The sequence below is a fragment of the Pseudomonas sp. QS1027 genome (assembly GCF_002814235.1).
Lineage (GTDB): Bacteria > Pseudomonadota > Gammaproteobacteria > Pseudomonadales > Pseudomonadaceae > Aquipseudomonas.
Genome location: NZ_PHSU01000040.1, coordinates 1 through 56865, shown reverse-complemented (window position 1 = coordinate 56865; position 56865 = coordinate 1). Strand labels below are relative to the sequence as shown.

At 58.2% G+C, this 56865-nt stretch carries 60 protein-coding genes and 4 tRNA genes (1 of these 64 only partly in view); 8 read left to right on the top strand and 56 right to left on the bottom strand.

All coding sequences use genetic code 11. The features are described 5' to 3' along the window. Positions 1-1850: the 5' portion of a mechanosensitive ion channel domain-containing protein gene (locus tag CWE01_RS31045; RefSeq protein WP_100944375.1), read on the bottom strand. 256 nt of this gene lie to the left of the window's left edge; 1850 of the gene's 2106 nt are visible here — the first part of the coding sequence; it begins with the start codon at positions 1848-1850; its stop codon lies off the left edge, out of view. 195 nt (positions 1851-2045) lie between these two features. On the opposite strand from CWE01_RS31045, the gene CWE01_RS31040 reads away from it, so the two are divergent. Further along, a complete protein-coding gene (locus tag CWE01_RS31040; protein WP_100944374.1) occupies positions 2046-3257 on the top strand; it encodes an MFS transporter in 1212 nt (403 codons plus the stop codon). Between the two features lie 201 nt (positions 3258-3458). On the opposite strand, the gene CWE01_RS31035 is transcribed toward CWE01_RS31040, so the two are convergent. Further along, the gene (locus CWE01_RS31035; protein ID WP_100944373.1) at positions 3459-3662 is read right to left on the bottom strand and encodes a 4-oxalocrotonate tautomerase family protein; all 204 of its coding nucleotides are present in this window, start codon (positions 3660-3662) and stop codon (positions 3459-3461) included. 122 nt (positions 3663-3784) lie between these two features. Here CWE01_RS31035 and CWE01_RS31030 point away from each other — a divergent pair, with 122 nt between their 5' ends. After that, positions 3785-4708, top strand: coding sequence for a LysR family transcriptional regulator (locus CWE01_RS31030; protein WP_100944372.1), 924 nt, complete (start codon positions 3785-3787; stop codon positions 4706-4708). Positions 4709-4770: 62 nt separating this feature from the next. On the opposite strand, the gene CWE01_RS31025 is transcribed toward CWE01_RS31030, so the two are convergent. Further along, positions 4771-8103, bottom strand: a complete 3333-nt coding sequence (locus CWE01_RS31025) for an AAA family ATPase (protein ID WP_100944413.1) — start codon at positions 8101-8103, stop codon at positions 4771-4773. A gap of 342 nt (positions 8104-8445) precedes the next feature. On the opposite strand from CWE01_RS31025, the gene CWE01_RS31020 reads away from it, so the two are divergent. Further along, on the top strand, positions 8446-8775 hold the full coding sequence (locus CWE01_RS31020) for a hypothetical protein (RefSeq protein WP_100944371.1): 330 nt from the start codon (positions 8446-8448) through the stop codon (positions 8773-8775). Between the two features lie 99 nt (positions 8776-8874). Then, complete coding sequence (locus tag CWE01_RS31015) at positions 8875-9723, top strand: hypothetical protein (RefSeq protein ID WP_100944370.1); 849 nt, start codon at positions 8875-8877, stop codon at positions 9721-9723. Between the two features lie 24 nt (positions 9724-9747). On the opposite strand, the gene CWE01_RS31010 is transcribed toward CWE01_RS31015, so the two are convergent. Both CWE01_RS31010 and CWE01_RS31005 read right to left on the bottom strand, forming a co-directional pair. Continuing rightward, complete coding sequence (locus tag CWE01_RS31010; protein WP_100944369.1) at positions 9748-11226, bottom strand: amino acid racemase; 1479 nt, start codon at positions 11224-11226, stop codon at positions 9748-9750. 11 nt (positions 11227-11237) lie between these two features. Next, positions 11238-12542 (bottom strand): dicarboxylate/amino acid:cation symporter, encoded by a 1305-nt coding sequence (locus tag CWE01_RS31005; protein WP_100944368.1) that lies wholly within the window; start codon positions 12540-12542, stop codon positions 11238-11240. Between the two features lie 357 nt (positions 12543-12899). Here CWE01_RS31005 and CWE01_RS31000 point away from each other — a divergent pair, with 357 nt between their 5' ends. The 3 genes from CWE01_RS31000 (at position 12900) to CWE01_RS30990 (ending at position 15382) form a co-directional block, all read left to right on the top strand. Next, on the top strand, positions 12900-13817 hold the full coding sequence (locus tag CWE01_RS31000; RefSeq protein WP_100944412.1) for a LysR substrate-binding domain-containing protein: 918 nt from the start codon (positions 12900-12902) through the stop codon (positions 13815-13817). 436 nt (positions 13818-14253) lie between these two features. Beyond that, positions 14254-14532: a DUF3077 domain-containing protein gene (locus CWE01_RS30995; protein WP_100944367.1), complete on the top strand. Its 279-nt coding sequence runs from the start codon at positions 14254-14256 to the stop codon at positions 14530-14532. Positions 14533-14926: 394 nt separating this feature from the next. Beyond that, positions 14927-15382 carry a type II toxin-antitoxin system PemK/MazF family toxin gene (locus tag CWE01_RS30990; RefSeq protein WP_100944366.1) on the top strand — a complete coding sequence of 152 codons (456 nt, stop codon included), beginning with the start codon at positions 14927-14929 and terminating at the stop codon, positions 15380-15382. 334 nt (positions 15383-15716) lie between these two features. Here the strand turns inward: CWE01_RS30990 and CWE01_RS30985 are convergent, their stop codons facing one another. Both CWE01_RS30985 and CWE01_RS30980 read right to left on the bottom strand, forming a co-directional pair. Beyond that, positions 15717-16244 (bottom strand): single-stranded DNA-binding protein, encoded by a 528-nt coding sequence (locus CWE01_RS30985; RefSeq protein WP_100944365.1) that lies wholly within the window; start codon positions 16242-16244, stop codon positions 15717-15719. Between the two features lie 9 nt (positions 16245-16253). Beyond that, positions 16254-17651, bottom strand: a complete 1398-nt coding sequence (locus CWE01_RS30980) for an MFS transporter (RefSeq protein WP_100944364.1) — start codon at positions 17649-17651, stop codon at positions 16254-16256. Positions 17652-17828: 177 nt separating this feature from the next. Between CWE01_RS30980 and uvrA the strand changes: the two genes are divergently transcribed. Continuing rightward, on the top strand, positions 17829-20663 hold the full coding sequence (uvrA, locus tag CWE01_RS30975; RefSeq protein ID WP_100944363.1) for an excinuclease ABC subunit UvrA: 2835 nt from the start codon (positions 17829-17831) through the stop codon (positions 20661-20663). Between the two features lie 180 nt (positions 20664-20843). On the opposite strand, the gene bfr is transcribed toward uvrA, so the two are convergent. From bfr to birA, 49 genes are all read right to left on the bottom strand, one after another. Continuing rightward, a complete protein-coding gene (gene bfr, locus CWE01_RS30970; RefSeq protein ID WP_100944362.1) occupies positions 20844-21308 on the bottom strand; it encodes a bacterioferritin in 465 nt (154 codons plus the stop codon). A 156-nt stretch (positions 21309-21464) separates the two neighbouring features. Beyond that, positions 21465-22913, bottom strand: a complete 1449-nt coding sequence (locus CWE01_RS30965; protein WP_100944361.1) for a catalase — start codon at positions 22911-22913, stop codon at positions 21465-21467. A gap of 193 nt (positions 22914-23106) precedes the next feature. Then, a complete protein-coding gene (rplQ, locus tag CWE01_RS30960) occupies positions 23107-23493 on the bottom strand; it encodes a 50S ribosomal protein L17 (RefSeq protein WP_100944360.1) in 387 nt (128 codons plus the stop codon). A gap of 42 nt (positions 23494-23535) precedes the next feature. Continuing rightward, the gene (gene rpoA, locus CWE01_RS30955; protein WP_003176403.1) at positions 23536-24537 is read right to left on the bottom strand and encodes a DNA-directed RNA polymerase subunit alpha; all 1002 of its coding nucleotides are present in this window, start codon (positions 24535-24537) and stop codon (positions 23536-23538) included. A 22-nt stretch (positions 24538-24559) separates the two neighbouring features. After that, positions 24560-25180 carry a 30S ribosomal protein S4 gene (gene rpsD / locus CWE01_RS30950; RefSeq protein WP_017123253.1) on the bottom strand — a complete coding sequence of 207 codons (621 nt, stop codon included), beginning with the start codon at positions 25178-25180 and terminating at the stop codon, positions 24560-24562. An 18-nt stretch (positions 25181-25198) separates the two neighbouring features. Next, positions 25199-25588, bottom strand: coding sequence for a 30S ribosomal protein S11 (gene rpsK / locus CWE01_RS30945; RefSeq protein WP_007924177.1), 390 nt, complete (start codon positions 25586-25588; stop codon positions 25199-25201). A 30-nt stretch (positions 25589-25618) separates the two neighbouring features. Continuing rightward, positions 25619-25975 carry a 30S ribosomal protein S13 gene (gene rpsM / locus CWE01_RS30940; protein WP_003186020.1) on the bottom strand — a complete coding sequence of 119 codons (357 nt, stop codon included), beginning with the start codon at positions 25973-25975 and terminating at the stop codon, positions 25619-25621. Between the two features lie 129 nt (positions 25976-26104). After that, positions 26105-26221 carry a 50S ribosomal protein L36 gene (gene rpmJ / locus CWE01_RS30935; protein WP_002555468.1) on the bottom strand — a complete coding sequence of 39 codons (117 nt, stop codon included), beginning with the start codon at positions 26219-26221 and terminating at the stop codon, positions 26105-26107. A gap of 24 nt (positions 26222-26245) precedes the next feature. After that, on the bottom strand, positions 26246-27574 hold the full coding sequence (gene secY, locus CWE01_RS30930) for a preprotein translocase subunit SecY (RefSeq protein ID WP_100944359.1): 1329 nt from the start codon (positions 27572-27574) through the stop codon (positions 26246-26248). Further along, positions 27575-28009, bottom strand: a complete 435-nt coding sequence (gene rplO, locus CWE01_RS30925) for a 50S ribosomal protein L15 (RefSeq protein WP_100944358.1) — start codon at positions 28007-28009, stop codon at positions 27575-27577. 3 nt (positions 28010-28012) lie between these two features. Beyond that, the gene (gene rpmD, locus CWE01_RS30920; protein ID WP_010438202.1) at positions 28013-28189 is read right to left on the bottom strand and encodes a 50S ribosomal protein L30; all 177 of its coding nucleotides are present in this window, start codon (positions 28187-28189) and stop codon (positions 28013-28015) included. A 2-nt stretch (positions 28190-28191) separates the two neighbouring features. Next, the gene (gene rpsE, locus CWE01_RS30915) at positions 28192-28692 is read right to left on the bottom strand and encodes a 30S ribosomal protein S5 (RefSeq protein WP_100944357.1); all 501 of its coding nucleotides are present in this window, start codon (positions 28690-28692) and stop codon (positions 28192-28194) included. A 3-nt stretch (positions 28693-28695) separates the two neighbouring features. Next, positions 28696-29046, bottom strand: a complete 351-nt coding sequence (gene rplR / locus CWE01_RS30910) for a 50S ribosomal protein L18 (RefSeq protein ID WP_003186037.1) — start codon at positions 29044-29046, stop codon at positions 28696-28698. A 10-nt stretch (positions 29047-29056) separates the two neighbouring features. Next, a complete protein-coding gene (rplF, locus tag CWE01_RS30905) occupies positions 29057-29590 on the bottom strand; it encodes a 50S ribosomal protein L6 (RefSeq protein WP_003176412.1) in 534 nt (177 codons plus the stop codon). Between the two features lie 12 nt (positions 29591-29602). Continuing rightward, positions 29603-29995, bottom strand: coding sequence for a 30S ribosomal protein S8 (rpsH, locus tag CWE01_RS30900; protein WP_003228724.1), 393 nt, complete (start codon positions 29993-29995; stop codon positions 29603-29605). A gap of 211 nt (positions 29996-30206) precedes the next feature. After that, positions 30207-30512, bottom strand: a complete 306-nt coding sequence (gene rpsN / locus CWE01_RS30895) for a 30S ribosomal protein S14 (protein ID WP_100944356.1) — start codon at positions 30510-30512, stop codon at positions 30207-30209. Between the two features lie 13 nt (positions 30513-30525). Beyond that, positions 30526-31065, bottom strand: a complete 540-nt coding sequence (gene rplE / locus CWE01_RS30890; protein ID WP_040071276.1) for a 50S ribosomal protein L5 — start codon at positions 31063-31065, stop codon at positions 30526-30528. A 20-nt stretch (positions 31066-31085) separates the two neighbouring features. Beyond that, a complete protein-coding gene (rplX, locus tag CWE01_RS30885) occupies positions 31086-31400 on the bottom strand; it encodes a 50S ribosomal protein L24 (protein ID WP_071553151.1) in 315 nt (104 codons plus the stop codon). An 11-nt stretch (positions 31401-31411) separates the two neighbouring features. Further along, complete coding sequence (rplN, locus tag CWE01_RS30880; protein WP_002555479.1) at positions 31412-31780, bottom strand: 50S ribosomal protein L14; 369 nt, start codon at positions 31778-31780, stop codon at positions 31412-31414. Between the two features lie 23 nt (positions 31781-31803). Then, entirely contained in the window at positions 31804-32070 is a 267-nt protein-coding gene (gene rpsQ, locus CWE01_RS30875; protein WP_003194644.1) for a 30S ribosomal protein S17, read from the bottom strand. Positions 32071-32072: 2 nt separating this feature from the next. Continuing rightward, positions 32073-32264: a 50S ribosomal protein L29 gene (rpmC, locus tag CWE01_RS30870; protein ID WP_002555481.1), complete on the bottom strand. Its 192-nt coding sequence runs from the start codon at positions 32262-32264 to the stop codon at positions 32073-32075. Beyond that, positions 32264-32677, bottom strand: a complete 414-nt coding sequence (gene rplP, locus CWE01_RS30865; RefSeq protein ID WP_003232424.1) for a 50S ribosomal protein L16 — start codon at positions 32675-32677, stop codon at positions 32264-32266. Before rplP ends, rpmC begins: the two co-directional genes overlap by 1 nt. Before the next feature lie 12 nt (positions 32678-32689). Further along, positions 32690-33376 carry a 30S ribosomal protein S3 gene (gene rpsC, locus CWE01_RS30860; protein ID WP_008065719.1) on the bottom strand — a complete coding sequence of 229 codons (687 nt, stop codon included), beginning with the start codon at positions 33374-33376 and terminating at the stop codon, positions 32690-32692. 13 nt (positions 33377-33389) lie between these two features. After that, complete coding sequence (rplV, locus tag CWE01_RS30855; RefSeq protein WP_003103908.1) at positions 33390-33722, bottom strand: 50S ribosomal protein L22; 333 nt, start codon at positions 33720-33722, stop codon at positions 33390-33392. 11 nt (positions 33723-33733) lie between these two features. Further along, entirely contained in the window at positions 33734-34009 is a 276-nt protein-coding gene (rpsS, locus tag CWE01_RS30850; protein ID WP_002555486.1) for a 30S ribosomal protein S19, read from the bottom strand. Positions 34010-34025: 16 nt separating this feature from the next. Continuing rightward, positions 34026-34850, bottom strand: coding sequence for a 50S ribosomal protein L2 (gene rplB / locus CWE01_RS30845; protein WP_100944355.1), 825 nt, complete (start codon positions 34848-34850; stop codon positions 34026-34028). Positions 34851-34864: 14 nt separating this feature from the next. Then, positions 34865-35164 carry a 50S ribosomal protein L23 gene (gene rplW / locus CWE01_RS30840; RefSeq protein ID WP_002555488.1) on the bottom strand — a complete coding sequence of 100 codons (300 nt, stop codon included), beginning with the start codon at positions 35162-35164 and terminating at the stop codon, positions 34865-34867. Next, positions 35161-35763 carry a 50S ribosomal protein L4 gene (rplD, locus tag CWE01_RS30835; protein WP_100944354.1) on the bottom strand — a complete coding sequence of 201 codons (603 nt, stop codon included), beginning with the start codon at positions 35761-35763 and terminating at the stop codon, positions 35161-35163. Before rplD ends, rplW begins: the two co-directional genes overlap by 4 nt. Positions 35764-35775: 12 nt before the next feature. Next, the gene (gene rplC, locus CWE01_RS30830; protein WP_007253310.1) at positions 35776-36411 is read right to left on the bottom strand and encodes a 50S ribosomal protein L3; all 636 of its coding nucleotides are present in this window, start codon (positions 36409-36411) and stop codon (positions 35776-35778) included. Positions 36412-36491: 80 nt separating this feature from the next. Next, positions 36492-36803: a 30S ribosomal protein S10 gene (gene rpsJ, locus CWE01_RS30825; RefSeq protein WP_003186070.1), complete on the bottom strand. Its 312-nt coding sequence runs from the start codon at positions 36801-36803 to the stop codon at positions 36492-36494. A 158-nt stretch (positions 36804-36961) separates the two neighbouring features. Then, complete coding sequence (gene tuf / locus CWE01_RS30820; protein ID WP_027924378.1) at positions 36962-38155, bottom strand: elongation factor Tu; 1194 nt, start codon at positions 38153-38155, stop codon at positions 36962-36964. A gap of 30 nt (positions 38156-38185) precedes the next feature. Next, positions 38186-40288 carry an elongation factor G gene (gene fusA, locus CWE01_RS30815; protein ID WP_100944353.1) on the bottom strand — a complete coding sequence of 701 codons (2103 nt, stop codon included), beginning with the start codon at positions 40286-40288 and terminating at the stop codon, positions 38186-38188. A gap of 30 nt (positions 40289-40318) precedes the next feature. Continuing rightward, positions 40319-40789, bottom strand: coding sequence for a 30S ribosomal protein S7 (gene rpsG / locus CWE01_RS30810; RefSeq protein WP_100944352.1), 471 nt, complete (start codon positions 40787-40789; stop codon positions 40319-40321). 120 nt (positions 40790-40909) lie between these two features. Further along, positions 40910-41281, bottom strand: a complete 372-nt coding sequence (gene rpsL, locus CWE01_RS30805) for a 30S ribosomal protein S12 (RefSeq protein ID WP_003186084.1) — start codon at positions 41279-41281, stop codon at positions 40910-40912. Positions 41282-41499: 218 nt separating this feature from the next. Next, the gene (rpoC, locus tag CWE01_RS30800) at positions 41500-45699 is read right to left on the bottom strand and encodes a DNA-directed RNA polymerase subunit beta' (RefSeq protein ID WP_100944351.1); all 4200 of its coding nucleotides are present in this window, start codon (positions 45697-45699) and stop codon (positions 41500-41502) included. A gap of 64 nt (positions 45700-45763) precedes the next feature. Next, the gene (gene rpoB / locus CWE01_RS30795; RefSeq protein WP_100944350.1) at positions 45764-49837 is read right to left on the bottom strand and encodes a DNA-directed RNA polymerase subunit beta; all 4074 of its coding nucleotides are present in this window, start codon (positions 49835-49837) and stop codon (positions 45764-45766) included. 221 nt (positions 49838-50058) lie between these two features. Further along, the gene (gene rplL / locus CWE01_RS30790) at positions 50059-50424 is read right to left on the bottom strand and encodes a 50S ribosomal protein L7/L12 (protein ID WP_100944349.1); all 366 of its coding nucleotides are present in this window, start codon (positions 50422-50424) and stop codon (positions 50059-50061) included. 78 nt (positions 50425-50502) lie between these two features. After that, a complete protein-coding gene (gene rplJ / locus CWE01_RS30785) occupies positions 50503-51003 on the bottom strand; it encodes a 50S ribosomal protein L10 (RefSeq protein WP_100944348.1) in 501 nt (166 codons plus the stop codon). Between the two features lie 200 nt (positions 51004-51203). Beyond that, positions 51204-51899: a 50S ribosomal protein L1 gene (gene rplA / locus CWE01_RS30780; protein ID WP_100944347.1), complete on the bottom strand. Its 696-nt coding sequence runs from the start codon at positions 51897-51899 to the stop codon at positions 51204-51206. Beyond that, complete coding sequence (rplK, locus tag CWE01_RS30775; protein ID WP_003176435.1) at positions 51899-52330, bottom strand: 50S ribosomal protein L11; 432 nt, start codon at positions 52328-52330, stop codon at positions 51899-51901. Before rplK ends, rplA begins: the two co-directional genes overlap by 1 nt. A gap of 117 nt (positions 52331-52447) precedes the next feature. Then, positions 52448-52981, bottom strand: coding sequence for a transcription termination/antitermination protein NusG (gene nusG, locus CWE01_RS30770; RefSeq protein ID WP_003186097.1), 534 nt, complete (start codon positions 52979-52981; stop codon positions 52448-52450). Between the two features lie 9 nt (positions 52982-52990). Then, entirely contained in the window at positions 52991-53359 is a 369-nt protein-coding gene (gene secE, locus CWE01_RS30765) for a preprotein translocase subunit SecE (RefSeq protein ID WP_100944346.1), read from the bottom strand. A gap of 45 nt (positions 53360-53404) precedes the next feature. Then, positions 53405-53480 (bottom strand) — tRNA-Trp (locus tag CWE01_RS30760). Positions 53481-53534: 54 nt separating this feature from the next. Continuing rightward, a complete protein-coding gene (tuf, locus tag CWE01_RS30755) occupies positions 53535-54728 on the bottom strand; it encodes an elongation factor Tu (RefSeq protein ID WP_100944345.1) in 1194 nt (397 codons plus the stop codon). Between the two features lie 85 nt (positions 54729-54813). Beyond that, positions 54814-54889 (bottom strand) — tRNA-Thr (locus CWE01_RS30750). A gap of 26 nt (positions 54890-54915) precedes the next feature. Next, positions 54916-54989 (bottom strand) — tRNA-Gly (locus tag CWE01_RS30745). A gap of 25 nt (positions 54990-55014) precedes the next feature. After that, positions 55015-55099, bottom strand: a tRNA-Tyr gene (locus CWE01_RS30740). Positions 55100-55241: 142 nt separating this feature from the next. Further along, on the bottom strand, positions 55242-55688 hold the full coding sequence (locus CWE01_RS30735; RefSeq protein ID WP_100944344.1) for an SPOR domain-containing protein: 447 nt from the start codon (positions 55686-55688) through the stop codon (positions 55242-55244). Positions 55689-55789: 101 nt separating this feature from the next. Next, on the bottom strand, positions 55790-56749 hold the full coding sequence (gene birA, locus CWE01_RS30730) for a bifunctional biotin--[acetyl-CoA-carboxylase] ligase/biotin operon repressor BirA (protein WP_100944343.1): 960 nt from the start codon (positions 56747-56749) through the stop codon (positions 55790-55792). Positions 56750-56865 lie beyond the last annotated feature (116 nt).

Below are 56865 nucleotides of genomic sequence, written 5' to 3'. Positions count from 1 at the left end.
AGCATCGCGTCCTCGCTGATCGAACGCCCCGCCTCGCGAATCAACTCGGTGGCCTTGTCGACATCGGTGTCGTAGGTGAACTGCACCGAGAAAAATGCAAAGGCGAATTGCCGCGATTGGTTGGTCACCGCCTTGATCTGGCCGAACGGCACCGAGTGCACGAAACCCTTGCCGTCACGCAAGCGCAAGGTGCGGATGGTCAGGCCTTCCACCGTGCCGGCGTGACCGGAATCGAGCACCACCCAATCGCCGATGGACAGAGTGTCCTCGATGATGATGAACAGCCCGGTGATCACATCCTGCACCAACTGCTGCGAGCCGAAACCGATGGCCAGCCCCACCACCCCGGCACCGGCCAGCAATGGCGCGACATTGATCCCCAGGTTGGCCAGGGTGGTGATCGCGCCGATCACCAGCAGGATCACTTTCAGTGCATTGCGCAGCAGCGGCAGGATGGTTTTCGCCCGCATGCTCGGCTGGCGCGAAGCCCGGCGGTTGATCGGCGGCTTGAGGGATTCCTGGATCGCGGTGTCGAGCACCACCCAGAGCAACCAGGTTGCCAGCAGGATCAGGCCGATGCGGCTGAGGGAATCGCTGATGGCCCGGCCCACGCTGTTCTGCTCGGCGAATTCATACAGCGAAAAACCCCAGATCCGCCCCAGCAGCTCGATAAAGCCCACCGCCAGGGCGATACGCAGCACGGCATGCAGCACGCTGAGCAAGCGTTCCTTGTACACGCTGCTGCGCTGGATCGACGCCACCCCACGGGCTTTGAACAGGTGTTGGAACACGGTGCTGAGAAACACCGTGGCAATCAGCAGCACGGTGGTCAGCAAGGCGCAGCGCAAGGCTTTCTGGCTGTCTTCGCCGGCACCGACCAGATTGACCGTCGAGACCAGCACCATCAACAGGATCGGCCAGTACCAGAGCCCGGAAAAGATCCGCAGCGACTCCTGCAGTGCCGGTTGTTTCAGGCGTTGGCTCAACGGGCGATTGCGGATCAGGTGAGCCACCGGCCGCCGCAGCCTGAAGACCAGCACGCCGAACAGGATGGAGGCGAACAAGGCGGTGAACACGGCGATGCTGCTGGTGATATTGCTGCCCAGTTGCAGGGCGATCTGCGGGCTGGTCAGGGCATCGCTCAAGGCGGCCAGGAAACCGATCGCAAACAGCTGCCGCGGACTGTCGGCGCAAATGATCCGCACGGCCTGGCGCTTGTGGCCGAAGTTGAACAGCACCGTCAGGCAAAGCAGGGCCGCGCTGGTGAAAATGCCGCTGCTGGTGGCGTAGGTCAGGCACAACGCCAGCGCCCGTCCCGCCGAGGCCGGCAGGAAGTGACTGACGTAAAGGGTGAATGGCAGGGAGAGCAATGCCGGCAACAGGTAAGGCAAGGCGTAACCGAGTACGGACTGGCTGCGCTCACGGGGCTGCAACCAGCGGTGCTGGTTGATCCGTCGTGCGGCGAAGCGTCCCGCCGTGGCCAGGGCCGCGAAACTGCCGAGCCAGGCGACCGATAACAACAGGAAGTCGCCGGCCACGCCCCAGGGCGAACGCTCGCGGGTCTGGCTGACCAGTTGGTCCATCTCGTCCGCCGCGCGATCGGCCCGCAGGCGCCAGGCGTCGAGCAGGTGACCATTGAGGTCGAGCTGGTTCTGCGCGTCGTCGATGCTAGAACTGAGGGTGCCGAGCAATCCGCCCTGCACCAGCACATCGGGTTTGGCCGGTGTGGCGGCGGGTGCGCTGGCGGGCAGCGGCAGCATTGTCACGGCCCTTGCACCGCCACTGGCGCACAAAAGGAACAGGGTTAGCAGTAGCGTCGTATTGAATCGGGACAAAACCGGACACCTCATCAGCCATCTCTGTAAGAGACTGAGTGCCAATGGGGCGGCAAAGTTCGTTTGTTCGTCCCGATAGGTCGTTGGACGGTTCAATATCTCACGGTATATTTGCCTACAGATCAAATATGTTGTGCTCTTACCTGTCTTTTTCCGCACAAGTGAAACCCCGACACTGCGCTCCTGATTAAACCTACCGGAGTTGCAGCCATGCCCATTGCCCTGCTGGCGCTGACCCTCAGCGCCTTTGCCATCGGGACGACCGAGTTCGTCATCGTTGGCCTGCTACCCACCATCGGCGCCGACCTGGGTGTCGACCTGCCTTCCGCCGGCCTGCTGGTCAGTCTCTATGCATTGGGTGTCGCCATCGGCGCCCCGGTGCTGACCGCCCTCACCGGCAAGGTCCCGCGCAAACTCCTGCTGCTGTCGCTGATGGTGCTGTTCACCCTCGGCAACCTGCTGGCCTGGCAAGCGCCGAGCTACGAGTCGCTGATTCTGGCACGTATCGTCACCGGCCTGGCCCACGGGGTGTTCTTCTCCATTGGCTCGACCATCGCCACCAGCCTGGTGCCGAAGGAAAAGGCCGCCAGTGCGATCGCCATCATGTTCACCGGCCTGACCGTGGCCCTGGTCACCGGCGTACCCCTGGGGACCTTTATCGGCCAGCATTTCGGCTGGCGCGAAACCTTTCTCGCCGTGTCCGCCCTGGGTGTGATCGCCTTTATCGGCAGCCTGATCTATGTGCCGAAGAACATCGCGCACAACAAACCGGCGTCACTGCTGCAACAACTGCAAGTGCTGAAGCAGCCGCGTCTGTTGCTGGTGTATGCGATGACCGCGGCCGGTTATGGCGGCACCTTTATCGCCTTTACCTTCCTGGCGCCGATCCTTCAGGACATCTCCGGCTTTCAGCCCGGTACTGTCAGCCTGGTGCTGCTGGTCTACGGCGTCTCGGTGGCGGTGGGTAATATCTGGGGCGGGAAACTGGCGGACAAGCGTGGCCCTATCGGTGCACTGAAGCTGATCTTCCTGCTGCTGGCGGTGGTGCTGTTCGTGCTGACCTTTACCGCCGGCAATCCGTGGCTGGTCCTGCTGACCGTGCTGGCCTGGGGCGCGGTGGCCTTCGGCAATGTGCCGGGTTTGCAGATCTATGTGGTGCGCCAGGCCGAACATCACACACCGCACGCGGTGGATGTGGCTTCGGGCCTGAATATCGCCGCCTTCAACCTCGGCATTGCCGGCGGGGCCTGGATCGGTGGCTTGATCGTCGCCAACCTGGGGCTGATCCATACCACCTGGATTGGCGGGCTGGTGGTGCTGGTAGCCCTGGCACTGACGGCCTGGAGCGGTCGACTGGATCGACTGGGGCCGGTGTATGCCGAGCCTGCTGAAGGTTCGACGCGGGTGGTAGCTGGTCACTGAGGCCAGCCACCACAGCACAAGACTCACGTTGAAATACGGTCCCTGTAGGAGCCGGCTTGCTGCGGGCGGCGTTCCGACGATGAACGATAACGCTGTGGCGTCTGAAACACCGCAGCGCCCGCATCGCCAGCAAGCCGGCTCCTACAGGTTTGGGGAACGGCGAAGTTTTGCGATGAAACGCCGATTTTGCAGGTACCGCGCTTACTCCTTGGACTTGCGGTGCTCCGTGACGCTCAAACCGGCATGCCCCCAGTTATCGGTATCCACTTCTTCGATCACGATATGGGTCACCTCCGGCGGTTTACCGAGCACCCGTTGCAGGGTCTCGGTGATTTCGGCAATGACCTGGGCTTTCTGCTCGCGGGTCACGCCCTCACGGGTAATACGAACGCTGACAAAAGGCATGCTGTGCTCCAGTGGTTGAAAGAAGGTTTGGCGACGCGCTGGTGGAACTCACTTTATTGCCCCACACTCATTTGATAAATACGGATGCCCGTACCTCATTTGATCCCCCAGTGTAATCAATCATGCAACGACAGTTCGACGACCTCATGCTCGGCAGCATCGAGCTGTTTTGCCTGGCCGCCGAGGCCGGTAACTTCACCGCCGCCGCCCAGGTGGCCGGGGTCACGCCAGCGGCGGTGAGCCGCTCGGTCTCGCGCATGGAAGAACGCCTCGGCGTGCGCCTGTTCACCCGTACCACCCGCAGCGTGCGCCTGACCGAGAGCGGCCGCGGCTACTTCGAACAATGCAAGCAGGCCCTGACCCAACTGACCGAAGCGCAGCGGGAAGTCATGGGCAAGCAACAGCAACCGGCCGGCACCTTGCGCATCAGCATCCCGACGCCCTACGCCCACCACCGTATCCTGCCGTTGCTACCGGCCTTTCGTGAACGCTATCCGGCGGTGAAGGTCGAGGTGCATATCAGCAACCGCAATATCGACTTCGTCGAAGAAGGCTACGACCTGGCGATCCGCGTGCGGGTGCTGCCCGACTCGGGCCTGATCGCCCGGCACCTGGAAGACGCCGCGCTGGTGGTAATCGCCACGCCTGAATACCTGCAACGGGCCGGCACGCCGCAAACCCTGGAAGACCTGCCACAGCACGAGTGCATCCAGTTCGAACTGCCCAGCAGCGGGCGGCGGATTGCCTGGTTGTTCAAGGATGCCGAAGGCAAGGAGCGGGAGCTGCTGGCCGAGAGTGCCTACTGTTGCTCCGATGATGTATTGGGCGGAGTGACACTGGCGAAGAACGGCGCCGGGTTGTTCCAGACCTATCGTTTCATTGTCGAAAAGGAACTGGCCGACGGCTCGCTGGTGGAAGTGCTCAAGCCCTTCGCCGGCCGCTCGCGGCCCTTCACCCTGCTCTATCCCCATGGTCGGCATGTGCCGTTGCGGTTGAAGGCGTTTGTCGATTTTTTGCTGGAGTATCGCCAGCGCTGGAACGCGTGAAACCTGTAGACAGCGTCCTGCCCCTGAACGCTTGCCGCCCCAACCCTCTTGCCGAAACCTTGTCATCCCAAGGCTTGTATCAACTTCGGCATCGTCGCCACAAATCCCAGGCGCAACGACTCATGCTGAAGCCCCTTCAAAGCCTGCGCGCTTGAATGATCCCCCATTTGCAACCATCGCCCGGCCACCTCGATCAAACGCACATGATGGCTGACCCAGGCGCAAGGCGCCGCTTGGGCGACAGTTGCCAGGCCCTGGGCATGCCGACTCGCTTGCGCGAAATCGCCACTGAGCAGGCAGGTTTCAGCCGCCGCGACCCTGAAGCGCAAGACGTTGTGCGCCAGACAGTCCTGAGTGAGCAGGGACTCTCCCTGTATCAACGCCTGGCCACTCAGTTGCGCATCGTCGACGATCAAGGCCAGGCTGCCATAGACCCAAGGACCGATGTAACGCTGCAAGGCGAAACGCTCCACCAGACCGACGGATTCCTGGATCAATTGCTGCGCCCTGGCACCTTCATTCTGGCGCAAGGCGACACGGGCCTGGCCTTCCAGCAGAATCGCCTCGAAACGACTGGCGCCAATGCCTCGCGCCAACACCAAGGCATCCGCCAGCTCCTGATCGGCCTGCTCGTCCCGCCCCGCCGCCACCAGTACCCAGGCGGCGGTCAGCCGTGAAAAGACCTCCGCGCGGCGGTTGCCGATCTGACGGCTGCAAACGACTGCGTCCATGGCGTCACGCAGAGCCAGCTCCGGCCGCCCCAGATAGAAGGAGGTCGAGCCACGGGCGCTGCGATTGCCCGCCTCGACATGGGTCAGTCCATGTCGCTCACACAAGCGCACACACTGGTCGAACACCTCGTAGGCGGTCTGCATCCGCCCTTGGGCATAGTAGGAGTCGCCAATCCCCCCCAGGGCCTTGGCTTCGGCTTCAAGGTTCGCGGCGAGGCGCGCAAAGGACAGCGACTCTTCATGCAGGCGACGACATTCGGCGTAGTCACCCCGAGGGAAATAAATATTGCCGCGCAGCTGATACAGCCGGGCCAACGCCGTGTTCGCCTGCAGCGCACGGGCGATGGGCAGTGTCGTCTCGATCAGGCGTTCCTCATCCTCCAGGCAATCGAGCGTATTGAGGACCGGGGCCAGGCCCAGCGCCGCCTCGATCCGCTCCAGCGGGGACTTGGCCAGCCCTAGTGCCCGCTGGAAACAATCCCGCGCCAGGGCCATTTGTCCCAGGCCCGAATGGGCCTGGCCACAGCACAATGCCAAGGTAAAACTGTCGGCGGCGCGCTCGACGAAACCCTCAACCTGCTGGCCCAGCGCGAGCACGCTGTCGTACTGGCAGGATTGGAGTTTCTCGTCCATGGCCATCAGCAGCGCATCGAAGGCCGCCGGATCCTTGGCCAGCAACAGGTGCCGGGCATACAAGCCGCGATCACGCTCGCGATACAGCTTCGCCACCTCACGGTGCAACCGCTCACGCACAGCGTCCGGCATTGCATCGTAAAGGCAGTGCATGAGCAGATCATGGACGAACAGGTAGCGGCCCGGCTCGACTTCCCGGAGCAGGCCCTGGCGCATATCCGCGTCAGGAAGATAATCGGGCTGCCCCAACGCCTCGCGCCAGAGAGCCAATTCACAGCGGTTGCCGAAAATCGCGGCATAACGAAGAGCACGGCGCTGCCCGGGCAGCAGCCTGTCGAAACGCGTCTGGATCAGATGACGCAGGCTGTCCGGGAACACCCCCTCGCCACTCGACAGCAGTTGCGTCAGGTACAGCGGGTTACCTTGGGCACGCTGGACGCAGTCGGCCCGATAGGTCGGGTCGACCTCGCTGAACTGATCCGCCAGGAGGCTGGCCTCGCGCGCCCGGATCGGGGCGATATCGAGCAGGCTCATGGGATTGCTGCAATACGGCCGCAGGGCACTTTCCAGCGGGTCGCCCTCATGACGCGAAGTCAACAGCCAGACGATCGGCGCTTCGTCGGTGGCATCGAGCAGTTTGCCCAGCAGGGTGCACAGCACGACATCCGCCCAGTGCAGATCCTCGATGCAGATCAGCAAGGGCTGTTGCACCGCCACCCTCAGCAGCAACTGCAACAGCGCGGTGAACAAGCCCTGGGTCCGCCCCTCATTGCTCATCGCCGCATACTGCGCGAGGGAATGCTTGAGGGGCTCGCCGACCTGAAGCACGCCCGTCAGCGCACGTAGAAACAAGGTGTGCTCGTCCGCCAGCTTCAAGCGCAGCATTGCGCTTTCCAGCTCAGTCGCTCCGGTCTGGAGCTGCGGGTCGAGGTCAAGCAGGCTGCGCACCAACTGCCCCAAGGGCCACAAGGCGTTGTCCATGCCGAAGTCCAGCACATCGCTGCGATGGCAGGCGAAACCGCCTTGACGGGCCATCTCGAAGAACTCGGTGACCAAACGCGTCTTGCCGATACCCGCCATGCCGCGAACATACACCACGTGCCCGTCCTGATAGGCCTGGGTGGCCTCGATCACGCCTTTGAACTGCAACACTTCGACGGCGCGACCCACCAGCGGACGCGGGGCATTCTCGTCAAGGTGACGCAAGCGCAGGCATTGGCGATAAGCGGGAAACGCCTCATCGGCCAGGGAAAACTCGAACCGTGCGCGAAGCTGCTCCACCAACCCCTGGGCGACATGGACCGGTGCATTGCCATGCGAGTCGAAACGGTTGTCGTCGCACAACTGACGCAACACCTCGCCAACCGCCGAGGCCTCGGCCCCCTGGCGAACCAGTTGCAGCAACATCCCGCGGCCGGGCCTGGCGAACTGTTCGCGGCTCAACGCCAGGGCACAGAGCAGCGCGCGTTCGCTGTCGCTGCGATACGCCTGCGGGGCACCGAACCGGGCAATCACGATATCGTCCGGACGCACCACCGGCACACCGCCGAACTGGCGAACCAGTCGCTCGATCTCCGCCACCAGAGACGCCTGTTGCTCCGGACTGATGACAGCCCCCAGCACATCGGTTTCAAAGCTCAGTTCCAGCACATAGCGGATCACATCGTCATCGATCTGCCGCAACGTCTGCGTGGCCAATGCCGTCTCGTGCAACTCGGCAATCGACTGCTCGATGTCCACCAGGGCGCTGGTGACCGAATGTCCCAGCAATGCCTCGACATCGACCTGAAAAGCCGTCGCCAGGTGGCGGGCCGTCCGATAAAGCACCGGCTTGCCCGTCTCGGCGCGCTTGATGGAGGCAATGGACACACACAGGTGGCGGTTCAGGCAGGCCTCGGCCAGGGTTTCCTGGCTCAGGCCACGCTGTTTGCGCAGCCCTTTCAACAAACCGGCATCCAGCAGCACGCGCCCATCGGAAACCGCGAGGGCCCGCTTGGGCAAAGCAGCAAACGCGCTCTGTTTGGAGTCCATGTCAATCGTCTCGGCGGTACCTGGGCAGCCGTCCAAGTGTACTCCACATCTGATACCGAACTGATACCACACTGACACTACTCTGGACTGTCTCGACGAAGCCGCGCTTCCGATACTGGCCCCCATCAATTGAGCCCAATTGATCACACCAGGATGATGGCAGAAGGCAATGAGCAACGGGAGGAAGGACGGTGTAGGCAGCTCGGACAAGGCCGCACGGGATATCGGTGGTTCACAGTTGCTGGTGCGGGGTTTGAACCGGCTGGACTGGTCCGAAGCCAGCAAGGAATGCCAGAAAGTCGGCGACACCGAGACCGGCAAACACCCGGTCAGCTCTGGTACATGCCCGAACTGGAAAAACCCTATCCTGAAATCAAGAATGCCACCCTGTTGATCAACTACCAGACCGGAACTTGCCTGCAAGGCAAGTTTGACCAGGGTGATTGCCGCCTCAAACCCATGGACGCGGGGCGGCAGCAGGACGATGTGATCTGGGACCGGCGCGAAGATCCGGTCTTCCACCTGCTGCTGGTGCACTACCATGGCAATCATATGAACCTGACCCGGATCGGCGAGCGCGCATCGGTACGCCACTGGGGCACGACCCCTGACTTGCACTGGTTCCGCGAGCAGCATGTGCCGTACCGTTCAGCTGACGGTACGACGAAGTAAAGGATAACCCTGGCCGACCCTGCCGGTCGGCCAGCATTGAACAGGCGGCGGCCCTCGCCGCCTTGGCTGTCTCACCCTGATCCTGGCGGTGCAACCACCATGCAAGTCTTCAACAGCGTGCCGTTTATCGGCGATGGCGATGAGGTCGATCTCGACACCACCACGCACCCTTATCTGTACAACGACCATGGCCTGGCGCGTCTCAAGGCCGATAAAGAGGGTCGGCTGATCGAGTTGACACCGGAAAATCCCGAACTTGAACGGGGGGCTCACTATAAGGGCATCACTTGGGAGCACAAGGAAATCCCCACCACCTGCGGTTCCTACACGATCAAGTCGTTCGACTTTCACGTCCGCGAAGTGCGTTACGAGCCGATGTGGGCCACTGAAGAAACGGCCCAGGCCTTTGGCATGACCTTGTTGCGCAGCGGTGAGTGCATCCACTTCAAGTATGAGCAACTGATCCTCGGCCAATACACCTATGGCAAATGGGCCGGCCACCAATCGCCCTACCTTCCTGTGGCACGCCAGCGTGAGCTGCTGACCTATAACCCGACCGACCTGGAATACCACGCCTTCCCTCACGCGTTTTTTTGCCGCTATGGCCGGCTGCCGCTGGTGATCAGCGTGGCGCGCTGGCGGCCCTTCGCAAACGAAATATTCCTCGCCGACCTGTGGGTCCGGCCCGGAGACGCACTGATACTGCCGCCCAAGACCTTTCCCGAGGCCTCGCCGCACGCGCCTGCGGAGCAAGAGCGCCTGAAGATCGTCGATATGCACGGCAACCGAAACTCGGCCCTCGCCTGCTGGTTCAAGGAAGGTGAGGACAGCCTCTTGACGGAAACCATCCTGGCGAACCATGACCTGATGAGCTCCGAGAGGGGCAGTCCTCACTATCACGAAGAAAAGACACCCACCCGGCATGAGCCGCCGGAGGGTTTTCTCTGACGTATCGGGAGGACACAAGCGGCCTTATCTGACGCCAGTGCGGGTCGCCAGGCTGACACAGCGCCGCGCCAGAACGGTGGTCGGGTCCACCAGCGCCACGCGGTGCCCGCGCACCTGGAAGTCGTCGCAATGGCTGAGCACCAAGGGCAGCTCCGTGCAACCCAGGATGATTACCTCGGCGCCCAGCTCGCATAGGTGTTCGACCGCCAGCAGCAGTTGCTCCTTGCACAGGCCATCGGTGAATCCCGCCTTGATGCCACGCTCGCCATAAATGGCGCTCATCACCAGTTCCTGATAATCGAAGCCGGGAATCAGCAGGGGCAAGCCGGCATGGCGGGCGGCCTGGTGGTAGACCTGGCTCTGCACCGTGCCCGAGGTGGCGAGCAGGCCGATGTGCTTGCCGCTGCCGTGTTGCCGGGCAATTGCCTCGACGGTTTCGCTGAGCATATTGACGATCGGCACCCGCAGGTAAGGCTGGAGTCGTTCGACGAAGGCATGGGCGGTGTTGCACGGAATCGCGATAGCCTGCGCGCCAGCACTTTCCAGACGCTTGCAGGTGGCGTAGAGCGCCAGGGTCGGGTCGGCTTCATCGAACAGCAAATTGGCCGTGCGATCCGGGATCTGCGGGTTCTGCTCCACCACCATCTTGATATGGTCCTGGTCGCGGCCCGCCGGGGTGTGGCGGACCACCTTGGCCATGAAGTCCACGGTGGCCGCCGGGCCGACGCCGCCGACGATTCCCAGCTTGAAGGGGGTGTGCGTTGGCTCATCGTCGGCGGTGGTTACGGCGGCGGCATAGATCTCGTTGATATCGAGCACACTCAGGCCGCGCCGCTGCAAATCGGCGCAGACCAGCGAAAGCTCGGTCAGCCCCGGCACGATCAGGTTCGCGCCCTGTTCCTGTAGCGACAAGCAGGCTTGGTACACGCCTTCCAGCGGTACACCTTGCAGATAGCCGTCCTTGATTCCGTTGAGACCGTACATGGCGTCCATCAGGGCGCGTTGGTCCGGTTCGGGTGGATAGACCAGTTGGAAATCCCCGCCCAGGTAGCACTCGAACAATCCGGAGTAGCGCACATAGTCCGAGGCCAGAACACCCAGTCGCGTGCCCGGCTCGGCGATCCGGCGAATGTGTTCGACCAGGGCCGCCATCAGGTCGAGGACGGGAATCCCCAGCTCCTGCTGGATCTCCTCACGGAACGTCTGGCTGGCGAAACACGGCAGCACCACCGCGTCGATCCCGCCCGCCTCGAAGGACTGGCAGACCTGGAACACATAGAACTTGCGCGCGGTCATGCTCGCCTCGCGGTCCAGGGGCAGCAGCACATCCTTGAACGGATGTTGTTCGAAGAGGAAGTGATAGCGCCCCTGGTCCGCCAGCACCGCCCTGGACTTGACCAGTTTGAAGAACAGATCGCCGCCGGCCAGTGAGCCGAGGCCACCGACGATACCCAGCTTGCGGGCGACTGGCGGCGTTTCGGATTTTTTGCCTTGGGGGTTCATGGCCGGGGTTCTCAAACCGTGGTCGCGGGAGTACGCGCCAACACGACGGAATGGGCGACGGGCAACTCGTCCTGCTGCTCCTCGGACTCATATTCCTGTTCGGCACGGGCAACCACCGCGGTCGCGATGCTGTTGCCCACCACATTGGTCGCGGTGCGCGCCATGTCGAGGAACTGGTCGATACCGATGATCAGCAACAGGCCAGCTTCAGGCAGATTGAACATCGGCAGGGTTGCTGCCACCACCACGACCGAAGCCCGGGCGACACCGGCCATGCCTTTGCTGGTGACCATCAGCGTCAGCAGAATCAGCAACTGCTGGGTGAAACTCAGCTCGATGTTGTAGGCCTGGGCGATAAACAGGATGGCAAAGGATTGATACATCATCGAGCCGTCGAGGTTGAACGAGTAACCCAGGGGCAGGACGAAGCTGGATACGCGTTTCGGTGCGCCGAACTTCTCCAGGGCCTCCATGGTTTTCGGGTAGGCGGACTCGCTGCTGGCGGTGGAAAACGCCAACAGGATCGGTTCCTTGATCAGCTTGCCGAGGGTGAATACCGAACGTCCGAGAAACAGGTAACCGGCGCCGAACAGCACCGCCCAGAGAATGGCGATACCCAGGTAGAACTCGGCGATCAGCTTGCCGTAGTCCAGCAGCAGGCCAAGGCCTTCGGTGGTGATCGCACTGGCAATGGCGGCGAACACGCCGATGGGCGCGAAGGCCATGACGTAGTCGGTGATCTTGAACATCACCTTGGCCAGTTCATCTACCAGGCTGGTGATCCGGGTGAAACCGGCCTGCTTCAGCCCCGCCAACGCGAAACCGAAAAACAGCGAGAACACCACGATCTGCAGAATCTCGTTGCTGGCCATGGCCTCGGCAATGCTGCGCGGGAACACATGGCTGACAAAGACCTTGAGGCTGAAGTCGCCGGTGTTCACCACCTGGGCCGCAACCGCGCTCTGGTCGACATGCAGGTTCATCCCGGCCCCTGGCTGGAACAGATTGACCAGCAGCATGCCGATCAGCAGGGAGATCAGCGACGCGCTGATAAACCAGGCCATGGCGCGGGTGCCGATACGACCCACCGAACGCGAACTGCCGAGGCTGGCGATACCGCCCACCAGGGTGGCGAACACCAGGGGCGCGATAATCATCTTGATCATTCGCAGGAAGATATCGGTGACCATCGAGAAGTAGGCGGCGATGTCCTTGGCCGACTTGGCGTCCGCCGCGAAGTGATGGCACAGCCAGCCGACCAGGACACCGGCGGCAATGCCGATGGCGATATGACGGGGCAATCTGTTTTTGCTCATGGTGTTTCCCTCAAGTCTGTTGTCGGTTTTTTTGCTTGGCAGGAAAAGAATCGTCGGCCCGGCCGCTCTGCGGCGCCGCGCCCAAACACATAACTCACAAACACCTCGGTCCCTTGTAGGAGCCGGCTTGCTGGCGATGGCGTCCGCCTGATCGATGCAAGACTTGCGGGCCTCATCGCTGGCAAGCCAGCGCCTACAGGGGGACCGTGTCCATGGCTCGATTCTAGGGTCAGCCCGCCCAACAGATGATGAGTAATCGCCATCACCCGATGCGCTTTTGGAATAGTTATGAAAAATCCGGCGAAGCCCGACAGGCGCTGACGTAGACTCGTGATCACCGCGACCGAGGTGGGCAGCATGCAAATCAAGTGGCTGGACGATCTCCTGGCGATCGAGCAACACAAGAATTTCTCCCGGGCCGCCGAGGTTCGTTGCGTCACCCAATCGGCGCTGTCCCGGCGTATTCGCTCACTGGAAGATTGGGTCGGAGCGCAGCTGGTCGACCGCGGCACCTATCCGGTGCAACTGACTCAAGCCGGCCAACTGTTCTGCGAACAAGGCCGCGAGGCGCTGGCGGCACTGCTGGAATTGCGCTCGACTCTGCGCCAGGACGAAAAGATGCCTGGGCGTTCGATTCAGATCACGGCGGGCCACAGCCTGTCGATCACCTTCCTGCCCAAATGGCTGGCGCAATTTCAAAAGCACCATGAGCCGTTCAACGTGCGGGTGGTCGCGGCGAATATCCACGACGCGGTGATTGCCCTGGCGGAAGGCAATTGCGACCTGATGATCGTTTACCACCACCCCCAGGCGCCGATCCTGATCGACGCCGACAAGTTCGCCAGCCTGCCTCTGGGCCGGGACGCCTTTCTGCCGTTCTGTGCACCGGACCGTGGCGGCAAACCGCTGTATCGACTGCCCGGAAAGGCTGGTAAATCGGTTCCCTACCTGGCGTACACCGCCACGACCTTTCTCGGACGCGTGGCCGACCTGATCCTCAAGAACGCGTCCACGCCCTGCGAACTGACCCGTTGCTACGAGGCCGACATGACCATGTTGCTGATGCAGATGGCCATCGAAGGGTATGGCGTGGCCTGGCTACCGCAGAGCGCGGCCGCTCCGGCCGTGGATAGCGGACAGCTGGTAAAAGCCGGGGGCAATGAATGGAGCACGGGACTGGAGATTCGTGCCTATTGTTCGTTGGCTAATCAGAACCCGACTATGCGCGAGCTGTGGGAAACCCTGGGGAAGGCTTCGCGGGAAGTGAGTGAGTAGAAGATCGCTGGACAACCCTCTATGCCAGTTGAAACTTTTCGACTTAAATACCCCCCGCCAGTCACATTGCAGTGACTCATCGTGCGCGCTACCTTTTCCCTGTCGCTATCAATTCAGCGACCGGGCTTGGTAACCCGACCAGATACAGGCGCCAACAGCGCCCAATCACGATTGCAGGCGTTTTTTTGTGCCCGCATTTTTCGTGCAATGGCGGCTGTGCGTGGGAGGGCTTCGGTCCTGCCGGGTTCCTGTATCTCCGGTTTACCAACCTGCGCACAGCTGCCACCCATTCGCTTGGTAACGAACGTGGTAGCTCTCACTTTGATACGGGAGTTTTATCCATGCAGGCTTTCAGTACGCTCGTAAATCTCACTGCCCTCTCAACATTCAACAGTCAGAAACATCCTCATTTCATGACTGATGCCGGAGGTGTGCGATGAGCGATCACACCGACATCAAGACCCTCGGCGTCATCACCTTCTCCCAGTGCGGCTCCCAAGGTCGTGAACTATTTCGCGTAAACCCCGGCGTTCCCATTCTGGAAGCCATGGAGCACGCGTCTCTTCTGCTCTATTGCGCCAAAGCACTCTCCCTCGATGCCGCTCTGGAAAGCGATGGCGAACGCTATGCCTGGGCATCGCATTACCTTGGCGAGATGGGCAAGGCGGTCATCGATGATTTGACTCAGGGGATGTTGCACGGGGCGTCGGTGTAAGCGGGTAATAACAGGCAATAAAAAAGCCCGTGACATTAATAGCCACGGGCTTTTGACTAGCGCTTTCGCCACGTGTCGCATACCTAGTGGACACCTCCACAAGGGCTGCCCAGAGCCTTGGCACAATAAAGCCACCGCCAGGGAGCGCCAGGTGTCAAAACCCCACTCCCCAATCGCATCCTCGGTCTATACAGAAGACCTTCATCAAGACGACTTCATTCTGCACCCTGAGACTGGGCATCAAAGTTTTGGCTACGTACCAGAAATGTATCGCCCCGAGCATCACAGGTTGCGCAACGCCGAACGGCACCCAGTTGGAGATCCAGCTTCGCTCAGACAGCGTGGAGCTGGAGCATCATGTCGACCTGGCGGTGCCCCATGTTAAGGACTGTTGATGGCTATTAGATTTGAACCCAAGATAGGGCAGATTCTGGAGTGCAACTATGGGGACTACCAGTACGATGAAGACGGTGACATGGTTTTCAAGAGCTACGACTATCGCTTGAAGCCAGAAATGATCAAGAACCGTTTGGTTGTCGTGCTAAATGCGCGGATTGACCCTAATGCCTGCATAGTCGTGCCGCTGTCGACAACAAAGGACATGGGGAAGCTCAGCCGTGGTTTGCATGTCGAGCTGGGGAGCGAGCTGATAGACGAGCTGCCTTACTTTAAGCAACAAACCAGGTGGGCAAAAGCCGACCTCATTGAACAGGTCAGCAAACAACGCCTCTTCAAGCCCAGGGCTATGCGTGGGCACCTGGAGCAAGTGCTATCCCGGGAGGTGGTGACTCTCATTCAGAAAGCCGTAATAAAAGCTGTAAACGCTGGGGCATTGCTCAAAGAAAATTGACATGAGCGTCAACCAGCCATAAAATTTTTCACGTAGCCCTTGAGGCACTTAAGTTTTATCCCCCTAGAGGGACCTGCAAAGCCCGGTTAACAACCGGGCTTTTGCCTTTCTGAGAATCGTGTTTCTGTTCCGGTTGCGACCTTGCGGACGCCATTGTCGGCAACCCGGTTCACGCAGGGACGGTACTCGGCCTTAGCTGAATGGCATTAGCCCGTCGGGCGCCTTAGCCAACCATTTAATCAATCCCCCAGCACCGACGGGTCTTGCTAACAAGAAAGCCCCCGCAATGCGGGGGCTTCCTGAAGAAACTTTACAAAGAAGTCTCTACGGTTCCTCAGAACGGAATATCGTCATCAAAGCTGTCGAAATCCGGAGCCGGCTGCGGTGCGGCCTGCTGTGGAGCCGGGCGCGATTGCTGCGGGGCCGACTGCTGTGGGCGCGAAGCCTGCTGCGGACGTGGAGCCTGCTGGCGTGGCGCGGACTGGTCGTAGCCGCCGCCTTGTTGGTCGCCCTGTTGTGGACGGCCGCCCAGCAGCTGCATGGTGCCCTGCATGTCGACGATGATTTCAGTGGTGTAACGCTTGATACCGTCTTTTTCCCACTCGCGGGTCTGCAGCTTGCCTTCGATGTAGACCTGCGAACCTTTACGCAGGTACTCGCCGGCAATCTCGGCGACCTTGCCGAACATCGACACACGGTGCCACTCGGTCTTCTCGACCTTCTGACCCGTTTGCTTGTCGGTCCATTGTTCGCTGGTCGCCAGACTCAGGTTGGTCACGGCGTTGCCGTTAGGCAGGAAGCGAACCTCAGGATCCTGGCCGCACGTGCCGACCAATATGACTTTGTTAACCCCACGGGCCATAACGTTCTCCTAGGCTTCGCACGCTTGGGGCGCCGGGTCATTGACCAGGCGCTCAAGGGTCGTGCGATCCAACAATTCGGTGTCCAATTTGATGTAAATGGCAGCCTCTTCGGCCACCACGACTGCATCGGTTACCCCTACGATCGCCTTGAGACGCTCGACCAGACCGGCTTCGCGGATCGCTTCAGGCGATAACGGCACGCGCAGGCTGGTCACGTAGGGAGGTTCGCGCATGGTAACAGCAAAGGCCAGCCAGAGTGCAGCCAGACCGGCGCATCCAAGGAAAACCGCCGACAAACCGCCATGCTGGAACATCCAGCCGCCCATGATCCCGCCGAGCGCGGAACCGAGGAACTGGCTGGTGGAATACACCCCCATCGCCGTGCCCTTGCCGCCCGCCGGTGAAACCTTGCTGATCAACGACGGCAAGGAAGCTTCCAGCAGATTGAACGCGGTGAAGAACACCACGGTACCAATCACCAGGGCCCGCAAACTGTCGCCGAACTCCCAGAAGAATAGCTCAGTGAGCATCAAGGTCGTCACGGCGCCGAGTAAAACTCGTTTCATTTTGCGTTTTTTCTCGCCATAGATGATGAACGGGATCATGGCGAAAAAGGAAATCAGCAGCGCGGTCAGGTACACCCACCAGTGCTGCTCCTTGGGCAACCCGGCTTTTTCCACCAGGGCCAGGGGCAAGGCAACGAAGCTGGACATCAGCATCGCGTGCAGGACGAAGATGCCCAGGTCCAGGCGCAGCAGGTCGGGATGCTTGAGGGTCGGCAACAGCGCCTTACGGGCCACGCCGGACTCACGGTGCTGCAACGGACCGGTGGAGTGCGGGACCATGAAGGCGATGATCAGGATCCCCAGCAGCGCCATGCCGCCGGTGGCCAGGAACAATCCCGACAGACCGAAGGCCCGGGTCAGCAAGGGACCTACCACCATCGCCACGGCAAACGACAGACCGATGGTCATGCCGATCATCGCCATGGCCTTGGTCCGGTGCTGTTCGCGGGTCAGGTCCGAGAGCAGTGCCATGACCGCCGCGGAAATCGCCCCGGCGCCCTGCAGGACCCGGCCGGCGATCACGCCCCAGATCGAATCGGCGTTGGCCGCCAGCAAGCTGCCCAGGGCGAAAACCACCAGCCCGAGGTAGATCACCGGGCGTCGGCCGATGCGGTCGGAAATGATCCCGAAGGGAATCTGGAATACCGCCTGGGTCAGGCCATAGGCGCCGATGGCCAGGCCGATCAGGGCCGGTGTCGCCCCCGCGAGATCCATCCCGTAAGTAGCCAGAACCGGCAACACCATGAACATGCCAAGCATACGGAAAGCGAACACCAGGGCCAGACCGCTTGCCGCGCGGGTCTCGCTGCCACTCATGCGTTCGCTGTGGGGATCGTGCATGGAAAAACCTCGTGTGAACCGGCGGCGATTCTACCAGTCCCATCGATAGAGGGGATACATGGCGACGCTTTGTCGCGAGCTGTCATGCAAGACTGAAATACTGTCGTCCGATAGTGTGCATCCATCCAGTATTTAGCCTTATACTCTTGCGTTTACCGCCCGCCGTGCGAGGCCATCTTGGACAAGATCCTGATTCGTGGGGCTCGAACCCACAACCTGAAGAACATCGACCTGACCCTGCCCCGGGACAAGCTGATCGTGATCACCGGCTTGTCCGGGTCCGGCAAGTCGTCCCTGGCCTTCGACACCTTATACGCCGAAGGGCAACGCCGTTACGTGGAATCGCTGTCGGCCTATGCCCGGCAATTCCTCTCGATGATGGAAAAACCCGACGTCGACACCATCGAAGGCCTGTCGCCGGCGATCTCCATCGAGCAGAAGTCGACGTCGCACAACCCGCGCTCGACAGTCGGTACCATCACCGAGATCTACGACTACCTGCGTCTGCTGTATGCCCGCGTAGGCACCCCGCGCTGCCCGGACCACGATATCCCGCTGGAAGCCCAGACCGTCAGCCAGATGGTCGACCTGGTGCTGGCCCAGCCCGAAGGCTCCAAGCTGATGCTGCTGGCGCCGGTGATCCGCGAGCGCAAGGGCGAGCACCTGTCGGTGTTTGAAGAGCTGCGGGCGCAAGGTTTTGTCCGCGCGCGGGTCAACGGCCGGCTCTGCGAGCTGGACGAAGTGCCCAAGCTCGACAAGCAGAAGAAGCATTCCATCGATGTGGTGGTCGACCGCTTCAAGGTCCGTGGCGATCTGCAACAGCGTCTGGCCGAGTCCTTCGAGACCGCGCTGAAGCTGGCGGACGGCATCGCCCTGGTGGCGCCGATGGACGACGAACCCGGCGAAGAGATGATCTTCTCCGCGCGCTTCGCCTGCCCGATCTGCGGCCATGCCATCAGCGAGCTGGAACCCAAGCTGTTCTCCTTCAACAACCCCGCTGGCGCCTGTCCGACCTGTGACGGCCTGGGGGTGAAGCAGTTCTTCGACATCAAGCGTCTGGTCAATGGCGAACTGACCCTGGCCGAAGGCGCGATACGCGGCTGGGACCGGCGCAACGTCTATTACTTCCAGATGCTCGGGTCGCTGGCCTCTCATTACGGCTTCAGCCTGGAAGTGCCGTTCAACACGTTGCCGGCGGACCAGCAGAAGCTTCTCCTGCAAGGCAGCGGCAGCCAGAACGTCGACTTCAAGTACCTCAACGATCGCGGCGATATCGTCAAGCGCTCCCACCCGTTCGAAGGCATCGTGCCGAACCTGGAGCGTCGCTACCGCGAAACCGAATCGGCCACCGTGCGTGAAGAGCTGGCCAAGTTCCTCAGCACCCAGCCATGCCCGGATTGTCGTGGTACCCGCCTGCGTCGCGAGGCGCGGCACGTATGGGTGGGCGAGAAGACCCTGCCGGCAGTGACCAACCTGCCGATCGGCGATGCCTGCGAATACTTCGGCGTGCTGAAGCTGACAGGTCGTCGCGGAGAGATCGCCGACAAGATTCTCAAGGAAATCCGTGAGCGCCTGCAGTTCCTCGTCAATGTCGGCCTGGATTATCTGTCCCTGGATCGCAGCGCCGACACCCTGTCCGGCGGCGAAGCGCAGCGGATTCGTCTGGCCAGCCAGATTGGCGCCGGTCTCGTCGGGGTGTTGTACATCCTCGATGAACCGTCCATCGGCTTGCACCAGCGGGACAACGACCGTCTGCTCGGCACCCTGAAGCACCTGCGCGACATCGGCAACACGGTGATCGTGGTCGAGCACGATGAAGACGCGATCCGCCTGGCGGATTATGTGGTCGACATCGGCCCGGGTGCCGGTGTGCATGGCGGACATATCGTCGCCGAAGGCACACCGGCCGAGGTCATGGCCCACCCTGATTCGTTGACCGGCAAGTATTTGTCCGGCCGCGTGAAGATCGAAGTGCCGGTCAAGCGCACGCCGCGCAACAAGAAGCAGGTGCTGACCCTCAAGGGCGCGCGTGGCAACAACTTGCGCAACGTCGACCTGGAGATCCCGCTGGGCCTGCTGACCTGCGTGACCGGCGTGTCCGGTTCCGGCAAGTCGACGCTGATCAACAACACCCTGTTCCCCCTCAGCGCCACCGCACTGAATGGCGCGACGACGCTGGAGGCTGCGGCCCACGACAGCATCAACGGCCTGCAGCACCTGGACAAGGTGGTGGATATCGACCAGAGCCCCATCGGTCGTACCCCGCGTTCGAACCCGGCCACCTACACCGGCTTGTTCACGCCGATCCGCGAGCTGTTCGCCGGCGTACCGGAGTCCCGTTCACGGGGTTACGGGCCGGGGCGCTTCTCGTTCAACGTCAAGGGCGGGCGCTGCGAAGCCTGCCAGGGCGATGGCCTGATCAAGGTGGAGATGCACTTCCTGCCGGACATCTACGTGCCGTGCGACGTGTGCAAGAGCAAGCGCTACAACCGCGAGACCCTGGAGATCAAGTACAAGGGCAAGAGCATCCACGAGGTGCTGGAGATGACCATCGAGGAGGCGCGGGAGTTCTTCGACGCGGTGCCGGCCCTGGCGCGCAAGCTGCAGACGCTGATGGATGTGGGCCTGTCGTATATCAAGCTGGGGCAATCGGCGACCACCCTGTCCGGTGGTGAGGCGCAGCGGGTCAAGCTGTCCCGCGAGCTGTCCAAGCGCGATACCGGCAAGACCCTGTATATCCTCGACGAGCCGACCACCGGCCTGCACTTCGCGGATATCCAGCAGTTGCTGGACGTGTTGCACCGCCTGCGCGACCACGGTAATACCGTGGTGGTGATCGAGCACAACCTGGACGTGATCAAGACCGCCGACTGGTTGGTGGATCTTGGGCCTGAAGGTGGTTCCAAGGGCGGGCAGATCATTGCCGTTGGCACGCCGGAGCAGGTTGCGGAGATGTCGCAGTCCCATACCGGGCATTACCTGAAGCCGCTGTTGCTGCGCGATCGGGCGTAACCCTATGGAATGAAAAAGCCCCTGTCATTGGGTGATGACAGGGGCTTTTTCATTGGGGCTGAAATCGTTATCGCCAGCAAGCCGGCTCCTACAAGGATCAGGTATGGCGACACCTCTGCGGTGAACGCAAAACTGTAGGAGCCGGCTTGCTGGCGATCCGCTGCGCAGCAGCGGCCATTCTCAAAACTGCGATTGCAGATAATTCTCCAACCCGATGGACTTGATCAGGCCCAACTGCTTCTCCAGCCAGTAGGTGTGATCCTCCTCGGTATCGGCCAACTGCTGGCGCAGGATCTCGCGGGTCACATAATCCTTGTGCACTTCACAGAGCTCGATGCCCTTGCACAGCGCGGCACGCACCTTGTACTCCAGGCGCAGGTCGGCGGCGAACATGTCAGGCACCGTGGTCCCGATGTCCAGGTCGTCCGGGCGCATGCGCGGCGTACCTTCCAGCATCAGGATCCGGCGCATCAGCGCATCGGCGTGTTGTGCCTCTTCTTCCATTTCGTGATTGATGCGCTCGTAGAGCTTGCTGAAGCCCCAGTCCTCATACATCCGCGAATGGATGAAATATTGATCACGAGCCGCCAGTTCACCAGTCAGCAACGTGTTGAGGTAATCGACTACGACCTGGTTACCTTGCATAGCCCTACATCTCCCTGCTTGAAAGTCTGTATTTTGAACCAAGCTGACCGTAAGGTCACTGGAAAAACGCAAACAAAGTGAAGATATTCAGAGAAAAGTAGCCGAAAAAACGCAAAAACCGCCCTAAGTGAGGGCGGTTCTGCTTCTCGTTTAGACTTAGTTCAGCACTACGCCCAGAGCGTTGGCGATACCGGTCCCGTAAGCCGGATCGGCCTTGAAGAAGTGTTGCAACTGACGCTCGACCACATCGCTGGACACACCGGACATCGCACCGGCGATATTGCTGATCAGCAGCGCTTTCTGCTCGGCGCTCATCAGGCGGAACAACGCACCCGCGTGGCTGTAGTAGTCGGTATCTTCGCGGTGATCGTAGCGATCCGCCGCACCACTGAGGGCCAACGCCGGCTCAGCGTAGCGAGGAGCCTGTTTGGGCGCTTCGACGTAGCTGTTGGGCTCGTAGTTTGGCGCAGCGCCACCGTTGCTGCCAAAGGCCATGGAGCCGTCACGCTGGTAGCTGTTGACCGGGCTGCGCGGGGCATTCACCGGCAGTTGCTGGTGATTGGTGCCGACACGGTAGCGGTGGGCATCAGCATAGGCGAAGACCCGGCCTTGCAGCATGCGGTCCGGCGACAGGCCAACACCCGGCACCATGTTGCTCGGACCGAATGCCGCCTGCTCGACTTCAGCGAAGTAGTTCAGCGGGTTGCGATTGAGCTCCAGTTCACCGACTTCGATCAGCGGGAACTCTTTCTGCGACCAGGTCTTGGTCACGTCGAAGGGGTTCTCGTAATGCCCCTCGGCCTGGGCCTCGGTCATGATCTGGATGCACACACTCCATTTCGGGAAGTCGCCGCGCTCGATGGCGCCGAACAGATCGCGCTGGGCATAGTCAGGATCGCTACCCGCCAGGCGTGCCGCCTCGGCCGGCGCCAGGTTCTTGATGCCCTGCTTGGTCTTGTAGTGCCATTTCACCCAGTGACGCTCGCCCTTGGCGTTGATCAGGCTGTAGGTGTGGCTGCCGAAGCCGTGCATGTGACGGTAGCCGTCCGGGATCCCGCGGTCCGAGAACAGGATGGTGACCTGGTGCAACGCCTCGGGCGAGTGCGACCAGAAGTCCCACATCATCTGCGCGCTTTTCAGGTTGCTTTGCGGCAGGCGTTTCTGGGTGTGGATAAAGTCGGGGAATTTCAGCGGATCGCGGATGAAGAACACCGGCGTGTTGTTGCCGACGATGTCCCAGTTGCCTTCCTCGGTGTAGAACTTCAGGGCGAAGCCCCGTGGATCGCGCTCGGTATCAGCCGAACCACGCTCGCCACCGACGGTGGAGAAGCGCAGGAAGGTCGGGGTCTGCTTGCCCACGGATTCGAACAGCTTGGCGCTGGTGTACTGGGTAATGTCCCTGGAAACGGTGAAGGTGCCGTAGGCACCCGAGCCTTTGGCGTGTACACGGCGCTCGGGGATGTTTTCACGGTTGAAGTGAGCGAGCTTCTCGATCAGGTGAAAGTCGTCGAGCAGCAGCGGGCCACGGGGGCCGGCGGAACGGGAATTCTGGTTGTCCGCAACGGGCGCCCCGCTGGCGGTGGTCAGCGTTTTGTTCTGGCTCATGCTTGTCCTTCCTCTCTCGGTCTTGGTGCTGCCGGCTAATCGGCTGAGAGGGAGTATTGACCATGAATATGACGGGGGACAAATTCATTAAGTAATTGTCATTCATAGAAATACGCTATCGAACGATATTTGCTTGATAGCAGACAACAAAAAACCGGGCACTAGGCCCGGTTTCTTGTTTCAGACTGACGTCTTACTCGGCAGATACAGCTTCGCCGGCAGTAGCACGATCAACCAACTCGACGTACGCCATAGGCGCGTTGTCGCCAGTGCGGAAACCGCACTTGAGGATGCGCAGGTAGCCACCCTCACGGGTAGCGTAACGCTTGCCCAGGTCGTTGAAGAGCTTACCAACGATAGCTTTCGAACGAGTACGGTCGAAAGCCAGACGGCGGTTAGCCAGGCTATCTACTTTGGCCAGAGTGATCAGCGGCTCAGCAACGCGACGCAGTTCTTTGGCTTTTGGCAGAGTCGTTTTGATCAGCTCGTGCTCGAACAGCGACACCGCCATGTTTTGAAACATGGCCTTGCGGTGCGAGCTGGTGCGGCTCAGGTGACGACCACTTTTACGATGACGCATGGTTCATTCCTTACCAAACACTACGTTCGGTGATTACGACGATCAGGCAGTCGCCTTGTCGTCCTTCTTAAGACTTGCAGGCGGCCAGTTGTCGAGGCGCATGCCGAGGGACAGACCGCGGGAGGCCAGAACGTCCTTGATTTCAGTCAAGGATTTCTTGCCCAGGTTCGGAGTCTTCAACAGCTCTACTTCGGTACGCTGAATCAGGTCGCCGATGTAGTAGATGTTTTCCGCCTTAAGGCAGTTGGCCGAACGTACAGTCAGTTCCAGATCGTCAACCGGGCGAAGCAGGATCGGATCGATCTCGTCTTCTTGCTCGATAACCACTGGCTCACTGTCACCTTTGAGGTCGACGAACGCAGCCAACTGCTGTTGCAGGATGGTTGCAGCGCGGCGGATAGCCTCTTCAGGATCCAGGGTACCGTTGGTTTCCAGATCAATAACCAGTTTGTCCAGGTTGGTACGCTGCTCGACACGGGCGTTTTCCACCACGTAAGCGATACGGCGAACCGGGCTGAACGAAGAGTCGAGCTGCAAGCGACCGATGCTGCGGCTTTCGTCTTCATCGCTCTGACGCGAGTCTGCTGGTTCATAACCACGACCACGAGCTACGGTGAGCTTCATGTTCAAGGCGCCGTTAGACGCCAGGTTGGCGATTACGTGATCGGGATTAACGATCTCGACATCATGATCCAGCTGAATATCGGCAGCGGTAACCACCCCCGAACCCTTCTTCGACAAGGTCAGCGTAACTTCGTCACGGCCGTGCAGCTTGATAGCCAGACCTTTAAGGTTCAACAGGATTTCAATGACGTCTTCCTGTACACCTTCGATGGCGCTGTACTCGTGGAGCACACCGTCAATCTCGGCCTCGACTACTGCACAGCCTGGCATTGAGGACAACAGGATGCGGCGCAGCGCGTTGCCCAGGGTGTGGCCAAAACCACGCTCGAGAGGCTCGAGGGTGATCTTAGCGCGGGTTGGACTGACAACCTGCACGTCAATGTGACGGGGTGTCAGGAACTCATTTACCGAAATCTGCATGGATGCACCTATTTTCTAGCCCTTACTTGGAGTAGAGCTCGACAATCAGGCTTTCGTTGATGTCGGCGGAGAGGTCACTGCGAGCAGGCACGTTCTTGAAAACGCCCGACTTCTTCTCAGTGTCCACTTCTACCCATTCTACGCGGCCACGCTGGGCACACAGATCGAGAGCCTGGACAATGCGCAGTTGATTCTTAGCTTTCTCACGAATAGCTACCACGTCACCAGCACGAACCTGGTAGGACGGGACGTTGACGGTTTTGCCGTTAACGCTGATCGACTTGTGCGATACCAGTTGACGGGATTCGGCACGAGTCGAGCCAAAACCCATACGGTATACAACGTTGTCCAGACGGCATTCGAGCAGTTGCAACAGGTTTTCACCGGTTGCGCCTTTACGGCCGGCAGCTTCTTTGTAGTAGCCGCTGAACTGACGCTCAAGAACGCCATAAATACGACGGACCTTCTGCTTTTCACGCAGTTGGGTGCCGTAGTCGGACTGGCGACCGCGGCGTTGGCCGTGGATACCAGGTGCTGCTTCGATGTTGCACTTGGATTCGATAGCGCGCACGCCGCTCTTCAGGAAGAGATCGGTGCCTTCGCGACGAGCCAGTTTGCATTTTGGACCAATGTAACGAGCCATTCTTTACAATCTCCTGGATTACACGCGGCGCTTCTTCGGCGGACGGCACCCGTTGTGCGGGATTGGCGTCACGTCGGTGATGCTGGCGATCTTATAGCCACAGCCGTTCAATGCACGGACAGCGGACTCACGACCTGGACCTGGACCTTTGACGTTGACGTCGAGGTTTTTCAGGCCGTATTCCAGCGCAGCTTGACCAGCACGTTCAGCAGCTACTTGAGCAGCGAACGGGGTGGACTTGCGGGAACCGCGGAAACCCGAACCACCGGAGGTAGCCCAAGAAAGAGCGTTACCTTGACGGTCGGTAATGGTCACGATGGTGTTGTTGAAAGACGCGTGGATGTGGGCGATGCCATCAACCACTGTCTTTTTAATTTTCTTACGAGGACGAGCAGCAGGTTTTGCCATGACTAGATTCCTGTCGATTCGCTGGTGCGATTACTTGCGGATCGGCTTACGCGGACCTTTGCGAGTACGCGCGTTGGTCTTGGTACGCTGACCGCGTACTGGCAGACCACGACGATGGCGCAGACCGCGGTAGCAGCCCAGGTCCATCAAGCGTTTGATTTTCATGTTGATTTCGCGACGCAGGTCACCTTCAGTGGTGAACTTCGCCACTTCGCCACGCAGCTGTTCAATCTGCTCGTCGCTCAGATCCTTGATCTTTGCGGCTGGGTTGACCCCAGTCACTGCACAAATTTTCTGTGCAGTAGTGCGACCAACACCATAGATGTAGGTCAGCGAGATAACAGTGTGCTTGTTATCTGGAATGTTAACGCCTGCAATACGGGCCATTCAGTGGGACTCCAATTGACAGCTACCTACGCCCCGGAAGCCAAGAAATAGGGCGCGAGATAATATCGCTGTAATAACAAATAATCAACCCAGCAGCGCACTAGCTGCTGGGCTTCAAGCAGATCACACTCAGCCTTGGCGCTGTTTGTGACGCGGTTCCGCGCTGCAAATTACTCGAACCACACCTTCGCGGCGAATAATCTTGCAGTTACGGCACAGCTTTTTCACCGATGCACGAACTTTCATCACCAACTCCTCGAACCTTATGGGTCAGCGCAGCATGCCGCTGCCGTAACCCTTCAGGTTGGCTTTCTTCATCAGGGATTCGTACTGGTGCGAAACGAGGTGCGATTGTACTTGGGACATGAAGTCCATCACAACCACGACCACGATCAGCAACGAGGTCCCGCCAAGGTAGAACGGAACGTTTGCCGCAACCACCAGGAACTGGGGCAGCAAGCACACGGCCGTCATATAAAGAGCACCGAACATGGTCAAACGGGTCAGAACGCCATCAATGTAGCGCGCTGACTGCTCGCCTGGACGGATACCCGGAATAAAGGCACCGGACTTCTTCAGGTTTTCCGCTACGTCTTTCGGATTGAACATCAACGCCGTATAGAAGAAGCAGAAGAAAATAATCCCTGCACTAAACAGCAGAATATTCAACGGCTGACCAGGAGCGATCGACTGCGAGATGTCCTGCAACCAGCCCATACCTTCAGACTGACCGAACCAGGCACCCAGCGAAGCCGGGAACAGCAAAATGCTGCTCGCGAAGATAGCAGGAATAACACCGGCCATATTCACTTTCAGCGGCAGGTGGCTGGTCTGCGCAGCGAAGACCTTGCGGCCCTGCTGACGCTTGGCGTAGTGAACAGCAATACGACGCTGGCCACGCTCAATGAACACCACGAAACCGATGATCGCTACTGCCAGCAAACCGATGGCAACCAGCGCGAAGATGTTGATATCGCCCTGACGTGCAGACTCGAAAGACTGCCCGATTGCTCTCGGAAGACCGGCGACGATACCCGAAAAAATCAACATCGAGATACCGTTACCAACACCGCGCTCGGTAATCTGCTCACCCAGCCACATCATGAACATCGCGCCGGCCACAAAAGTGGACACCGCAACGAAATGGAAGCTGAAGCCAGCACTAAACGAGACGCCCTGGTTAGCCAGGCCAATGGACATGCCAATGGCTTGAACCAGTGCCAGGACGACGGTGCCATAGCGGGTGTATTGGCTGATCTTACGACGACCAGCCTCACCTTCCTTCTTCAACTGCTCCAGCTGCGGGCTGACGGCGCTCATCAGTTGCATGATGATCGATGCCGAAATGTACGGCATGATCCCCAGTGCAAAGATGCTCATCCGCTCCAGCGCGCCGCCGGAAAACATGTTGAACAAGCTAAGAATGGTCCCCTCATTCTGTCGAAACAGGTCCGCCAGCCGGTCCGGGTTGATACCAGGAACTGGGATGTGCGCGCCTATCCGGTAGACGATAATCGCCAGGAATAGAAAACGCAGTCGAGCCCAGAGCTCGGATAACCCGCCTTTGCTGAGCGCTGAGAGAGCACCTTGCTTAGCCATTTATTCCTCGAACTTGCCGCCAGCTGCTTCGATAGCCGCACGCGCACCTTTGGTGGCTGCGATGCCCTTGATAGTTACTGCGCGAGTCACTTCGCCCGACAGCATGATTTTCACACGCTGTACGTTCTGGTTGATCACGCTGGCATCTTTCAGGGACTGCACGGTGACGATGTCGCCGTCCACTTTGGCCAGCTCGGACAGACGCACTTCTGCGCGGTCCATGGCTTTCAGGGAAACGAAACCGAACTTCGGCAGGCGACGATGCAGCGGCTGTTGGCCGCCTTCAAAGCCTGGAGCAATGGTGCCACCGGAGCGGGAGGTCTGACCTTTGTGGCCGCGGCCACCAGTCTTACCCAAACCGCTACCGATACCACGGCCCGGACGATGCTTTTCGCGACGGGAACCCGGCGCTGGACTCAGATCATTGAGTTTCATCGATTAACCCTCTACACGCAGCATGTAGTAAGCCTTGTTGATCATCCCGCGATTCTCGGGAGTATCCAGGACTTCTACAGTGTGACCGATGCGACGCAGACCCAGACCCTTAACGCACAGTCTGTGGTTAGGGATGCGGCCGGTCATGCTTTTGATCAGCGTTACTTTTACAGTTGCCATGATCAACGGATCTCCGCTGCAGTTTTGCCGCGCTTGGCAGCAATGGACTCAGGGGACTGCATAGCTTTCAAACCTTTGAAAGTGGCGTGAACCACGTTTACCGGGTTAGTCGAGCCGTAGCACTTGGCCAGAACGTTCTGGACACCAGCGACTTCGAGGACAGCACGCATAGCGCCGCCAGCGATGATACCGGTACCTTCAGAAGCAGGCTGCATGTAAACCTTCGAAGCGCCGTGGGCGGACTTCATGGCGTACTGCAGAGTGGTACCGTTCAGGTCCACCTGGATCATGTTGCGGCGAGCAGCTTCCATAGCCTTCTGGATCGCGGCAGGCACTTCACGTGACTTGCCACGGCCGAAGCCTACACGGCCCTTACCATCACCTACCACGGTCAACGCGGTGAAGGTGAAGATACGGCCGCCTTTAACGGTTTTGGCTACGCGGTTAACTTGAACCAGCTTCTCGATGTAGCCTTCGTCGCGCTTTTGGTCGTTATTTGACATAACTTAGAACTCCAGCCCAGCTTCACGAGCAGCATCAGCCAGCGCCTTGACGCGGCCGTGGTACTTGAAGCCAGAGCGGTCGAAAGCCACCTGCGAGACGCCAGCGGCTTTAGCACGCGTAGCGACCAGCTGGCCAACCTTAGTGGCCGCGTCGATGTTGCCAGTGGCACCATCACGCAGTTCTTTGTCCAAAGTCGAGGCACTTGCCAGGACTTTGTTGCCGTCGGCCGAAATGACCTGGGCGTAGATGTGCTGCGAAGAGCGGAACACGCAGAGACGCACGACTTCGAGTTCGTGCATTTTCAGGCGTGCTTTGCGAGCGCGACGCAGTCGAGTAACTTTTTTGTCGGTCATTTGCTATGCCCTACTTCTTCTTGGCTTCTTTACGACGGACGACTTCGTCCGCGTAGCGCACACCTTTGCCTTTGTACGGCTCTGGTGGACGGAAGTCGCGGATCTCAGCGGCCACCTGACCTACCAGCTGCTTATCGATGCCCTTGATCAGGATATCGGTTTGGCTAGGGGTCTCAGCGGTGATGCCTTCCGGCAGTTCGTAATCCACTGGGTGCGAGAAGCCAAGGGCCAGGTTCAAAACCGTGCCTTTTGCTTGCGCTTTGTAACCAACACCGACCAGCTGGAGCTTGCGCTCGAAGCCTTGGCTTACGCCTTGGACCATGTTGTTTACCAACGCACGCGTGGTACCGGCCATTGCGCGAGTTTGTTGATCGCCATTGCGAGCAGCGAAACGCAGCTCACCAGCTTCTTCAACGATCTCAACGGACGAATGGATGTTCAGTTCAAGAGTACCCTTGGCACCCTTCACCGAAAGCTGTTGGCCTGCGAATTTGACTTCGACACCGGCTGGCAGCTTAACGGGGTTCTTAGCGACGCGAGACATGCTTATCCCCCCTTAGAACACAGTGCAAAGAACTTCGCCGCCGACACCGGCAGCGCGCGCAGCACGATCCGTCATCACACCTTTGTTGGTGGAGACGATAGACACGCCAAGACCGCCACGAACTTTCGGCAGATCTTCAACGGACTTGTACTGACGCAGGCCTGGACGGCTAACGCGCTTCACTTCCTCGATGACCGGACGGCCTTCGAAGTATTTCAGCTCGATGGATAGCAACGGCTTGGTTTCGCTGCTGATCTGATAACCCGCGATGTAACCTTCGTCCTTCAGGACTTTTGCTACAGCCACCTTCAACGTGGAAGACGGCATGCTTACGACGGACTTTTCAGCCATCTGGGCATTACGGATTCGAGTTAGCATGTCCGCTAACGGGTCCTGCATACTCATGGGCTAGACGCTCCTGATACAAAAAGAATTAGCCTTGCGGCTACAACTGTCGCCGAGTATCTCCACACGTAAAAAGTGCAGGCTCAGGCGAGCCGGTCATTCTAGACACACCCCAGAAATGAATCAAGCCCCAAAAGGGGCTTGATTCATACTCAAGGTCACCGATGGTCGGTTCTTGCGAGTCCGACCACCACGACTTGGGCGGTATGGCTTACCAGCTGGCTTTAACCAGACCTGGTACGTCACCACGCATGGCCGCTTCACGCAGCTTGTTACGGCCGAGGCCGAACTTGCGGTAAACGCCGTGCGGACGACCAGTGATGCGGCAGCGGTTACGCATGCGCGAGGCGCTTGCGTCACGTGGCTGCTTCTGCAGGGCTACCGAAGCTTCCCAACGTGCTTCTGGACTTGCGTTCAGATCGACGATGATAGCTTTCAGTGCTGCACGCTTGGTGGCGTACTTGGCAACGGTGAGCTGACGCTTCAGCTCACGGTTTTTCATGCTCTTCTTGGCCATTTTCCTACTCCAATCAGTTGCGGAACGGGAATTTGAAAGCACGCAGCAATGCGCGACCTTCATCATCGTTCTTGGCAGTGGTGGTCAGGGTAATGTCCAGACCGCGCAGAGCATCGATCTTGTCGTAATCGATTTCCGGGAAAATGATCTGCTCTTTCACGCCCATGCTGTAGTTGCCACGACCGTCGAAGGACTTGGCATTCAGGCCGCGGAAGTCGCGAACCCGAGGCAGGGAGATCGACAGCAGACGATCCAGGAACTCATACATACGATCGCGACGCAGGGTCACTTTGACACCGATCGGCCAACCTTCGCGGACTTTGAAGCCAGCGATGGATTTGCGAGCGTGAGTCACAACGACTTTCTGGCCGGTGATCTTCTCCAGGTCAGCCACAGCGTGCTCGATGACTTTCTTGTCACCGATCGCTTCGCCCAGACCCATGTTCAGGGTGATCTTGGTAATGCGCGGAACTTCCATCACGTTCGCCAGCTTAAGTTCTTCCTTAAGCTTCGGAGCGATTTCCTTCCGGTAAATCTCTTTCAGTCGTGCCATGGTCTTCTACCTAGCAGTGTTCAAGCATCAACCGCTTTTTGGGTCGACTTGAAGACACGAATTTTTTTGCCGTCTTCTACTTTGAAACCAACGCGGTCAGCCTTGTTGGTTTCGCCGTTGAAAATGGCGACGTTGGAAGCGTGCAGTGGCGCTTCTTTTTCGACGATACCGCCCTGTACGCCCGACATCGGGTTAGGCTTGGTATGACGCTTGACCAGGTTCAGACCACCGATGACCAGACGGTCATCAGCGAGAACCTTAAGCACCTTACCGCGCTTACCTTTGTCTTTGCCGGCGATCACGATGATCTCGTCGTCACGACGAATCTTTTGCATGTCGGATCTCCTTACAGCACTTCTGGGGCGAGCGAGACGATCTTCATGAACTTCTCAGTACGAAGTTCACGGGTCACTGGCCCAAAGATACGGGTGCCGATCGGCTCTTGCTTGTTGTTCAACAGAACAGCAGCGTTGCCATCAAAGCGGATGATGGAGCCGTCAGCACGACGAACACCATGGCGAGTGCGGACTACAACAGCAGTCATCACCTGGCCTTTCTTCACTTTACCGCGCGGAATTGCTTCCTTGACGGTTACTTTGATGATGTCACCGATACCAGCGTAACGACGATGCGAGCCACCCAGCACCTTGATGCACATAACGCGGCGAGCGCCGCTGTTATCGGCCACATCGAGCATGGATTGAGTCTGAATCATATAATTTCTCCGACCCCTAGCCCTTAGACTTCCACAGCGCGTTCGAGAACATCAACCAGCGCCCAAGACTTGGTCTTGGCCATCGGACGAGTTTCACGAATCGTGACCTTGTCGCCAATGTGGCACTGGTTGGTTTCGTCGTGCGCGTGCAGCTTAGTCGAACGCTTAACGTATTTACCGTAGATCGGGTGCTTGACGCGACGCTCGATCAGAACGGTGATGGTCTTGTCCATTTTGTCGCTGACAACACGGCCAGTCAGCGTACGGACGGTCTTTTCGGCTTCAGCCATGATTACTTACCTGCCTGCTGGTTGAGCACAGTCTTCACACGAGCGATGTCGCGCTTAACTTGCGAGAGCAGGTGAGACTGCCCCAACTGGCCAGTTGCTTTCTGCATACGCAGATTGAACTGGTCGCGCAGCAGGCCGAGCAGTTGCTCGTTCAGCTGCTGTGCTGATTTTTCACGAAGTTCATTCGCTTTCATCACATCACCGTCCGTTTAACAAAAGCGGTGGCGAGCGGCAGCTTTGCAGCAGCCAGGGCAAAAGCCTCACGCGCCAGCTCTTCAGTAACACCCTCGATTTCATACAGGACTTTGCCTGGCTGAATCTGGGCAACCCAGTACTCCACGTTACCCTTACCTTTACCCATCCGAACTTCGAGGGGCTTTTTGGAAATAGGCTTGTCCGGGAACACACGGATCCAGATCTTGCCGCCACGTTTTACGTGACGGGTCAGAGCACGACGCGCTGACTCGATCTGACGAGCGGTGAGACGACCACGAGCTACAGACTTCAGCGCGAACTCGCCGAAGCTGACTTTGCTACCGCGCTGAGCCAGACCACGGTTGTGGCCTGTCATCTGCTTGCGGAACTTCGTACGCTTTGGTTGCAACATTTGGCGTACCCCTTACTTAGCAGCTTTTTTACGAGGCGCTGGTGCTTGTGGTTTCAGTTCTTCTTGGCGACCACCAATTACTTCGCCTTTGAAGATCCAAACCTTTACACCGATCACACCGTAAGTGGTGTGAGCTTCGTAGTTGGCATAGTCGATGTCGGCACGCAGGGTGTGCAGTGGCACACGACCTTCGCGATACCATTCAGTACGTGCGATTTCAGCACCGCCGAGACGACCGCTCACTTGGATTTTGATGCCTTTGGCACCAATGCGCATGGCGTTCTGTACGGCGCGCTTCATGGCGCGACGGAACATCACACGACGCTCCAGCTGCTGAGCTACGCTCTGGGCAACCAGCATACCGTCGAGTTCCGGCTTGCGGATCTCTTCGATATTGATGTGCACAGGCACACCCATTTGCTTGGTCAGGTCCTGACGCAGTTTCTCAACATCTTCACCTTTCTTCCCGATAACGATACCTGGACGAGCGGTGTGGATGGTGATGCGTGCAGTTTGGGCCGGACGATGGATATCGATACGGCTCACGGACGCGCTTTTTAGTTTGTCTTGGAGGTACTCACGCACTTTCAGATCTGCGAGCAAATAGTCCGCATAAGTCCGACCGTCTGCGTACCAGACGGAGGTGTGCTCCTTGACGATTCCCAGGCGAATGCCAATGGGATGTACTTTCTGACCCATCTCTTCGACTCCGTTACTTGTCAGCAACCTTGACAGTGATATGGCAAGACCGCTTGACGATGCGATCAGCCCGGCCTTTGGCACGTGGCATGATGCGCTTCAGCGAACGCCCTTCGTTGACGAAAACGGTGCTGACCTTCAGGTCATCAACGTCTGCGCCTTCGTTATGCTCGGCGTTGGCTACGGCCGACTCCAGCACTTTCTTCATGATCTCGGCGGCTTTCTTACTGCTGAAAGCCAACAAGTTGAGCGCTTCGCCCACCTTCTTCCCGCGGATCTGGTCGGCGACCAAGCGGGCTTTCTGGGCGGAGATTCGAGCGCCCGACAACTTAGCGGCTACTTCCATTTCCTAACCCCTTAACGCTTGGCTTTCTTGTCAGCCACGTGCCCACGATATGTGCGGGTACCGGCAAACTCGCCCAGTTTGTGGCCGACCATGTCTTCGTTCACGAGAACGGGGACGTGTTGACGACCGTTATGCACAGCGATGGTCAAACCGACCATTTGTGGCAGGATCATGGAACGGCGCGACCAGGTCTTAACTGGTTTGCGATCGTTCTTTTCCGCCGCCACTTCGATCTTCTTCAGTAGGTGAAGATCGATAAAAGGACCTTTTTTCAGAGAACGTGGCACTGTCGTATCCCTCTATTTACTTGCGACGACGGACGATCATTTTGTCGGTACGCTTATTACCACGAGTCTTCGCGCCCTTAGTCGGGAAGCCCCACGGCGATACCGGATGACGACCACCAGAGGTACGACCTTCACCACCACCATGTGGGTGGTCAACCGGGTTCATGGCAACACCACGAACGGTTGGGCGAACGCCACGCCAGCGTTTGGCACCGGCTTTACCCAGGGAACGCAGGCTGTGCTCGGAGTTCGAGACTTCGCCCAGCGTTGCACGGCATTCCGACAGCACTTTACGCATTTCACCGGAGCGCAGACGCAGGGTCACGTAGACACCTTCACGAGCGATCAGCTGAGCCGAAGCACCAGCGGAACGAGCGATCTGTGCACCTTTACCTGGCTTCAGTTCGATGCCGTGTACGGTGGAACCCACTGGGATGTTGCGCAGTTGCAGAGCGTTACCTGGCTTGATTGGAGCCAGAGCGCCTGCGATCAGCTGGTCGCCAGCACTCACGCCTTTAGGCGCGATGATGTAGCGACGCTCGCCGTCTGCGTACAGCAGCAGAGCGATGTGAGCAGTACGGTTTGGATCGTATTCGATACGCTCGACAGTGGCAGCGATGCCATCTTTGTCGTTGCGACGGAAATCGACCAGACGATAATGCTGCTTATGACCACCACCGATGTGACGAGTGGTAATACGGCCATTGTTGTTACGACCACCAGTCTTCGATTTTTTCTCGAGCAGCGGTGCGTGAGGAGCGCCTTTATGCAGCTCCTTGTTGACCACCTTGACCACAAAACGGCGGCCAGGGGAAGTCGGTTTGCATTTAACGATTGCCATGATGCACCCCTTCCTTACTCAGCACTGCTGCTGAAATCGAGATCTTGGCCTGGCTGAAGGGAGATAACTGCCTTCTTCCAGTCATTACGCTTGCCCAGACCGCGAGCAGTGCGTTTGCTTTTACCCAGGACATTCAGGGTAGTCACACGCTCTACTTTCACGCTGAACAGGCTTTCGACGGCCTTCTTGATTTCCAGCTTGGTTGCGTCAGTCGCAACCTTGAAAACGAACTGACCTTTCTTGTCTGCCAGGACCGTAGCCTTCTCGGAAACGTGCGGGCCAAGCAGAACTTTAAATACGCGTTCCTGGTTCATCCCAGCAGCTCCTCGAATTTCTTCACGGCCGACACGGTGATCAACACCTTGTCGTATGCGATCAGACTAACTGGATCGGAACCCTGTACGTCACGGACATCAACGTGTGGCAGGTTACGAGCAGCCAGGTACAGGTTCTGATCAACAGAGTCAGACACGATCAGAACGTCGGTCAGGCTCATGCCAGTCAGTTTGTTCAGCAGGTCTTTGGTTTTCGGCGTTTCAACGGCGAAATCCTGAACCACGACCAGACGATCAGTACGCACCAGCTCAGCAAGGATGGAACGCATTGCTGCGCGATACATCTTCTTGTTCAGCTTCTGGGAGTGATCCTGAGGACGAGCTGCGAAAGTGGTACCGCCGCCACGCCAGATTGGGCTACGGATAGTACCGGCACGAGCACGGCCAGTACCTTTCTGACGCCATGGGCGCTTACCGCCACCAGAAACGTCGGAACGGGTCTTTTGCTGCTTGCTACCCTGACGGCCGCCAGCCATGTAGGCCACGACTGCTTGGTGAACCAGCGTCTCGTTGAATTCGCCGCCAAATGTCAGTTCGGAAACTTCGATCGCTTGAGCGTCATTTACATTTAATTGCATGTCAGCTTCCCCTTAACCGCGAGCCTTGGCTGCTGGACGTACAACCAAGTTGCCGCCAGTAGCGCCAGGAACAGCGCCCTTGACCAACAACAGATTGCGTTCAGCGTCCACGCGCACTACTTCGAGGGACTGCACGGTCACGCGCTCAGCGCCCATATGACCGGACATTTTTTTGCCCTTGAATACACGACCAGGAGTCTGGCACTGGCCGATAGAGCCTGGAACGCGGTGGGACACGGAGTTACCGTGGGTATTATCTTGCCCGCGGAAATTCCAGCGCTTGATCGTACCCTGGAAGCCTTTACCTTTGGACTGACCGGTTACATCAACCAGTTGACCAGCAGCGAAGATTTCAGCGTTGATCAGATCGCCGGCCTGGTAGTCGCCTTCTTCAAGGCGGAATTCCATTACGGTACGACCAGCGGCAACGTTCGCTTTAGCGAAGTGGCCAGCTTGAGCGGCTGTAACACGCGAAGCACGACGCTCGCCGACAGTGACTTGCACTGCACGATAGCCATCGGTTTCTTCAGTTTTGAACTGGGTGACGCGATTCGGTTCGATCTCAATGACCGTAACCGGAATGGAGACACCTTCTTCGGTGAAAATACGGGTCATACCGCATTTACGACCGACTACACCAATAGTCATGTTGTAAACCTCATGAGTGTACGGGGCTTTCACCCGCTATGGCCGCCCATTTCAGAGCGTTACACGACTAAGACCGAGTCTTAGCCGAGGCTGATCTGCACTTCCACACCTGCCGCAAGATCAAGCTTCATCAGCGCATCAACGGTTTTATCCGTTGGCTGGACGATGTCCAGAACACGCTTATGAGTACGGATCTCGTACTGGTCGCGCGCGTCTTTGTTGACGTGCGGGGAGACCAGAACGGTGAACCGCTCTTTACGGGTAGGCAGTGGAATTGGACCACGCACTTGAGCACCAGTACGTTTCGCGGTTTCCACGATTTCCTGGGTGGATTGGTCGATCAGGCGATGGTCAAAAGCCTTCAACCTGATACGGATTTGCTGATTTTGCATTGGATTTCAGACTCCGGCTGCTATTCCCACCGAGCGCAATACGCCCGTTAAAAGGAGGCGCAATTCTATAGACGCCCCAGATAGGTGTCAACCTAATAAAAAAGCCCCCGCTAGGCGGGGGCTTTTTCAAAGCATCGAAGCTATCTCAATGAGAACGCTTACTCGATGATTTTGGCTACGACGCCAGCGCCGACGGTACGACCGCCTTCACGGATAGCGAAACGCAGACCGTCTTCCATCGCGATGGTTTTGATCAGAGTGACAGTCATCTGGATGTTGTCACCTGGCATTACCATTTCAACGCCTTCTGGCAGCTCGCAGTTACCAGTCACGTCAGTAGTACGGAAGTAGAACTGTGGACGGTAGCCTTTGAAGAACGGAGTATGACGGCCGCCTTCTTCCTTGCTCAGAACGTAAACTTCTGCGGTGAACTTGGTGTGCGGCTTGACCGAACCTGGCTTGACCAGAACCTGGCCACGCTCAACGTCGTCACGCTTGGTACCACGCAGCAGAACGCCGCAGTTCTCGCCTGCACGACCTTCGTCGAGCAGTTTGCGGAACATTTCAACACCGGTGCAGGTGGTGACGGTGGTGTCACGCAGACCAACGATTTCCAGTGGGTCTTGAACGCGAACGATACCGCGCTCGATACGACCAGTCACAACAGTACCGCGACCCGAGATCGAGAATACGTCTTCGATTGGCATCAGGAATGGCTTGTCGGTCAGACGAACTGGTTCTGGGATGTAGCTGTCCAGGGTTTCAACCAGTTTACGAACGGCAGTGGTGCCCATTTCGTTGTCGTCTTTGCCTTCCAGCGCCATACGAGCGGAACCGATGATGATTGGAGTGTCATCACCTGGGAAGTCGTAAGTGCTCAGCAGATCGCGCACTTCCATCTCAACCAGTTCCAGCAGCTCAGCGTCGTCTACCAGGTCAGCCTTGTTCAGGAAAACCACGATGTACGGAACGCCTACCTGACGGGACAGCAGGATGTGCTCACGGGTTTGTGGCATCGGACCATCAGCGGCCGAACAAACCAGGATCGCGCCGTCCATCTGGGCAGCACCGGTGATCATGTTCTTCACATAGTCAGCGTGACCTGGGCAGTCAACGTGAGCGTAGTGACGGATCTTCGAGTTGTACTCGACGTGTGCGGTGTTGATGGTGATACCACGAGCTTTTTCTTCTGGCGCGCTGTCGATTTTATCGAAATCAACGATAGCCGAACCGAAAACCTCGGAGCAAACACGAGTCAGAGCAGCGGTCAGCGTGGTTTTACCGTGGTCGACGTGACCGATGGTGCCAACGTTGACGTGCGGGAGGGAACGATCAAATTTTTCTTTAGCCACGACAATTAACTCCTAGCCTAAAGGGCTGAATCAGCCTTGTTTTTTAACGAGAGCTTCGACGATGTTCGACGGAGCTTCGGAGTATTTGGAGAATTCCATAGAGTAGCTCGCGCGACCCTGGGACATGGAACGAACATCGGTCGCATAACCGAACATTTCGCCCAACGGAACCTCGGCGCGGATCACCTTGCCGGAAACCGTATCTTCCATACCCTGGATCAGACCACGACGACGGTTCAGGTCACCCATCACGTCACCCATGTAGTCCTCAGGTGTTACAACTTCTACCTTCATGATCGGCTCAAGTACAACACCGCCGCCCTTGGACGCGAGTTGCTTGGTCGCCATGGAAGCAGCCACCTTGAACGCCATCTCGTTGGAGTCGACGTCGTGGTAAGAACCGTCAAACACAGTAGCCTTCAGGCCGATCAGCGGATAGCCGGCAACAACGCCGTTCTTCATCTGCTCTTCGATACCCTTCTGGATAGCCGGGATGTATTCCTTAGGAACCACACCACCCACTACTTCGTTCACGAATTGCAGACCTTCCTGACCTTCGTCAGCCGGTGCAAAACGAATCCAGCAGTGACCGAACTGGCCACGACCGCCGGACTGGCGAACGAACTTGCCTTCGATTTCGCAATTCTTCGTGATTTTCTCACGATAGGAAACCTGAGGCTTACCGATGTTGGCTTCGACGTTGAACTCACGGCGCATCCGGTCAACCAGGATGTCCAGGTGCAATTCGCCCATGCCGGAGATGATCGTTTGACCAGTCTCTTCATCAGTTTTGACGCGGAAAGATGGGTCTTCCTGAGCAAGTTTGCCCAGAGCGATACCCATTTTTTCCTGGTCATCCTTGGTCTTTGGCTCAACGGCAACCGAAATAACCGGCTCCGGGAAGTCCATGCGAACCAGGATGATTGGCTTGTCAGCAGAGCACAGGGTGTCACCGGTGGTGACGTCCTTCATGCCGATCAGGGCCGCGATGTCGCCAGCGCGTACTTCCTTGATCTCTTCACGGGTGTTGGCATGCATCTGCACCATACGACCCACGCGCTCTTTCTTGCCCTTGACCGAGTTGATCACGCCGTCGCCGGAGCTCAACACGCCCGAGTAAACGCGGGCGAAAGTCAGGGTACCCACGAATGGGTCAGTGGCGATTTTGAACGCCAGAGCGGAGAACGGTTCGCTGTCGTCTGCATGACGCTCCATGGCGATAGTCTCGTCATCCGGGTCGGAACCCTTGATGGCAGGAATGTCGACAGGTGCAGGCAGGTAGTCGATAACAGCGTCGAGAACCAGGGGAACGCCCTTGTTCTTGAAGGAAGAACCGCAAACAGCCAGGACGATTTCGCCAGCGATAGTACGCTGACGCAGAGCGGCCTTGATTTCCTCGTTGGTGAGTTCTTCACCCTCGAGGTACTTGTTCATCAGCTCTTCAGTGGCTTCGGCAGCAGCTTCAATCATGTTGCCACGCCACTCTTCAGCCAATTCCTGCAGTTCAGCAGGGATCGGCTCGCGGCGAGCAGCCGTACCTTTGTCAGCGTCGTCCCAGTAGACCGCTTCCATGGACATCAGATCGATCTGACCCTGGAAGTTGTCTTCGGAACCGATAGCCAACTGGATAGGCACTGGAGTGTGACCCAGGCGCTGCTTGATCTGCGCAACAACACGCAGGAAGTTAGCACCGGCACGGTCCATCTTGTTCACGTAAACGAGACGTGGAACACCGTATTTGTTGGCTTGACGCCATACGGTTTCAGACTGAGGCTCGACACCGGAAGTACCGCAGAACACAACGACCGCACCGTCGAGTACGCGCAGCGAACGCTCTACTTCAATGGTGAAGTCAACGTGGCCGGGGGTATCGATGATGTTGAAGCGGTGCTTGGGAAACTGCTTGGCAGAACCTTCCCAGAATGCGGTGGTAGCCGCGGAGGTAATGGTAATACCCCGCTCCTGCTCCTGCACCATCCAGTCCATGGTCGCGGCGCCGTCGTGCACCTCGCCCATTTTGTGGTTTACGCCCGTGTAAAACAGGACGCGCTCAGTGGTCGTGGTCTTACCCGCGTCCACGTGAGCAACGATACCAATGTTACGGTAGCGTTTAATATCGGTTGTACGAGCCATAAAGCCCTCGCAAATTGAGTGACGCTAAAATTAGAAGCGGTAGTGCGAGAAAGCCTTGTTGGCTTCAGCCATACGGTGCACGTCTTCACGCTTCTTAACTGCAGCACCTTTACCTTCAGCGGCGTCCATCAGTTCGCCAGCCAAACGCAGAGCCATGGACTTCTCGCCGCGCTTGCGGGCGAAGTCTACCAACCAGCGCATTGCCAGAGCGTTACGACGGGACGGACGAACTTCGACCGGAACCTGGTAAGTAGCACCGCCTACACGGCGCGACTTCACTTCGACCAGCGGAGCGATGGCGTCGAGTGCTTTCTCGAAGAGTTCCAGGGGGTCAGCGTTTTTGCGCTCTTTAACTTTTTCCAGAGCACCATAAACGATACGTTCGGCCACGGCTTTCTTGCCGCTTTCCATCACGTGGTTCATGAATTTGGCGAGAATCTGGCTACCGTATTTCGGATCGTCCAGAATCTCACGCTTGGCTGCTACACGACGTCTTGGCATTGATAAGCCCTCAAACGGTCTTCAGGTTAGCCCGGGAACATGACACCCAGTGGATGTACGCCCGACCTTACTCTTATCGACTCAAAAAAATAAAAATCAGTTACTGCAGCAAACGGCCGATTACTTCGGACGCTTGGTACCGTATTTCGAACGACCTTGGTTACGACCTTTGACGCCGGAGGTATCCAGGGAGCCACGAACGGTGTGGTAACGAACACCTGGCAAGTCTTTTACACGACCGCCACGAATCAGGACCACGCTGTGCTCTTGCAGGTTGTGGCCTTCACCGCCGATGTACGAGGAAACCTCGAAACCGTTGGTCAGGCGCACACGGCATACTTTACGCAGTGCCGAGTTAGGTTTTTTCGGCGTGGTGGTGTACACACGGGTGCACACGCCACGACGTTGCGGGCAGTTCTGCAGCGCAGGTACGTCGGATTTCTCGACGATACGCTTACGCGGCTGACGTACCAGCTGGTTGATAGTTGCCATCTACTAGCTCCACTGTTGTCTTGCGACGCTATTGTCTTGCAAGAAAAGCAAAATGGCAGGAACGAGTTCCCGCCAAATTTAGGGGTACAAGAGTCTAAAGAGGATCTTGTCCCCAGTCAAGACAAGGCCCCGATCTCCTCACACCAACCATCGCAACAAAAAATGTCGCGATGGTGTTGGCGGAGGCTACCAGGGCCTTGATCTCACTACCGCAGAACTCAGTTACCGCTAGAGTTCAGCGCTTCGGTCAGTGCAGCTTCCACTTCACTGGCGCTTACGCGCAACGGTTTGTCCAGTTCACGACGACGCTTGCGCTCGCTGTGGTAGGCCAGACCGGTACCGGCCGGGATCAGACGACCCACAACCACGTTTTCTTTCAGGCCGCGCAGGTAATCGCGCTTGCCGGTAACGGCCGCTTCGGTCAGTACGCGGGTGGTCTCTTGGAAAGAGGCCGCCGAGATGAACGATTCGGTCGACAACGACGCCTTGGTGATACCCAGCAGAACGCGCGTGAACTTGGAAACGAACTTGTCGTCGCCCGCCAGACGCTCGTTCTCTACCAGAACGTGAGTCAGCTCCATCTGGTCGCCCTTGATGAAGGTGGAATCGCCGGATTCAGCGATTTCAACTTTACGCAGCATCTGACGCAGGATGGTCTCGATGTGCTTGTCGTTGATCTTCACGCCTTGCAGACGGTAAACGTCCTGGATCTCGTTGACGATGTACTTGGCCAGCGCACTCACACCCAGCAGACGCAGGATGTCGTGTGGATCGCTTGGACCGTCGGAGATGACTTCGCCGCGGTTCACTTGTTCGCCTTCGAAGACGTTCAGGTGACGCCACTTCGGAATCAGCTCCTCGTACGGATCGCTACCGTCGTTCGGGGTAATGACCAGACGGCGCTTGCCCTTGGTCTCTTTACCGAACGCGATGGTGCCGCTGACTTCAGCCAGAATCGAGGCTTCTTTCGGACGACGGGCTTCGAACAAGTCGGCAACACGCGGCAGACCACCGGTGATGTCGCGAGTTTTCGAAGTTTCTTGCGGAATCCGCGCGATAACGTCACCGATCGCGATTTTCGCACCGTCCGCCACACCGACCAGGGCGTTGGCTGGCAGGAAGTACTGAGCGATTACGTCAGTGCCTGGCAGCAACAGATCCTTGCCGTTGTCGTCGACCATCTTCACCGCAGGACGAATGTCCTTGCCGGCTGCTGGACGGTCTTTGGCATCGAGGACTTCAATGTTGGTCATACCGGTCAATTCGTCAGTCTGACGCTTGATCGTGATGCCTTCTTCCATGCCCACGTAGGTCACGGTACCTTTCATTTCGGTAACGATCGGGTGAGTGTGCGGATCCCACTTGGCCACGATTGCGCCAGCGTCGACCTTGTCACCCTCTTTAACCGAAATCACCGCACCGTACGGCAGCTTGTAGCGCTCGCGCTCACGACCGTAGTCGTCGGCAATCGCCAGCTCACCGGAACGGGACACCGCAACCAGGTGGCCATCCACTCGCTCAACGTGCTTCAGGTTGTGCAGACGGACGGTACCGCCATTCTTCACCTGAACGCTGTCGGCTGCGGAGGTCCGGCTTGCCGCACCACCGATGTGGAACGTACGCATGGTCAGCTGGGTACCCGGCTCACCGATGGACTGGGCAGCGATAACGCCGACCGCTTCACCGATGTTCACCTGGTGACCACGAGCCAAGTCACGGCCGTAGCACTTGGCGCAGATGCCATAACGGGTTTCGCAGCTGATTGGCGAGCGCACGATGACTTCGTCGATGCTGTTCAGCTCGATGAATTCAACCCACTTCTCGTCGACCAGAGTGCCGGCAGGAACGATGATTTCCTCGGTGCCCGGCTTGAAGACGTCACGGGCGATCACTCGACCCAGAACGCGTTCACCCAACGGCTCTACAACGTCGCCGCCTTCGATGTGCGGCGTCATGAGCAAGCCTTGCTCAGTGCCACAGTCGACTTCGGTCACCACCAGATCCTGCGCCACGTCTACCAGACGACGGGTCAGGTAACCGGAGTTCGCGGTTTTCAACGCGGTATCCGCGAGACCCTTACGAGCACCGTGAGTGGAGATGAAGTACTGGAGTACGCTCAGGCCTTCACGGAAGTTCGCGGTGATCGGCGTCTCGATGATCGAGCCGTCCGGCTTGGCCATCAGACCACGCATACCGGCCAGCTGACGGATCTGTGCAGCGGAACCCCGCGCACCCGAGTCGGCCATCATGTACATCGAGTTGAAGGATTCCTGGTCGACTTCGTCGCCATGACGGTCGATGACCTTCTCTTTCGAGAGGTTGGCCATCATCGCCTTGGACACTTCGTCGTTCGCCTTGGACCACAAGTCGATCACTTTGTTGTACTTCTCGCCCTGGGTGACCAGGCCGGAGGCGTACTGACTTTCGATCTCTTTCACTTCGTCGGTGGCAGCACCGATGATGCGGGCTTTTTCATCCGGGATAACGAAGTCGTTAACACCGATGGAAACGCCGGAAATGGTCGAATAGGCAAAACCGGTGTACATCAACTGGTCAGCGAAGATCACGGTCTCTTTCAAACCAACCACGCGGTAGCACTGGTTGATCAGCTTGGAGATCGCCTTCTTCTTCATCGGCAGGTTGACGACGTCGAACGACAGGCCGGCCGGAACCACCTGGAACAACAGCGCACGGCCAACAGTGGTGTCGACGATACGGGTGTTCTTGACGCTGCCACCATCACGATCATTGACGGTTTCGTTGATACGAACCTTGATCTTGGCGTGCAGGGCTGCTTCGCCGGCGCGGAATACGCGGTCGACTTCCTGCAGGTCCGCGAAGATACGACCTTCGCCCTTGGCGTTGATCGCTTCACGGGTCATGTAGTACAGACCCAATACAACGTCCTGCGATGGAACGATGATTGGCTCACCGTTGGCAGGCGACAGGATGTTGTTGGTCGACATCATCAACGCACGCGCTTCGAGCTGGGCTTCCAGCGTCAGCGGTACGTGCACGGCCATTTGGTCGCCGTCGAAGTCGGCGTTGTACGCAGCACAGACCAGAGGGTGCAGCTGGATAGCCTTACCTTCGATCAGTACCGGTTCAAACGCCTGGATACCCAGACGGTGAAGGGTCGGTGCACGGTTGAGGAGGACCGGGTGTTCGCGAATCACTTCAGCGAGAACGTCCCAAACCTCTGGCAGTTCGCGCTCGACCATTTTCTTGGCGGCTTTGATGGTGGTCGCGAGACCACGCATTTCCAGCTTGCCGAAAATGAACGGCTTGAACAGCTCGAGGGCCATCTTCTTCGGCAGACCGCACTGGTGCAGACGCAGGGTCGGACCTACGGTAATTACCGAACGACCCGAGTAGTCAACACGCTTACCGAGCAAGTTCTGACGGAAACGACCTTGCTTACCCTTGATCATGTCAGCCAGGGATTTCAGAGGACGCTTGTTCGAACCGGTAATGGCGCGACCGCGACGACCGTTGTCCAGCAGGGCATCCACAGCTTCCTGCAGCATGCGCTTTTCGTTGCGCACGATGATGTCAGGCGCGGACAGGTCCAGCAGGCGCTTCAAACGGTTGTTACGGTTGATCACTCGACGATACAGATCGTTGAGGTCGGAAGTCGCGAAGCGACCGCCATCGAGCGGAACCAGTGGACGCAGGTCTGGCGGCAGAACCGGCAGAACGGTCAGCACCATCCACTCTGGCAGGTTGCCGGAACCCTGGAAGGCTTCCATCAACTTCAGACGCTTGGACAGTTTCTTGATCTTGGTTTCGGAGTTGGTTTGCGGAATTTCTTCGCGCAGACGGCCAATCTCGTGTTCCAGGTCGATCGCGTGCAGCAGTTCGCGGACGGCTTCAGCACCCATGCGGGCGTCGAAGTCATCACCGAACTCTTCGAGGGCTTCGAAGTACTGCTCGTCGTTCAGCAGCTGGCCTTTTTCAAGGGTGGTCATGCCCGGGTCGATAACGACGTAGCTCTCGAAGTAGAGAACGCGTTCGATATCACGCAGGGTCATGTCCATCAGCAAGCCGATACGCGACGGCAGGGACTTCAGGAACCAGATGTGGGCAACCGGCGAAGCCAGTTCGATGTGCGCCATGCGCTCACGACGAACCTTGGCCAGTGCGACTTCAACGCCGCACTTCTCGCAGATCACACCACGGTGCTTCAAGCGCTTGTACTTACCGCACAGGCACTCGTAATCCTTGACCGGGCCAAAGATCTTGGCGCAGAACAGGCCGTCACGCTCAGGTTTGAACGTACGGTAGTTGATGGTTTCCGGCTTTTTAACTTCACCGAACGACCACGAACGGATCATCTCAGGCGATGCCAACCCAATACGGATGGCGTCGAACTCTTCGACTTGACCCTGGTTTTTCAGCAAATTCAGTAGGTCTTTCAAGGCCTTTCCTCCTGGCGGAGCAGAGAGCGGGTCATACAGCCCCGCTCTCGATTCGCGTCACGTGTTATTCGGTTTCCAGATCGATATCGATGCCGAGGGAACGAATTTCCTTGATCAACACGTTGAAGGACTCGGGCATGCCCGGCTCCATACGGTGATCGCCGTCCACGATGTTTTTGTACATCTTGGTCCGACCGTTCACATCGTCCGACTTCACTGTGAGCATTTCTTGCAGAGTGTATGCAGCACCGTATGCTTCCAGTGCCCAGACCTCCATCTCCCCGAAACGCTGACCACCGAACTGCGCCTTACCACCCAGCGGCTGCTGGGTAACCAGGCTGTACGAACCGGTAGAACGAGCGTGCATCTTGTCGTCTACCAAGTGGTTCAGCTTCAGCATGTACATGTAGCCAACGGTAACCGGACGTTCGAACTTGTTGCCGGTACGACCATCGAACAGTTGCATCTGGCCGCTTTCCGGCAGGTCTGCCAGTTTCAGCATGGCCTTGATTTCAACTTCCTTGGCACCGTCGAATACTGGGGTGGCCATTGGCACACCAGCCTTGAGGTTGTGCGCCAAGTCGAGGATTTCCTGGTCGGTGAAGCTGTCCAGGTCCTCGTTACGACCGCCGATCTCGTTGTAGATCTCGTGCAGGAACTTGCGCAGGTCAGCGACCTTGCGTTGTTCCTCGATCATGCGGTTGATCTTCTCGCCCAGACCTTTGGCCGCCAGGCCCAGGTGGGTTTCGAGGATCTGACCAACGTTCATACGCGAAGGTACGCCCAGCGGGTTGAGGACGACGTCGACCGGGGTGCCATGGGCATCGTGCGGCATGTCTTCAACCGGCATGATCACGGAGACCACACCCTTGTTACCGTGACGACCGGCCATCTTGTCGCCCGGCTGGATGCGACGACGGATTGCCAGGTAGACCTTGACGATCTTCAGTACGCCCGGAGCCAGGTCATCGCCTTGCTGCAGCTTGCGCTTCTTGTCTTCGAACTTGTCGTCCAGCAGACGGCGGCGATCAACGATATAGGCCTGGGCCTTCTCGAGCTGCTCGTTCAACGCATCTTCAGCCATGCGCAGTTTGAACCACTGCCCATGCTCCAGACCGTCGAGCACTTCGTCGGTGATTTCCTGACCTTTCTTCAGGCCAGCGCCGCCTTCGGCCTTGTGGCCAACCAGCGCGGAACGCAGACGTTCGAAGGTCGCGCCTTCAACGATGCGGAACTCTTCGTTGAGGTCCTTGCGGATCTCGTCGAGCTGGCTCTTCTCGATGGACAGTGCGCGGGTATCGCGCTCGACGCCATCACGGGTGAAGACCTGTACGTCGATGACGGTGCCCTTGGTACCGGTTGGTACACGCAGGGAGGTGTCTTTGACGTCGCTGGCCTTCTCACCGAAGATCGCACGCAGCAGTTTTTCTTCCGGAGTCAGTTGGGTCTCGCCTTTCGGAGTGACCTTGCCGACCAGGATGTCGCCCGGGCCGACTTCGGCACCGACGTAGACGATACCGGCTTCGTCCAGCTTGTTCAGTGCAGCTTCACCCACGTTCGGGATGTCTGCAGTGATTTCCTCTGGCCCAAGCTTGGTATCACGAGCCACACAGGTCAGTTCCTGGATGTGGATCGTGGTGAAACGGTCTTCCTGAACAACGCGTTCCGACAGGCAGATGGAGTCTTCGAAGTTGAAGCCGTTCCATGCCATGAAGGCGATGCGCATGTTCTGACCCAGCGCCAGTTCACCCATGTCGGTGGACGGGCCGTCGGCCATGATGTCGCTGCGCTGAACGCGATCACCCTTGCGCACCAGCGGACGCTGGTTGATGCAGGTGTTCTGGTTCGAGCGGGTGTACTTGGTCAGGTTGTAGATGTCGACACCGGCTTCGCCAGTTTCAACTTCGTCATCGGCAACACGAACCACGATACGGCTGGCATCGACGGAGTCGATCACGCCGCCACGACGAGCCACGACGCAAACGCCGGAGTCACGGGCAACGTTGCGCTCCATGCCGGTACCTACCAGCGGCTTGTCGGCACGCAGGGTCGGTACAGCCTGACGCTGCATGTTGGAACCCATCAACGCACGGTTGGCGTCGTCGTGCTCGAGGAACGGGATCAGCGACGCTGCGACCGACACAACCTGCTTCGGCGAAACGTCCATCAGGGTGACGTCTTCCGGCGCCTTGACGGTGAACTCGTTCAGGTGACGTACGGCTACCAGCTCGTCGATCAGCACTTTCTGCTCGTTCATGGTCGCCGAAGCCTGGGCGATCACGTGATCGGCCTCTTCAATGGCGGACAGGAACACGATCTCGTCGGTGACCAGGGCGTCTTTCACCACACGGTACGGGCTCTCGAGGAAGCCATACTGGTTGGTGCGCGCATAGGCGGCCAGGGAGTTGATCAGACCGATGTTCGGACCTTCCGGCGTTTCGATCGGGCAAACACGACCGTAGTGCGTCGGGTGTACGTCACGGACTTCGAAGCCGGCGCGTTCACGGGTCAGACCACCAGGGCCGAGTGCGGAGACACGACGCTTGTGGGTGATCTCGGACAGCGGGTTGTTCTGGTCCATGAACTGCGACAGCTGGCTGGAACCGAAGAACTCTTTCACCGCTGCAGCCACTGGCTTGGCGTTGATCAGGTCTTGCGGCATCAGGCCTTCGCTTTCAGCCATCGACAGACGTTCCTTGACCGCACGCTCAACGCGTACCAGGCCAACACGGAACTGGTTCTCGGCCATTTCGCCTACGCAGCGAACACGACGGTTACCCAGGTGGTCGATGTCGTCGACGATGCCTTTGCCGTTACGGATGTCGACCAGGGTCTTGAGGACCGCGACGATATCGTCCTTGTTCAGTACGCCCGAACCTTCGATCTCGGTACGACCGATACGACGGTTGAACTTCATCCGGCCGACCGCAGACAGGTCATAGCGCTCAGGGCTGAAGAACAGGTTGTTGAACAGGGTCTCGGCGGCATCCTTGGTCGGTGGCTCACCAGGACGCATCATGCGATAGATCTCGACCAGCGCTTCCAGTTGGTTGCTGGTGGAGTCGATCTTCAGCGTGTCGGAGATGAACGGACCGCAGTCGATGTCGTTGGTGTACAGCGTCTCGATGCGAACGACCTGGGCCTTGGCGATCTTTGCCAGGATCTCGGTGTTCAGCTCGGTGTTGCATTCAGCCAGGATTTCGCCGGTGGCCGGGTGCACGATGACCTTGGCGGTGGTGCGACCCAGGACGTAGTCCAGCGGCACATCCAGCTCTTTGATCCCGGCTTTTTCCAGCTGGTTGATGTGGCGAGCGGTAATACGACGACCCTGCTCGACAATCACCTTGCCTTTGTCATCGAGGATATCGAGGACGGCGATTTCACCGCGCAGACGCTGAGGCACCAGTTCCAGGCTCAGGGTTTCGCCCTTCACGTGGAAAACGTTGGTGGTGTAGAACGCGTCCAGCACTTCTTCGGTGGCGTAGCCCAGTGCGCGCAGCAGCACGGAAGCCGGCAGCTTGCGACGACGGTCGATACGCACGAAGACGCAGTCTTTCGGGTCGAACTCGAAGTCCAACCACGAACCGCGGTAAGGAATGATCCGCGCGGAGTACAGCAGTTTGCCGGAGCTGTGCGTCTTGCCGCGGTCGTGGTCGAAGAACACGCCCGGGGAACGGTGCAGCTGGGAAACGATCACGCGCTCGGTACCGTTGATAACGAAGGTACCGTTCTCAGTCATCAGGGGGATTTCACCCATGTAGACTTCTTGCTCTTTGATGTCCTTGATCGCTTTGTTCGACGATTCTTTGTCGAAAATGATCAGGCGCACTTTTACCCGCAAAGGTACGGCGTAAGTCACACCGCGCAATACGCATTCTTTGACATCAAATGCCGGCTCGCCCAGGCGATAACCGACGTACTCCAGCGCAGCATTGCCGGAGTAGCTGATGATCGGGAAAACGGATTTGAAGGCCGCATGCAGGCCCACGTCGCGGAACTGATCTTTAGTCGCTCCCGCCTGCAAGAATTCACGATACGAATCCAGCTGGATGGCCAGGAGGTACGGCACATCCATGACGTCCGGCAACTTGCTAAAGTCCTTGCGGATACGTTTTTTCTCAGTATATGAGTAAGCCATCAGCGTTCCCCAGCTTGGTCACCTGCTTGTTTGGCCCCTCCCCGACGGGAGCAGCCAGAAAATCGTGCAAACCCCATGGTTTGCGCCACCGCATCGGGTGGTTGAAGCACGTCAAAGGCACCGACCGAGTCGGCCGCCAGTAACGGAAAAAGGCCGGTGGCAAGAGCCACCAGCCATCAGCCTGTCGCTTAACGCTCGGGCTGGAGACGCAAGGTCAGAGCTTACTTCAGCTCGACTTTAGCGCCTGCTTCTTCCAGTGCTGCTTTGGCTTTGTCAGCTGCGTCTTTGGCAACAGCTTCCAGAACCAGGGCAGGAGCGCCGTCAACTACAGCCTTGGCTTCTTTCAGGCCCAGACCGGTCAGTTCACGTACTGCCTTGATCACGTTAACTTTCTTCTCGCCAGCTTCCAGCAGCATGACGTTGAATTCGGTTTGCTCTTCAACAACAGCGGCGGCAGCAGCAGGACCTGCCGAAGCAGCAGCAGCGGTAACACCGAATTTTTCTTCGAAAGCTTTGATCAGCTCAACAACCTGCAGAACCGACATTTCAGCTACGGCGTTGAGGATATCTTCTTGGGAGATAGACATTACTGTATTTCCTGAATTGGGGGACGGCCTACGCGACCATCGAAATAAACAAAAATACGCGAAAAGAAGTGCTCAGCCTTAGGCTGCGACAGCTTCTTTCTGGTCGCGAATAGCCGCCAGAGTACGAGCCAACTTGCTGGTAGCGCCTTGAATCACGCTCATCAGCTGGGAGATTGCTTCGTCACGGGTCGGCAAGGTTGCCAGTACGTCGATCTGATTTGCTGCGAGGAACTTGCCCTCGAACGCAGCTGCCTTGATCTCGAACTTGTCCTGACCCTTTGCGAACTCCTTGAACAGACGAGCAGCAGCGCCCGGGTGTTCCTTGGAGAAAGCAATCAGGGTCGGGCCTTTGAACACGTCGTTGAGGACCGAGTACTCGGTGCCTTCAACAGCGCGCTTGAGCAGGGTGTTACGTACGACACGCACGTACACGCCAGCTTCGCGGGCCTCTTTACGGAGTCCGGTCATCGCGCTTACTGTTACGCCACGGGCATCAGCCACGACAGCGGACAGAGCGACTTTGGCAGCCTCGTTGACTTCAGCGACGATGGCCTTCTTGTCTTCGAGTTTAATTGCCACGGGTTTAACTCCTGCTTGTTACCGTTTCATCTGGCCGAAGCCGGATGTCGTTTTGGTGTCTGATTCGGTAAGGAACCGGGAGCACCATCTGCGTAGGCTTGAGGTTTAAGACTTGCGCCGCCTACGGTCTTGGATAGCCCCCGCCAGGCAGGGACCCCAATTTTTTTCGATTGGCGCAATCGCTTGCGCCAATACGAGTCTTACGCTTCCAGCGAACCTTGGTCGATGACCAGGCCTGGACCCATGGTGGTGCTCAGGGTAACGCGCTTGACGTAGATACCTTTCGAGGAAGCTGGTTTGATACGCTTCAGGTCAGCGATCAGGGCTTCAACGTTTTCCTTCAGCTTGACGGCATCGAAGCCGATCTTGCCAACGGAGGTGTGGATAATACCGTTCTTGTCGGTGCGATAACGAACCTGACCGGCCTTGGCGTTTTTCACCGCGGTGGCGACGTCTGGGGTTACGGTACCGACTTTAGGGTTAGGCATCAGGCCACGTGGACCGAGGATCTGACCCAACTGACCTACAACACGCATTGCGTCCGGGGAAGCAATAACGACGTCATAGTTCAGGTCGCCGCCTTTCATTTCGGCAGCCAGGTCGTCCATACCAACGCGATCGGCGCCGGCAGCCAGAGCGGCTTCAGCAGCCGGGCCCTGGGTGAACACAGCAACGCGAACGGTCTTTCCAGTGCCGTGTGGCAGCACAGTAGCGCTACGTACGACCTGGTCGGATTTACGTGGGTCAACGCCCAGGTTTACAGCAACGTCAAACGACTCGCTGAACTTGACAGTCGACAGCTCGGTCAGCAGAGCAGCGGCTTCTACAAAGTTGTAGGCCTTGCCTGCTTCGATTTTGCCGGCGATAGCCTTTTGGCGCTTGGTCAGCTTAGCCATTACACACCCTCCACGTTAAGGCCCATGCTACGAGCAGAACCGGCGATGGTACGCACGGCTGCATCCATATCAGCTGCAGTCAGATCCGCGTTTTTGGTTTTCGCGATTTCTTCCAGCTGGGCACGGGTCACGGTGCCAACCTTAACGGTGTTCGGACGAGCGGAACCGCTGGTCAGGCCGGCGGCCTTTTTCAGCAGAACCGAAGCCGGGGTGGACTTGGTTTCGAAAGTGAAGCTGCGGTCACTGTAAACAGTGATGATCACAGGCGTCGGCAGGCCTGGCTCAAGACCCTGGGTACGGGCGTTGAAGGCTTTGCAGAATTCCATGATGTTCACGCCGTGCTGACCCAGAGCTGGACCGACGGGTGGGCTAGGGTTGGCCTGGGCGGCCTTCACTTGCAGCTTGATGTAAGCGGTAATCTTCTTGGCCATGAGGCACTCCAATTACGGGTTCTAACGCCTCGAAAGGCTCCCCGGTTACTTGCGCGTTTATCCCAGTGACGACAAAACCCCACAGCCTTGGACTGTGGGGTTGGGATGCTTGTTCAGCTAGACCTTTTCGACCTGGCTAAACTCCAACTCTACCGGAGTAGAGCGTCCGAAAATGAGCACGGCCACCTGGATGCGGCTCTTTTCGTAGTTGACCTCTTCGACGGTGCCGTTGAAATCGGCGAACGGACCATCGGTAACACGTACGACTTCGCCCGGCTCGAACAGCGTCTTCGGCTTCGGCTTGTCGCTACCATCAGCGACACGGCGCAGAATCGCTTCTGCCTCTTTGTCGGTGATCGGTGCAGGCTTGTCGGCGGTACCGCCGATGAAACCCATCACCCGAGGCGTGTCCTTGACCAAGTGCCAAGTCCCCTCGTTCATGTCCATCTGCACCAGCACATAGCCAGGGAAGAACTTACGCTCGCTCTTGCGCTTCTGGCCGTTACGCATTTCCACTACTTCTTCAGTAGGGACCAGAATTTCGCCGAAGCCATCTTCCATGCCTGCCAGCTTTACGCGCTCGACCAACGAGCGCATCACATGCTTCTCGTAACCCGAGTAAGCATGCACAACGTACCAACGCTTAGCCACGGGACACCCTTAGCCTACAATCGAGGAAACAAGCCAGCCGAGCAGGGAATCGAGCCCCCACAACAGCAACGCCATTACCAGAACAACAGCCACCACGATCAACGTGGTCTGCGTGGTTTCTTGGCGAGTCGGCCATACGACTTTACGAATCTCGGTACGAGCTTCCTTTGCCAGCACGAAGAACGACTTGCCTTTCGCGGTCTGCAGGCCTACAAAGGCAGCTACAGCAGCGATGACAAGCAGAGCCAGTACGCGGTACAGGATCGGCGAACCATGATAGTACTGGTTGCCAACAACACCAATCACCACCAGAGCGACTACTACGAGCCACTTGAGAAGATCGAAGCGAGAGCCTTGGGCTTCAGCGTTGGAGGTCATCTAAGAGAATCCTGTGAAAAGAAAGCCAGACACACCGAGTGAATCTGGCAGGTCAGGAGGGAATCGAACCCCCAACCTACGGTTTTGGAGACCGTCGCTCTGCCAATTGAGCTACTGACCTAAAACTTGAATCAGGCCGACCATTATGTCGACCTGAGAGAGGCATTTCAACTACTTATTCGATTACTTTCGCTACCACACCCGCGCCGACGGTACGACCGCCCTCACGGATAGCGAAACGCAAGCCATCTTCCATCGCAATGGTCTTGATCAGAGTGACAGTCATCTGAATGTTGTCACCTGGCATTACCATTTCGACGCCTTCCGGCAGCTCGCAGTTACCAGTCACATCAGTCGTACGGAAGTAGAACTGCGGACGGTAGCCCTTGAAGAACGGCGTATGACGACCACCTTCTTCCTTGCTCAGAACGTAAACTTCTGCAGTGAACTTGGTGTGCGGCTTGACCGAGCCCGGCTTGACCAGTACCTGGCCACGCTCGACATCGTCACGCTTGGTGCCGCGCAGCAGAACGCCGCAGTTTTCACCTGCACGACCTTCGTCGAGCAGTTTACGAAACATTTCAACGCCGGTGCAGGTGGTGACAGCAGTGTCACGCAAGCCTACGATCTCCAGCGGATCTTGAACACGAACGATACCGCGCTCAATACGACCCGTCACAACGGTACCGCGACCAGAGATCGAGAACACGTCTTCGATTGGCATCAGGAACGGCTTGTCGATTGCACGCTCAGGCTCGGGAATGTAGCTATCCAGAGTCTCAACCAGCTTCTTGACAGCCGAAGTACCCATGCCATTTTCATCATTGCCTTCCAGCGCCATGCGCGCGGAACCAATGATGATCGGCGTGTCGTCACCTGGGAAATCGTAAGTGCTCAGCAGATCGCGCACCTCCATCTCAACCAGCTCCAGCAGCTCAGCATCATCTACCAGGTCAGCCTTGTTCAGGAAGACCACGATGTAGGGAACGCCTACCTGACGAGACAACAGGATGTGCTCACGGGTTTGCGGCATCGGACCATCAGCGGCCGAGCAAACCAGAATCGCGCCATCCATCTGTGCAGCACCGGTAATCATGTTTTTTACGTAGTCGGCGTGACCTGGGCAGTCAACGTGTGCGTAGTGACGCACGGCCGAATCGTATTCAACGTGAGCGGTGTTGATGGTGATGCCACGAGCTTTTTCTTCTGGGGCGCTATCGATCTTGTCGAAGTCGACCTTGGCCGAACCGAATACTTCGGAGCAAACGCGGGTCAAGGCAGCAGTGAGCGTAGTTTTACCGTGGTCGACGTGACCAATGGTACCCACGTTGACGTGCGGCTTATTACGTTCGAACTTTTCCTTAGCCATCGAAATCACCCTCAGGAGAAGAATTAAGCAAGCTACATCAGCCATTAAAACAAAGGCAGATATTTGCATATCTGCCTTGTTATTATGGAGCTCTTGAGCGGATTTGAACCGCTGACCTCACCCTTACCAAGGGTGTGCTCTACCAACTGAGCTACAAGAGCGAAACACGGTGCACAAACAGCAAACTTGGAGCGGGTAGCGGGAATCGAACCCGCATCATCAGCTTGGAAGGCTGAGGTTCTACCACTAAACTATACCCGCGGAGCTTGCAGCTCACGCTTAAATATGGTGGAGGGGGAAGGATTCGAACCTTCGAAGTCGTAGACGTCAGATTTACAGTCTGATCCCTTTGGCCGCTCGGGAACCCCTCCTAAGCGAGCCGACATTCTACATCATGTCGACCTTCTGTCAAGCATTTTTCTCATTTAAATTATGAGGTTAGCTGCGTTGACCCGCTTCGTAGCCAGTCCCTCAAGAGGTGTTCACTGCGAAGCGGGCGCCATTCTATTCAAACTATTCGACAGTTGCAATGCCTTCGCACGGCATTATTTTATGTTTTAACTCATTGAATTCTTTAGCAAGGTTCTGCAGCAGGGCATCATCCAGCAAATGCTGGCTTTCAGGTGCGATCCGTACCCAGTACCCCGCCGAATCCGGCACATTCACCTGCCCCGCCTGCGCCTTGATATTGCTGCCCTGGAGACGCTGCACAATGGACTGCGCCAGATCCTGGCGCGCCACGGCACCCAGATAGACACAGTCACCCTCGCGTTCCGGTGCCGCAGAGGCCGCGCGGCGCCCGCCGGCGCCATCCGACTCGCTCAACAACTGGATGTCCTGGTGAGCGCTGCGGTACAGCGAAAGGGGAGCGACTTCCTTGGCCCTCAAGGGCGCTTCCTGCTGGTGCCAGACGTAATAGACACCATTGAGCACCAGCAACAACAGAAACAACCAACGCATAGGAACCTCAATCGAGCGGACACATCACCGCCAGGCCAACCAATACCAGGGCGGACACTTGATGTGCCCGACCCTCGCTAAAACCACCAACGACCTCGAACTCAAGCATCATCGCGCAAGCGCAGGCTGAGCTCGCCACCACTGAAGACCTTTTCCACGCCATCCACCTGCAGACGGAGCGCGCCCTGCTGATCGATGCCCAACACAATCCCTTCGACCTGACTCACTCCCGCGACCAGGGCAACCTTGCGCCCCTGCCAGAGATGGTTTTGCTCCCACTCAGCCTGGATAGCCGCGAAACCGGAAGACTGATGCCACCCTAGATAGAAGCGCAGCTTTTCCCCCAGGCTGGCGATCAGCTGGTTGCGATCGACCAAGCGACCTGTTTCCAGGCGGGCCGATGTCCACTGCTGATCCACCTGCTCGGCAACCTGCATATTGACGTTGATCCCAACCCCGAGCACGACGTGACAGACATCCGCCGGGTCGCCGACCAACTCCAGCAGAATGCCGGCGATCTTCTTGTTGTCGACCAGGACGTCATTGGGCCACTTCAGCCCGGCCCGGGCGATGCCCAGCTCCCGCAATGCGCTTAAAACGGCCAGGCCAACCACCAGGCTCAGGCCTTCCAGCTGGCGCATGCCGCCTTCGATCCTGAGCAACAGGCTGTAATAGATATTTTCAGCGAACGGGCTGACCCACTGCCGGCCCCGGCGCCCTCGCCCTGCGGTTTGCCGTTCGGCCACCACGATGAAAGGCGCAGCAGTCCCCTTCTCCACCAGGCGCAGCGCTTCGGCATTGGTTGAGTCGATGGTGTCGTAGACATGCACCGGCCAGGAGGCCGAGGGTTTTGCCGCGGCTATTTCCAGCTCGCTCAGCAATACCAGCGGATTGGCAAGCTGGTAACCCCGGCCACGGACTTTATGGATAACCAGCCCGAACTCCGCCTCCAATTGCTGGAGCTGCTTCCAGACAGCGCTGCGACTGACACCCAGCGCCGCACCCAGCGCTTGCCCGGAGTGGAATCGACCATCTTTGAGGAGTTTCAACAACGTCAGCATGCAGGTCTCGACTCACAATGAGGCAGGCATGATAGCCATGCGCCGAGGGCTTGCATAGAAACCCCGGACGCGTAGCGTCCAGGCCTTTTCGACGCCACAAAAACAAAACCCCAACT

Excerpts from the sequence above, each read along its gene's own strand:
- CWE01_RS31040 (WP_100944374.1), top strand. The coding sequence starts at position 2,046 with ATGCCCATTGCCCTGCTGGCGCTGACCCTCAGCGCCTTTGCCATCGGG.
- CWE01_RS31035 (WP_100944373.1), bottom strand. The coding sequence starts at position 3,662 with ATGCCTTTTGTCAGCGTTCGTATTACCCGTGAGGGCGTGACCCGCGAG.
- CWE01_RS31030 (WP_100944372.1), top strand. The coding sequence starts at position 3,785 with ATGCAACGACAGTTCGACGACCTCATGCTCGGCAGCATCGAGCTGTTT.
- CWE01_RS31025 (WP_100944413.1), bottom strand. The coding sequence starts at position 8,103 with ATGGACTCCAAACAGAGCGCGTTTGCTGCTTTGCCCAAGCGGGCCCTC.
- CWE01_RS31020 (WP_100944371.1), top strand. The coding sequence starts at position 8,446 with ATGCCCGAACTGGAAAAACCCTATCCTGAAATCAAGAATGCCACCCTG.
- CWE01_RS31015 (WP_100944370.1), top strand. The coding sequence starts at position 8,875 with ATGCAAGTCTTCAACAGCGTGCCGTTTATCGGCGATGGCGATGAGGTC.
- CWE01_RS31010 (WP_100944369.1), bottom strand. The coding sequence starts at position 11,226 with ATGAACCCCCAAGGCAAAAAATCCGAAACGCCGCCAGTCGCCCGCAAG.
- CWE01_RS31005 (WP_100944368.1), bottom strand. The coding sequence starts at position 12,542 with ATGAGCAAAAACAGATTGCCCCGTCATATCGCCATCGGCATTGCCGCC.
- CWE01_RS31000 (WP_100944412.1), top strand. The coding sequence starts at position 12,900 with ATGCAAATCAAGTGGCTGGACGATCTCCTGGCGATCGAGCAACACAAG.
- CWE01_RS30995 (WP_100944367.1), top strand. The coding sequence starts at position 14,254 with ATGAGCGATCACACCGACATCAAGACCCTCGGCGTCATCACCTTCTCC.
- CWE01_RS30990 (WP_100944366.1), top strand. The coding sequence starts at position 14,927 with ATGGCTATTAGATTTGAACCCAAGATAGGGCAGATTCTGGAGTGCAAC.
- CWE01_RS30985 (WP_100944365.1), bottom strand. The coding sequence starts at position 16,244 with ATGGCCCGTGGGGTTAACAAAGTCATATTGGTCGGCACGTGCGGCCAG.
- CWE01_RS30980 (WP_100944364.1), bottom strand. The coding sequence starts at position 17,651 with ATGCACGATCCCCACAGCGAACGCATGAGTGGCAGCGAGACCCGCGCG.
- bfr (WP_100944362.1), bottom strand. The coding sequence starts at position 21,308 with ATGCAAGGTAACCAGGTCGTAGTCGATTACCTCAACACGTTGCTGACT.
- CWE01_RS30965 (WP_100944361.1), bottom strand. The coding sequence starts at position 22,913 with ATGAGCCAGAACAAAACGCTGACCACCGCCAGCGGGGCGCCCGTTGCG.
- rplQ (WP_100944360.1), bottom strand. The coding sequence starts at position 23,493 with ATGCGTCATCGTAAAAGTGGTCGTCACCTGAGCCGCACCAGCTCGCAC.
- rpoA (WP_003176403.1), bottom strand. The coding sequence starts at position 24,537 with ATGCAGATTTCGGTAAATGAGTTCCTGACACCCCGTCACATTGACGTG.
- rpsD (WP_017123253.1), bottom strand. The coding sequence starts at position 25,180 with ATGGCTCGTTACATTGGTCCAAAATGCAAACTGGCTCGTCGCGAAGGC.
- rpsK (WP_007924177.1), bottom strand. The coding sequence starts at position 25,588 with ATGGCAAAACCTGCTGCTCGTCCTCGTAAGAAAATTAAAAAGACAGTG.
- rpsM (WP_003186020.1), bottom strand. The coding sequence starts at position 25,975 with ATGGCCCGTATTGCAGGCGTTAACATTCCAGATAACAAGCACACTGTT.
- rpmJ (WP_002555468.1), bottom strand. The coding sequence starts at position 26,221 with ATGAAAGTTCGTGCATCGGTGAAAAAGCTGTGCCGTAACTGCAAGATT.
- secY (WP_100944359.1), bottom strand. The coding sequence starts at position 27,574 with ATGGCTAAGCAAGGTGCTCTCTCAGCGCTCAGCAAAGGCGGGTTATCC.
- rplO (WP_100944358.1), bottom strand. The coding sequence starts at position 28,009 with ATGAAACTCAATGATCTGAGTCCAGCGCCGGGTTCCCGTCGCGAAAAG.
- rpmD (WP_010438202.1), bottom strand. The coding sequence starts at position 28,189 with ATGGCAACTGTAAAAGTAACGCTGATCAAAAGCATGACCGGCCGCATC.
- rpsE (WP_100944357.1), bottom strand. The coding sequence starts at position 28,692 with ATGTCAAATAACGACCAAAAGCGCGACGAAGGCTACATCGAGAAGCTG.
- rplR (WP_003186037.1), bottom strand. The coding sequence starts at position 29,046 with ATGACCGACAAAAAAGTTACTCGACTGCGTCGCGCTCGCAAAGCACGC.
- rplF (WP_003176412.1), bottom strand. The coding sequence starts at position 29,590 with ATGTCTCGCGTCGCTAAGAACCCCGTTAAGCTGCCAGCCGGTGTCGAA.
- rpsH (WP_003228724.1), bottom strand. The coding sequence starts at position 29,995 with ATGAGTATGCAGGACCCGTTAGCGGACATGCTAACTCGAATCCGTAAT.
- rpsN (WP_100944356.1), bottom strand. The coding sequence starts at position 30,512 with ATGGCCAAGAAGAGCATGAAAAACCGTGAGCTGAAGCGTCAGCTCACC.
- rplE (WP_040071276.1), bottom strand. The coding sequence starts at position 31,065 with ATGGCACGACTGAAAGAGATTTACCGGAAGGAAATCGCTCCGAAGCTT.
- rplX (WP_071553151.1), bottom strand. The coding sequence starts at position 31,400 with ATGCAAAAGATTCGTCGTGACGACGAGATCATCGTGATCGCCGGCAAA.
- rplN (WP_002555479.1), bottom strand. The coding sequence starts at position 31,780 with ATGATTCAGACTCAATCCATGCTCGATGTGGCCGATAACAGCGGCGCT.
- rpsQ (WP_003194644.1), bottom strand. The coding sequence starts at position 32,070 with ATGGCTGAAGCCGAAAAGACCGTCCGTACGCTGACTGGCCGTGTTGTC.
- rpmC (WP_002555481.1), bottom strand. The coding sequence starts at position 32,264 with ATGAAAGCGAATGAACTTCGTGAAAAATCAGCACAGCAGCTGAACGAG.
- rplP (WP_003232424.1), bottom strand. The coding sequence starts at position 32,677 with ATGTTGCAACCAAAGCGTACGAAGTTCCGCAAGCAGATGACAGGCCAC.
- rpsC (WP_008065719.1), bottom strand. The coding sequence starts at position 33,376 with ATGGGTCAGAAAGTACATCCCATTGGCATTCGCCTGGGAATCGTCAAG.
- rplV (WP_003103908.1), bottom strand. The coding sequence starts at position 33,722 with ATGGAAGTAGCCGCTAAGTTGTCGGGCGCTCGAATCTCCGCCCAGAAA.
- rplB (WP_100944355.1), bottom strand. The coding sequence starts at position 34,850 with ATGGCAATCGTTAAATGCAAACCGACTTCCCCTGGCCGCCGTTTTGTG.
- rplW (WP_002555488.1), bottom strand. The coding sequence starts at position 35,164 with ATGAACCAGGAACGCGTATTTAAAGTTCTGCTTGGCCCGCACGTTTCC.
- rplD (WP_100944354.1), bottom strand. The coding sequence starts at position 35,763 with ATGCAATTAAATGTAAATGACGCTCAAGCGATCGAAGTTTCCGAACTG.
- rplC (WP_007253310.1), bottom strand. The coding sequence starts at position 36,411 with ATGACTATTGGTGTAGTCGGTCGTAAATGCGGTATGACCCGTATTTTC.
- rpsJ (WP_003186070.1), bottom strand. The coding sequence starts at position 36,803 with ATGCAAAATCAGCAAATCCGTATCAGGTTGAAGGCTTTTGACCATCGC.
- fusA (WP_100944353.1), bottom strand. The coding sequence starts at position 40,288 with ATGGCTCGTACAACCGATATTAAACGCTACCGTAACATTGGTATCGTT.
- rpsG (WP_100944352.1), bottom strand. The coding sequence starts at position 40,789 with ATGCCAAGACGTCGTGTAGCAGCCAAGCGTGAGATTCTGGACGATCCG.
- rpsL (WP_003186084.1), bottom strand. The coding sequence starts at position 41,281 with ATGGCAACTATCAACCAGCTGGTACGTCAGCCGCGTAAGCGTATCGTC.
- rpoB (WP_100944350.1), bottom strand. The coding sequence starts at position 49,837 with ATGGCTTACTCATATACTGAGAAAAAACGTATCCGCAAGGACTTTAGC.
- rplL (WP_100944349.1), bottom strand. The coding sequence starts at position 50,424 with ATGTCTATCTCCCAAGAAGATATCCTCAACGCCGTAGCTGAAATGTCG.
- rplA (WP_100944347.1), bottom strand. The coding sequence starts at position 51,899 with ATGGCTAAGCTGACCAAGCGCCAAAAGGCTATCGCCGGCAAAATCGAA.
- rplK (WP_003176435.1), bottom strand. The coding sequence starts at position 52,330 with ATGGCCAAGAAGATTACCGCTTACATCAAGCTGCAAGTGAAGGCCGCC.
- secE (WP_100944346.1), bottom strand. The coding sequence starts at position 53,359 with ATGACCTCCAACGCTGAAGCCCAAGGCTCTCGCTTCGATCTTCTCAAG.
- tuf (WP_100944345.1), bottom strand. The coding sequence starts at position 54,728 with ATGGCTAAGGAAAAGTTCGAACGTAATAAGCCGCACGTCAACGTGGGT.
- CWE01_RS30735 (WP_100944344.1), bottom strand. The coding sequence starts at position 55,688 with ATGCGTTGGTTGTTTCTGTTGTTGCTGGTGCTCAATGGTGTCTATTAC.
- birA (WP_100944343.1), bottom strand. The coding sequence starts at position 56,749 with ATGCTGACGTTGTTGAAACTCCTCAAAGATGGTCGATTCCACTCCGGG.